This is a genomic window from Pseudarthrobacter sp. LMD1-1-1.1 (assembly GCF_040676255.1).
Lineage (GTDB): Bacteria > Actinomycetota > Actinomycetes > Actinomycetales > Micrococcaceae > Arthrobacter.
In genome coordinates, this window is the sequence record NZ_JBEGHP010000023.1 from 339,886 (window position 1) to 397,556 (window position 57,671).

The 57,671-nt window shown below is 67.8% G+C and carries 42 protein-coding genes and 1 pseudogene (2 of these 43 only partly in view); 22 read left to right on the forward strand and 21 right to left on the reverse strand.

What is annotated here, in order from left to right; genetic code table 11:
* Positions 1–1,394, reverse strand: the 5' portion of a protein-coding gene (gene nirB / locus MRBLMD1_RS15160; protein ID WP_364401063.1) for a nitrite reductase large subunit NirB. It extends 1,246 nt beyond the left edge of the window; the window shows 1,394 of its 2,640 coding nt (coding positions 1–1,394); the start codon lies at positions 1,392–1,394; its stop codon lies off the left edge, out of view.
* 259 nt (positions 1,395–1,653) lie between these two features.
* Between nirB and nirD the strand changes: the two genes are divergently transcribed.
* Positions 1,654–2,034: a nitrite reductase small subunit NirD gene (gene nirD / locus MRBLMD1_RS15165; RefSeq protein WP_159632477.1), complete on the forward strand. Its 381-nt coding sequence runs from the start codon at positions 1,654–1,656 to the stop codon at positions 2,032–2,034.
* Between the two features lie 49 nt (positions 2,035–2,083).
* Here nirD and MRBLMD1_RS15170 read toward each other — a convergent pair whose 3' ends face one another.
* Positions 2,084–3,832 (reverse strand): phospho-sugar mutase, encoded by a 1,749-nt coding sequence (locus MRBLMD1_RS15170; RefSeq protein ID WP_364401067.1) that lies wholly within the window; start codon positions 3,830–3,832, stop codon positions 2,084–2,086.
* A 57-nt stretch (positions 3,833–3,889) separates the two neighbouring features.
* On the reverse strand, positions 3,890–4,708 hold the full coding sequence (locus MRBLMD1_RS15175) for a purine-nucleoside phosphorylase (protein ID WP_224025490.1): 819 nt from the start codon (positions 4,706–4,708) through the stop codon (positions 3,890–3,892).
* A gap of 104 nt (positions 4,709–4,812) precedes the next feature.
* On the opposite strand from MRBLMD1_RS15175, the gene MRBLMD1_RS15180 reads away from it, so the two are divergent.
* From MRBLMD1_RS15180 to MRBLMD1_RS15205, 6 genes are all read left to right on the forward strand, one after another.
* Complete coding sequence (locus tag MRBLMD1_RS15180; RefSeq protein ID WP_224025491.1) at positions 4,813–6,228, forward strand: NAD(P)H-quinone dehydrogenase; 1,416 nt, start codon at positions 4,813–4,815, stop codon at positions 6,226–6,228.
* Positions 6,229–6,277: 49 nt separating this feature from the next.
* Positions 6,278–7,036, forward strand: a complete 759-nt coding sequence (locus tag MRBLMD1_RS15185) for a prolipoprotein diacylglyceryl transferase (protein WP_364401072.1) — start codon at positions 6,278–6,280, stop codon at positions 7,034–7,036.
* Entirely contained in the window at positions 7,033–7,383 is a 351-nt protein-coding gene (locus MRBLMD1_RS15190) for a hypothetical protein (RefSeq protein ID WP_364401075.1), read from the forward strand. The genes MRBLMD1_RS15185 and MRBLMD1_RS15190 overlap by 4 nt, the downstream gene beginning before the upstream one ends.
* 109 nt (positions 7,384–7,492) lie before the next feature.
* Complete coding sequence (locus tag MRBLMD1_RS15195; protein WP_364401078.1) at positions 7,493–7,738, forward strand: hypothetical protein; 246 nt, start codon at positions 7,493–7,495, stop codon at positions 7,736–7,738.
* Between the two features lie 17 nt (positions 7,739–7,755).
* On the forward strand, positions 7,756–9,342 hold the full coding sequence (locus MRBLMD1_RS15200; protein WP_364401081.1) for a radical SAM protein: 1,587 nt from the start codon (positions 7,756–7,758) through the stop codon (positions 9,340–9,342).
* 9 nt (positions 9,343–9,351) lie between these two features.
* Entirely contained in the window at positions 9,352–9,726 is a 375-nt protein-coding gene (locus MRBLMD1_RS15205) for a hypothetical protein (protein WP_364401084.1), read from the forward strand.
* 41 nt (positions 9,727–9,767) lie between these two features.
* On the opposite strand, the gene MRBLMD1_RS15210 is transcribed toward MRBLMD1_RS15205, so the two are convergent.
* The 5 genes from MRBLMD1_RS15210 to MRBLMD1_RS15230 all read right to left on the reverse strand — a co-directional run bounded on the left by MRBLMD1_RS15210 (position 9,768) and on the right by MRBLMD1_RS15230 (position 17,285).
* Entirely contained in the window at positions 9,768–11,225 is a 1,458-nt protein-coding gene (locus MRBLMD1_RS15210) for a benzaldehyde dehydrogenase (protein ID WP_364401087.1), read from the reverse strand.
* Between the two features lie 141 nt (positions 11,226–11,366).
* On the reverse strand, positions 11,367–12,002 hold the full coding sequence (locus tag MRBLMD1_RS15215) for a hypothetical protein (protein ID WP_364401090.1): 636 nt from the start codon (positions 12,000–12,002) through the stop codon (positions 11,367–11,369).
* Positions 12,003–12,086: 84 nt separating this feature from the next.
* A complete protein-coding gene (locus MRBLMD1_RS15220) occupies positions 12,087–13,646 on the reverse strand; it encodes an FAD-dependent oxidoreductase (protein ID WP_364401093.1) in 1,560 nt (519 codons plus the stop codon).
* Positions 13,643–15,862: a molybdopterin oxidoreductase family protein gene (locus MRBLMD1_RS15225; RefSeq protein ID WP_364401096.1), complete on the reverse strand. Its 2,220-nt coding sequence runs from the start codon at positions 15,860–15,862 to the stop codon at positions 13,643–13,645. Before MRBLMD1_RS15225 ends, MRBLMD1_RS15220 begins: the two co-directional genes overlap by 4 nt.
* Position 15,863: 1 nt before the next feature.
* Positions 15,864–17,285: an MFS transporter gene (locus MRBLMD1_RS15230; protein ID WP_307488526.1), complete on the reverse strand. Its 1,422-nt coding sequence runs from the start codon at positions 17,283–17,285 to the stop codon at positions 15,864–15,866.
* A 277-nt stretch (positions 17,286–17,562) separates the two neighbouring features.
* Here MRBLMD1_RS15230 and MRBLMD1_RS15235 point away from each other — a divergent pair, with 277 nt between their 5' ends.
* Positions 17,563–18,972 carry an MFS transporter gene (locus MRBLMD1_RS15235; RefSeq protein WP_159632465.1) on the forward strand — a complete coding sequence of 470 codons (1,410 nt, stop codon included), beginning with the start codon at positions 17,563–17,565 and terminating at the stop codon, positions 18,970–18,972.
* 57 nt (positions 18,973–19,029) lie between these two features.
* Here the strand turns inward: MRBLMD1_RS15235 and MRBLMD1_RS15240 are convergent, their stop codons facing one another.
* The 6 genes from MRBLMD1_RS15240 to MRBLMD1_RS15265 all read right to left on the reverse strand — a co-directional run bounded on the left by MRBLMD1_RS15240 (position 19,030) and on the right by MRBLMD1_RS15265 (position 26,149).
* Positions 19,030–19,761 (reverse strand): glutamine amidotransferase, encoded by a 732-nt coding sequence (locus MRBLMD1_RS15240; protein WP_364401099.1) that lies wholly within the window; start codon positions 19,759–19,761, stop codon positions 19,030–19,032.
* A gap of 108 nt (positions 19,762–19,869) precedes the next feature.
* Entirely contained in the window at positions 19,870–20,307 is a 438-nt protein-coding gene (locus MRBLMD1_RS15245) for a YybH family protein (protein WP_159632463.1), read from the reverse strand.
* A gap of 18 nt (positions 20,308–20,325) precedes the next feature.
* On the reverse strand, positions 20,326–22,137 hold the full coding sequence (locus tag MRBLMD1_RS15250; RefSeq protein ID WP_374114920.1) for an acetyl/propionyl/methylcrotonyl-CoA carboxylase subunit alpha: 1,812 nt from the start codon (positions 22,135–22,137) through the stop codon (positions 20,326–20,328).
* Positions 22,138–22,267: 130 nt separating this feature from the next.
* Positions 22,268–22,909, reverse strand: coding sequence for a Maf family protein (locus tag MRBLMD1_RS15255; RefSeq protein ID WP_364401102.1), 642 nt, complete (start codon positions 22,907–22,909; stop codon positions 22,268–22,270).
* A gap of 9 nt (positions 22,910–22,918) precedes the next feature.
* Positions 22,919–25,441, reverse strand: coding sequence for an MMPL family transporter (locus tag MRBLMD1_RS15260; protein ID WP_364401105.1), 2,523 nt, complete (start codon positions 25,439–25,441; stop codon positions 22,919–22,921).
* Between the two features lie 18 nt (positions 25,442–25,459).
* Positions 25,460–26,149, reverse strand: coding sequence for a TetR/AcrR family transcriptional regulator (locus tag MRBLMD1_RS15265; protein ID WP_159632459.1), 690 nt, complete (start codon positions 26,147–26,149; stop codon positions 25,460–25,462).
* A gap of 198 nt (positions 26,150–26,347) precedes the next feature.
* Between MRBLMD1_RS15265 and MRBLMD1_RS15270 the strand changes: the two genes are divergently transcribed.
* On the forward strand, positions 26,348–26,911 hold the full coding sequence (locus MRBLMD1_RS15270) for a hypothetical protein (protein ID WP_159632458.1): 564 nt from the start codon (positions 26,348–26,350) through the stop codon (positions 26,909–26,911).
* 114 nt (positions 26,912–27,025) lie between these two features.
* Here MRBLMD1_RS15270 and MRBLMD1_RS15275 read toward each other — a convergent pair whose 3' ends face one another.
* From MRBLMD1_RS15275 to MRBLMD1_RS15295, 5 genes are all read right to left on the reverse strand, one after another.
* Positions 27,026–28,477, reverse strand: a complete 1,452-nt coding sequence (locus MRBLMD1_RS15275) for a dicarboxylate/amino acid:cation symporter (RefSeq protein ID WP_159632457.1) — start codon at positions 28,475–28,477, stop codon at positions 27,026–27,028.
* 119 nt (positions 28,478–28,596) lie between these two features.
* A complete protein-coding gene (locus MRBLMD1_RS15280; RefSeq protein ID WP_414703697.1) occupies positions 28,597–29,466 on the reverse strand; it encodes a phosphatase PAP2 family protein in 870 nt (289 codons plus the stop codon).
* Positions 29,467–29,582: 116 nt separating this feature from the next.
* Positions 29,583–31,268, reverse strand: coding sequence for a DUF885 domain-containing protein (locus tag MRBLMD1_RS15285; protein ID WP_159632456.1), 1,686 nt, complete (start codon positions 31,266–31,268; stop codon positions 29,583–29,585).
* A gap of 41 nt (positions 31,269–31,309) precedes the next feature.
* Positions 31,310–31,558, reverse strand: coding sequence for an acyl-CoA carboxylase epsilon subunit (locus MRBLMD1_RS15290; RefSeq protein ID WP_159635648.1), 249 nt, complete (start codon positions 31,556–31,558; stop codon positions 31,310–31,312).
* The gene (locus MRBLMD1_RS15295; protein WP_159632455.1) at positions 31,558–33,141 is read right to left on the reverse strand and encodes an acyl-CoA carboxylase subunit beta; all 1,584 of its coding nucleotides are present in this window, start codon (positions 33,139–33,141) and stop codon (positions 31,558–31,560) included. Before MRBLMD1_RS15295 ends, MRBLMD1_RS15290 begins: the two co-directional genes overlap by 1 nt.
* Before the next feature lie 215 nt (positions 33,142–33,356).
* Here MRBLMD1_RS15295 and MRBLMD1_RS15300 point away from each other — a divergent pair, with 215 nt between their 5' ends.
* The 4 genes from MRBLMD1_RS15300 (at position 33,357) to MRBLMD1_RS15315 (ending at position 37,021) form a co-directional block, all read left to right on the forward strand.
* Positions 33,357–34,244: an SDR family oxidoreductase gene (locus tag MRBLMD1_RS15300; protein ID WP_364401112.1), complete on the forward strand. Its 888-nt coding sequence runs from the start codon at positions 33,357–33,359 to the stop codon at positions 34,242–34,244.
* 84 nt (positions 34,245–34,328) lie between these two features.
* Positions 34,329–35,237, forward strand: coding sequence for a biotin--[acetyl-CoA-carboxylase] ligase (locus MRBLMD1_RS15305; RefSeq protein WP_364401115.1), 909 nt, complete (start codon positions 34,329–34,331; stop codon positions 35,235–35,237).
* On the forward strand, positions 35,230–35,829 hold the full coding sequence (locus tag MRBLMD1_RS15310; protein WP_364401118.1) for a PH domain-containing protein: 600 nt from the start codon (positions 35,230–35,232) through the stop codon (positions 35,827–35,829). The genes MRBLMD1_RS15305 and MRBLMD1_RS15310 overlap by 8 nt, the downstream gene beginning before the upstream one ends.
* A gap of 112 nt (positions 35,830–35,941) precedes the next feature.
* The gene (locus MRBLMD1_RS15315; RefSeq protein ID WP_236561043.1) at positions 35,942–37,021 is read left to right on the forward strand and encodes an adenylate/guanylate cyclase domain-containing protein; all 1,080 of its coding nucleotides are present in this window, start codon (positions 35,942–35,944) and stop codon (positions 37,019–37,021) included.
* A 366-nt stretch (positions 37,022–37,387) separates the two neighbouring features.
* Here the strand turns inward: MRBLMD1_RS15315 and MRBLMD1_RS15320 are convergent, their stop codons facing one another.
* Both MRBLMD1_RS15320 and MRBLMD1_RS15325 read right to left on the reverse strand, forming a co-directional pair.
* Positions 37,388–37,633 (reverse strand): hypothetical protein, encoded by a 246-nt coding sequence (locus MRBLMD1_RS15320; RefSeq protein ID WP_236560829.1) that lies wholly within the window; start codon positions 37,631–37,633, stop codon positions 37,388–37,390.
* 87 nt (positions 37,634–37,720) lie between these two features.
* Positions 37,721–38,140 carry a hypothetical protein gene (locus MRBLMD1_RS15325; protein ID WP_364401122.1) on the reverse strand — a complete coding sequence of 140 codons (420 nt, stop codon included), beginning with the start codon at positions 38,138–38,140 and terminating at the stop codon, positions 37,721–37,723.
* A 25-nt stretch (positions 38,141–38,165) separates the two neighbouring features.
* On the opposite strand from MRBLMD1_RS15325, the gene MRBLMD1_RS15330 reads away from it, so the two are divergent.
* From MRBLMD1_RS15330 to MRBLMD1_RS15380, 9 genes and pseudogenes are all read left to right on the forward strand, one after another.
* Positions 38,166–43,334: an Ig-like domain-containing protein gene (locus tag MRBLMD1_RS15330; RefSeq protein ID WP_364401125.1), complete on the forward strand. Its 5,169-nt coding sequence runs from the start codon at positions 38,166–38,168 to the stop codon at positions 43,332–43,334.
* Between the two features lie 145 nt (positions 43,335–43,479).
* On the forward strand, positions 43,480–49,590 hold the full coding sequence (locus MRBLMD1_RS15345; RefSeq protein WP_414703698.1) for an Ig-like domain-containing protein: 6,111 nt from the start codon (positions 43,480–43,482) through the stop codon (positions 49,588–49,590).
* Positions 49,591–49,669: 79 nt separating this feature from the next.
* Positions 49,670–50,641, forward strand: a complete 972-nt coding sequence (locus tag MRBLMD1_RS15350) for an AAA family ATPase (RefSeq protein ID WP_255174943.1) — start codon at positions 49,670–49,672, stop codon at positions 50,639–50,641.
* A gap of 71 nt (positions 50,642–50,712) precedes the next feature.
* Positions 50,713–52,056 carry a DUF58 domain-containing protein gene (locus MRBLMD1_RS15355; RefSeq protein WP_364401134.1) on the forward strand — a complete coding sequence of 448 codons (1,344 nt, stop codon included), beginning with the start codon at positions 50,713–50,715 and terminating at the stop codon, positions 52,054–52,056.
* Positions 52,053–54,680 carry a transglutaminase-like domain-containing protein gene (locus MRBLMD1_RS15360; RefSeq protein WP_364401137.1) on the forward strand — a complete coding sequence of 876 codons (2,628 nt, stop codon included), beginning with the start codon at positions 52,053–52,055 and terminating at the stop codon, positions 54,678–54,680. Before MRBLMD1_RS15355 ends, MRBLMD1_RS15360 begins: the two co-directional genes overlap by 4 nt.
* A pseudogene (locus MRBLMD1_RS15365) lies at positions 54,680–54,757 on the forward strand (zinc-ribbon domain-containing protein); the annotation flags it as partial. The gene MRBLMD1_RS15360 and the pseudogene MRBLMD1_RS15365, both read left to right, overlap by 1 nt.
* A 264-nt stretch (positions 54,758–55,021) precedes the next feature.
* On the forward strand, positions 55,022–56,359 hold the full coding sequence (locus tag MRBLMD1_RS15370) for an RDD family protein (protein ID WP_364401463.1): 1,338 nt from the start codon (positions 55,022–55,024) through the stop codon (positions 56,357–56,359).
* Positions 56,356–57,282: a PP2C family protein-serine/threonine phosphatase gene (locus MRBLMD1_RS15375; protein WP_364401140.1), complete on the forward strand. Its 927-nt coding sequence runs from the start codon at positions 56,356–56,358 to the stop codon at positions 57,280–57,282. Before MRBLMD1_RS15370 ends, MRBLMD1_RS15375 begins: the two co-directional genes overlap by 4 nt.
* Positions 57,279–57,671: the beginning of an FHA domain-containing protein gene (locus MRBLMD1_RS15380; protein WP_364401142.1), read on the forward strand. Its footprint extends 1,722 nt past the window's final position; only the first 393 of its 2,115 coding nucleotides appear in the window; it begins with the start codon at positions 57,279–57,281; the stop codon falls past the right edge of the window. The genes MRBLMD1_RS15375 and MRBLMD1_RS15380 overlap by 4 nt, the downstream gene beginning before the upstream one ends.

Genomic DNA, 57,671 nt, shown 5'->3' on the forward strand with positions numbered 1-57,671 from the left:
CCCAGCTCCTGGACGGGGGCGTTGCCCTCGCAGGCGCCGCAGCCGTTGATGGTGTCCCTGATGGTTCCCGCGGTGACGTTGTTGCAGGAGCAGAGGGTGGCGTCGTCCGGCAGTTCGGTTTCCGGAGCGTCCCCGCCGCCGGCCGCGCTGAGGAACGCGCCGGGCTCGGCGGGAAGTTCGCGGCCCAGGAGCGGGCGCAGGCTCATGTACGGGGAGGCGTCGCCCACGAAGATGCCGCCCAGGAGGGTCTTCGCGTCGTCGGTGGTCACGATCTTCTGGTACACGCCGCGGGCGGGGTCGGCGTAGACGATTTCGAGGGCATGTTCGGTGCGGGCGAAGGCATCGCCGAAGCTGGCAACGTCCACGCCTGAGAGCTTGAGCTTGGTGGCGGTGTCGAAACCCGGGAAGGTGGCGTCGCCGCCGTGGAGCCGGTCGGCCACAATCTCGGCCATGGTGTTGGCGGGGGCCACCAGGCCCAGGCACATGCCGCCGAAGTTGGCCACTTCGCCGATGGCCCAGATGCCCGGTACTTCGGTGGCGCAGTAATCGTTGATGACCACCCCGCCGCGGGGGCCCAGGCTGAAGAGCTGCTCTTCGCCTTCGGCGGCGCGGAAGAGTTCGTCGCGGGGTTTGACGCCGACGGCGACAATCACCAGGTCTGCCGGGATGACGCGTTCGTCAGCCATGAGCACTCCGGTGACCTGGCCGTCGTCGTCCGCCAAAATCTCGGAAGGGAACACACCGCCGTGGACCTCGAAGCCTTTCGCCTCGATGAGCCGGCCCAGGGCCTGGCCCGCACCCTCGTCCAGCTGGGTGTTCATCAGCCAGGGAGCCCCGTTGATGACGACGGGGGTGGCGCCGAGCTGCTCGGTGCCGGCGGCCGACTCAAGGCCCAGGAGTCCGCCGCCGATGGTCACCGCGTTGATCTTGCGGCCGAGCTTTGCGGTGAGTTCGGCGATGGCCTTGTTGATGGCCCACACGTCCTCAAGCGTCCGGTACACGTGGGCGTGCTCAGCACCGGGGATGGGCAGGCGTACAGCGTCCGAGCCCGTGGCCACCACCAGCTGGTCGTACTCGTAGCTGTGGCCGGCGGCGGTTTCCACGCTCTTTGTTTCCGGATTGATCTTCACCACGCGCTCGCCGGTCTTCAGGACCAGCGAGCCGTGGTCCCACATGGAAGCGGTGCCCAGGGTGAGGTCCACCCCGGCATCGGTGAGGGCCTTGGAAAGTGCCACCCGGTCGTAGGGGAGGTGGGCTTCCTCGGTGAGGACCGTGACATGCCAGCCGTCGAGGCCGCGGGCATGCATGGCGTCCGCAAAACGGTGGGCCGCTGGGCCGCCGCCGGCGACGACGATGCGGCGCGGAGTCTCTGTGCTTGAAGTCTGTTCGGTCACTGTGGGCCTTTCGCATGGGCCGCAGACGGTGCTCTGCAGCTTGTGCATCCAGCCTAGGAAGGGGCAGTTTCGCCTCAGTTTCCCAATTGTTTCGTCAACTTAACTTCTGCATCACGAACGCATTTCCGCCCGCGTTAGGTCTCTTTTACGCGCCGGACACATTCACCGCACCCCTTTGAAACACCCGGACCCTAGCGTGGGACACGGCCGCAAAAGCTGCCAATGCAAGGGACAACAGGCACAGGGAAAGGAGCCGGACATGACGGCAACACTTGAACTTGGGGCGCTCGCCGCCGAATCAGACACCGCCGGGTTCGGGACCGGCTGGCACCGTGTCTGCATGGTGGATGACCTCGAACCGGCATGGGGCGAGGCCGCCCTGGTGGCAGGCCGTCAGGTGGCACTGTTCCGCACCGGCCCCAGCGAAGTCTTCGCCGTGGCGCATGAGGACCCCGCCACCGGAGCCCACGTCATGGCCCGCGGCATCCTCGGCTCCAAGGGCACCCGCCCCACGATCGCCTCGCCGCTGCACAAGGAGGTCTACGATCTGGAGACCGGTGAATGCTTCACCACTCCGGGCCTGCGGCTGGCAGCGTTCAGCACCCGTGTCAGGGACGGCTTCGTCGAGGTGGAGCTCTAGGATTTTCCGCAGGGTAGGGGCGCGCCGAAGAGGCGCGCCCCTTCCGTGGTTAAAGTCCCAGCGCCTCGCTTACGTCGTGGAGGACTTCATCCAGCGAGGCGCGTGCCGCCTGGCGTGCCGCCGGCAGTTCCGCGGCGGAGCCCACCTGGTGGATGACTTCCAGGTAGCACTTGAGTTTGGGCTCGGTGCCGCTGGGCCGGATGATCACGCGGGTCAGGTTCCGGGTGATGTAGAGCAGGCCCTCCGTGGGCGGCAACTGCGCGCTGCCTTCGGCCAGGTCCGTGAATACCTCCACCGCTGACTGCCCGAACGACTCCGGCGGCGAAACCCTGAGGCGGTTCATCATGGCGTCCAGCAGTCCCAGGTCCGCAACCCTGATGCTCAGCTGGTCGCTGGCATGCAGGCCGTGCTGGAGGTACAGCTCGTCCAGGGTGTCGAAGACCGTCTTGCCTGCGGCTTTGGCGGTGGCCGCGAGTTCGACGATCAGGACCGCAGCAGAAATGCCGTCCTTGTCCTTCACCTGATCCGGCGCGACGCAGTATCCCAGCGCCTCCTCGTACCCGTAGACCAGCCCCGGGACCCGGGAAATCCACTTGAATCCGGTCAGCGTTTCCTCATGGTCGAGTCCGGCGGCGGCGGCGATGCGGGCCAGCAGCCGGGAGGACACAATCGAATTGGCGAACACACGGCGGCCGTCAGCCTCCGCAAGGGAGTCGCCGTCCGCGAGCCGGGCCACCATGTGGGCGCCCAGCAGGGACCCCACTTCGTCCCCGCGGAGCATGCGCCACGCGCCGGTGTCGGGGTCCTTGGCCGCCACGGCAGCCCTGTCGGCGTCGGGGTCATTGGCGATGACCAGGTCGGCGTCCAGCCGCGCCGCTGCCTCCAGGGCAAGGTCCAGTGCGCCGGGTTCCTCCGGGTTGGGGAAACTGACGGTGGGGAAATCGGGGTCCGGATCGGCCTGCTCGGCCACCACGGTGACATCCGTGAAACCTGCCGCCTTGAGCACTTCCAGCGCCGTCCCGCCGCCGACGCCGTGCAGCGGCGTCAGGACAATCCGAAGATCGCGGGCCGGAAAGCGCTCCGGCATGGCGAGTGCCGCCGTCGCCCGCTGGTACTCGGCGGCGATGGAGCCGTCCAGGACGGTCCATCCGTCCCCTGCCAGCGCTATTGACTCCAGCGGCCCCACGGCGCTGATGCGCGCGGCGATTTCGGCATCGTACGGCGCCACGATCTGGGCGCCGTCGCCCTCTGCCGTTACCGCGTGCCGCCCCAGGTACACCTTGTACCCGTTGTCCTGCGGCGGGTTGTGGCTGGCGGTGACCATGACGCCGCCGTCGCACTCCAGGGCGCGGACAGCGTAGGCCAGCAGGGGAGTGGGGAGGGCTGCCGGCAGCAGGAAGGTCTCGATGCCGGCCGCGGTGAAGATCGCCGCCGTTTCCGCGGCGAAAATATCCGAGTTATACCGGGCGTCATAGCCGACGACGGCACGCGGCCGGGTGCCGGCCTCCGCCTTGGCCACGGCCTCCACCAGGAACGCCGCGAGTCCCGCTGCAGCCCGCCGCACCACCACCCGGTTCATCCGGTTTGGGCCGGGGCCCAGCGCGGCCCGCAGTCCCGCAGTGCCGAACTGCAGTGTGCCGCGGAAGCTGTCTTCCAGTTCCTGCCGGGCCGCGGGATCGCCATCCTCCACGAGGCGGACCAGCTCCAGGAGCGACGCCTCCGTTGCGGGATCCGGGTCTTGGGCAGCCCATTCGCGGGCTTCGGTGAGCAGGCGAAGTTCGGCATCGGAAGACGTCATGGGCATAACGCTATCGTCATTGCCCGCCCACGTGGCGCACCCCGGGCGCCTGACCCGCTAGAGCCGGGCGATGATGTCAGCCAGCAGCCTGGAAATGCGCGGGCCCGCTGCCTGGCCGGACTCGATGACTTCCTGGTGGCTGAGCGGCTGGGGGCTGATGCCTGCCGCAAGGTTGGTGACCAGCGAAATGCCGAACACCTCCATGCCGGCATGACGCCCCGCGATGGCCTCAAGCGCCGTCGACATCCCGATGAGGTCCGCGCCGATCCGCTTGGCATACTGCACCTCCGCCGGGGTCTCGTAGTGCGGGCCGGGGAACTGTGCGTACACGCCCTCGTCCAGGGTGGGGTCCACTTCCCGGGCCAGCCCGCGGATCCGCGGCGAATACAGGTCCGTCAGGTCCACGAACGTAGCGCCTTCCAGCGGGGAGGCGGCGGTGAGGTTGATGTGGTCCCGGATCAGTACCGGGGTGCCGGGGGCCCAGTCCTCGTTGAGGCCGCCGCAGCCGTTGGTGAGGACGAGGGTGCTGCATCCGGCAGCCGCAGCGGTCCGGATGCCGTGCACCACGGCGCGGACGCCCCTGCCCTCGTAGTAGTGGGTGCGCGCGCCCAGGACCAGGGCGCGCTTGCCGGACGTGGTCAGCACGGAACGGATGGTGCCAACGTGGCCTTCCACGGCGGGGGCGTGGAAGCCGGGAACTTCCTCGGCGGACAGCGTGGCGGTGGTCTCGCCGATCAGGTCTGCGGCCTCGCCCCACCCGGAACCGAGAACCAGGGCGGTGTCATGGCGGTCCACTCCGGTTTCTTCCGCAATGTAGTCCGCGGCGGCGCGGGCGGCGGCGAACGGGTCAGTGTTCAGGAAGTCTGTTGTACTCACCAGTACAAGTTATCCTGCCGCCCATGTTGCCCCGGTCACGGCAGGCCCGGAAAGCACCCTGATTTCTTGGTGGTCCGGCCGTAAATGGGAGAGAATGGATGACTGTGACTACGCATCCAGATTTCAGTTCCCCCCGGATCGCAATCCTGGGAGGTGGTCCCGGCGGATACGAAGCTGCCATGGTGGCCGCCTCTTTGGGGGCGACCGTTACCGTCATCGAACGTGCCGGGCTCGGTGGATCCGCGGTGCTGACCGACGTAGTCCCCTCCAAGACCCTCATTGCCACGGCCGACCTCATGACCCGTGTCGCGGAAGCCGGCGAGCTGGGGGTGAAGTTCGACGTCGACGGCGGCGACTTCGTCCCGGTCATGCGCGCCGACCTCAAGCACATCAACGACCGGCTCCTTAACCTGGCCCGCAACCAGTCCCGGGACATCCGCGACGGCCTGGAGAAACAGGGCGTGCGCATCATCGAAGGCTCCGGCCGGCTCCTGGACAGCCACCGGATCGAAGTCCTGACCGTGGACGGCACCGAAACCGTCGAAGCCGACACCATCCTGCTGGCGGTAGGCGCGCACCCCCGCGAGCTGGAAACGGCCCGCCCGGACGGCGAACGGATCCTGAACTGGACGCAGATCTACAACCTCGACGAGCTGCCCGAGGAGCTCATTGTGGTGGGGTCCGGCGTCACCGGCGCCGAATTCGCGTCCGCCTACAACGGCCTGGGCTCCAAGGTCACCCTGGTCTCCAGCCGTGACCGCGTGCTGCCCGGCTCAGACGTTGACGCCGCAGTGGTCCTGGAGGAAGTCTTTGAACGCCGCGGTGTGCGGGTCCTGTCCCGCTCCCGTGCCCAGACCGTGGAACGCACGGACGACGGCGTGGTGGTCACGCTTTCCGACGGCACCAAGGTGACGGGCAGCCACTGCCTCCTGTGCCTTGGCTCCATCCCCAACACTGCGGGGATTGGCCTTGAGGAGGCCGGCGTGGCCGTGAGCGAAAGCGGCCACATCAAGGTCGACGGCGTCTCCCGGACCACGGCCCCGAACATTTACGCCGCCGGTGACTGCACCGGCGTCCTGCCGCTGGCCTCCGTGGCCGCCATGCAGGGCCGGATCGCGGTGGCGCACTTCATGGGCGACGGCGTCACCCCGCTCAAGCTCCACCAGGTGGCCTCCAACATCTTCACCTCACCGGAAATCGCGAACGTGGGCGTCTCCGAAGCTGAGATCGAGTCCGGCAAGTACCAGGCCGACGTCATCAAGCTCTCCCTGCGCAGCAACGCCCGCGCCAAGATGCGCAACGCCAAGGACGGGTTCGTGAAGATCTTCGCCCGGAAGGGCTCCGGCACGGTGATCGGCGGCGTGGTGGTCGGACCCAACGCCTCGGAGCTGATCTTCCCCATTTCCATCGCGGTCAAGCAGAAGCTGCACGTGGACGACGTCGCCAGCACGTTCACGGTGTACCCGTCGCTCACCGGATCCATCTCCGAGGCAGCCCGCCGCCTGCACGTCCACATGTAAGGGCCGAAGGGCCCGCATTCGGCGGGCGTTCGGTTGTTACACTCTGCCCATGATTGGGCTTCCCCTTGCGGGAAACGCGCTGGTGCATGCCGGCATGGTGGGGCTGGGCATCGGTGCAGCCCTCCTGTTCTACGCCTATGAGAAGCGCCGCCGTGGCCTCACCGACCCCCGCTTGTGGCCCATCGCCGGTTTCGCCGTAGCCTTTGGCGGTATCGGTTCCCGCGTGCTCACCTGGGACGTATCCCGGCAGGTGTCCCTGGCGGACTGGTGGGGCAACGGTGACCGGAGCATCCTTGCGGGGCTGGTGGGGGCGTGGTTCGGCGTCCACCTTGGCAAACGGCTGACAGGTTACAGGGAGTCCACGGGAGACCTGCTGGCGCCTGCAGTGGCCCTGGCCTTGGTTATCGGGCGGGTGGGCTGCCTGCTCACCGAGCTCCCGGGCACTCCCACCGGCGGATCCTGGGGCATTATCCTCACCCCTGCCCAGGCTGCGCTGGCCGGTGCCCCGGCGGGAGTGGCCCTCCATCCGTCCTTCGCCTACGAGATCGCCTTCCACCTGGCCGCCTTCGCCCTGATGTGGCGTTACCGGGACGCCCTGCCCCATCCCGGTGACCTCTTCATCTGTTTCGTCAGCGCCTACGCCGTCTTCAGGTTCTTCGTCGAGTTCGTCCGGGGAAACGAGGTCCTCTGGCTTGGTTTGAGCCGCCCCCAACTGTTCCTGCTGGCGGTCCTGCCTCTACTGGCCTGGCGCGTCCGGCGCGTGTTCAGGAAGCCCGTCCGCCCTGCGCTGGAAGGCACCGTGGCATGAGCGACGAAACCCCGGATGGGCCACTTCAGCCACCGCGGCGGGACGACGCCCAGGACAACGAACCACGGGGCGGATCCCTGGGGCTCGGCGCCGTGGTTGGCGCCGTGGCGCTGTACGCGGTCTACGTCCTGGGAACCATGGCCCAGGGGCCCTATGCCTGGTCCGCCAGCGTCCTCGCCGTGCCGGCCCCGTTCATCCCCATCGTCCTGTACCTGGCCGTGGCGATCGTGCTTGCAGTACGGCGCCGGACGGCGCTCTGGGGTGCAGGGCTGCTGATCGGCCTGGGCGCTTTCGTCCTGCTCGGCGGCGGCCTCTGCATCGGCTTCCTTGTCCAGGTCCGGGCCTGACATGGACGATGACCGGCAAGTTCCGCCCCCTCCGAGGGAGCCCCACCGCCCGGGACAGCAGCGGGAACCACGGCGAGGCTACTTGGGCCCGGGGCTCTCATTTGGGGCTTTGGCGTTGTACATCCTCTACCTCTGGGCAACAATCGGCGTCGGTGCGCCGAATTCCTGGGCGACCAGCATCCTGGCCGGCCCCGCAGCCTTCGTCCCCATCGCCGTCTACCTGGGACTGGGCATTGCCCTTGCCGTCCGCCCCGGCACCGCGAGGACCGGGGCGGGGATGCTGATTGGGCTGGGCATCTTCCTGCTGCTCGGCGGGGGACTGTGCGTGGGTGCCCTCGCACAGACCAGAATCTGAGAAGGGAGCACTGATCAATGAGGTCGCGAGAGTTACCAGGGACCGGCCAGCCGCTGCGGGGTGACCGGATCCACCGCTACGTCACGGCGTTCTGCCCCCGTTGCCACGACACCAACCCTCCACTCAGCGAGGTCCGGCGGCTGTCCGGGGCGTTGCTGGTCCGCGACGGGCGGGTGTGGCTTGAACGAGGTTGCCCGGAGCATGGTCTGGTCCGCACGCTCTATGACGAGTCCCCGGAGATCCTTCGCTACCTGGAGAAATGGCAGGCGCCCACCAAGCAGCATGTTCCTGACCGGCCAGGCAATTTCCGTCCCATCCCCGAGGCGTATGCCTACGGACTTCCGGCCATGCAGACCCAGCACACCTGCATCCTGCTCCAGGACATCATCGAGCACTGCAACCTGAAGTGCCCCACCTGTTTCACCGCCTCCGGGCCGCAACTGCAGGGCGTGGCTCCGCTGGAGGAGGTGCTGGCCAATATCGATACCCGCCTGGCACGCGAGAACAACCGCCTCGATGTGCTGATGTTGTCCGGCGGTGAACCAACGCTGTACCCGTACCTGGCGGAACTGCTGGACGAACTCGTGGCCCGGCCGATCGTGCGGATCATGGTGAACAGCAACGGCATGCTGATAGCCACTGACGACGAACTGCTTGCCCTGTTGGCGCGGCACCGTGACCGCGTGGAGGTGTACCTCCAATACGACGGCTCTTCCAGGGAGGCATCGATCCACCACCGGGGCGGCGACCTGACCCGCTACAAGGATGCGGCCATCTCCCGGCTGTCCGCGGCCGGAATATTCACCACCCTGACCATGACTGCATCCCTGGGCGTCAATGAGAGTGAGATCGGTGACGTGGTGATGCGTGCGCTGGAGACCCCGTTCGTGGGCGGCGTGGCGCTGCAGCCCGTGTTCGGTTCCGGGCGCGGGCACGGCATCGATCCCCTGGACCGGCTCACGCATACAGGCGTCCTGGACAGGCTCGAGTCACAAACCGGCGGCGTGGTCTCCTGGCACGACCTCACGGCACTGCCGTGCTCCCATCCGCACTGCGCATCGGTGGGCTACATGCTTAAGGACGACGCCGGCACCTGGCGTTCCCTGGCAGCGCTTATCGGCCACGACCAATTGCTGGGGTGGCTCGAACTCAATCCTGACAGCATCGCCAACCGGATTGCTGACAGCGCCATCCCGCTGGAACTGCGGAACCTGATGAAAACCTCGCTGCTGGACCTGCTGAGTGAGCAGTCGTCCCTGTCGCACCCACGGACCATGGATCTGTGGAAGAACATCTGCACGCAGTGCGACCTTGGCATCGGAACGCTGACCACCCTGGCGGCAGGCAAGCTTCCGGGCCAGCAGCAGCGCCTGCGCCGGCTCCTGGCCGAGCGGGTCACCCGGATCATGGTCAAGCCCTTCATGGACATGTCCACCATGATCGAGGAACGGCTCACCCAGTGCTGCGTCCACGTCGGAACCAAGGGCGACGACGCGGAGCACCAGTGCGCGCCCTTCTGCGCTGTCCAGGCATGGCCTTCCCTGGCCAGGCAGCGGATGAGCACGGCAACTGGTGCACAGCTGCTTCCGGTGCGCCAGGTCTAGGACAGAGCCATGGACCCCGCTTCCAATGCCCGCCGCATCGCGGGAGGGCCTACGCCCTCCCAGCTGGTGCGCCGGCACGCCGCAGCACACTCCACCCCGCAGGATCCGGGCACCCCCGCACCCGCCGGCCAGGCACCCTATGATCCGCTCCGGCTGTGTATTTTTGCCACCGTTGCGCTGCTGGGGTGGCTGGCGGGACCGGCCGTCCTGGTTGTCTTCGCCGGCCTCGGCTTTGCGGGTTACTGGAAGGCAAGACGGCGCGGACTGGCACGGTCCAAATGCTTCCTGCGTGACACGCGGCTCGTGCTCGCTTACCTGGGTGCCCTCCTCGCAGCGGGCGCTTACGGAATCTACGTGGCGGCGGGGCAATTGTTAGGGGTGTGACAGGTACGCGGGGTGCTGTCCTCCCTGGAACGGGCAGGGGCCTAGAACGGGTACGGGGCGATGTCCGGGCGCATGGTGAGCCACTGGATCTCGGTGAACGACTCCATGTTGGCGTGGTGGCCGCCGATCCGCGAGCCGTTGCCGGAGTTCTTTGTTCCGCCGAACGGGGAGTTCGCTTCATCGGAGACGGTCTGTTCGTTGATGTGGACCTTCCCGGAGTCGAGCCGGTCGGCGATGGTCATGGCCAGTCCGACGTCGCCCAGGATCCCGATGGACAGGCCGTACTCATTGTCGTTGGCCAGCGCCACAGCCTCATCCACGGTGGAGAACTTCATCACCGGGGCCACGGGGCCGAAGATTTCGTCCTTCCAGGCAGGACTGTCAGTGTCCAGGTCAACCAGCACGGCGGGCTGGTAGAACCGGCCGTCGTGGGTGCCGCCGGCGGCGAGCCGGGCGCCGGCGTGGACCGCGTCCTGGACGATCCCGTCCACCCGCTGCAGCTGGCGCTCGTCGATCACTGGACCCAGCGCCACGGTGCCGCTCTTGGGATCGCCCACGGGCAGGTGGGCCGCCTTCTCCGACAAGGCGGCAACGTAGGCGTCGTAGATGTCCTCATGCACGATGTGGCGTCCGGCAGCCATGCAGATCTGGCCCTGGTGCATGAACGAGCCGAACGCCGCCGCGGAGGCCGCCTTGGCCAGGTCGGCGCCGGGGAGCACGATGAGCGCATTATTGCCGCCCAGTTCCAGGTGGGCACGCTTGAGCAGCCGGCCCGCCGTTTCGCCGATCTTCCGGCCGGCGGCCGTCGATCCCGTGAAGGCGATCACGCGGACCTCGGGGGCTTCGACGACGGCGGCTCCGATGTCCGCGCCGCCGGGCAGCAGGGAGAGCAGGCCCTGCGGAAGCCCGGCCTCCTCGAAGATGCGCACCACGGTCACGCCGCCGCAGACCGCGGTCCGCGGGTCCGGCTTGAGCAGCACGGCGTTACCCAATGCCAGGGCAGGGGCCACGGCGCGGATGGAAAGGATCAGCGGGAAGTTGAACGGCGCGATGACGGAGACGACGCCCACCGGACGGCGCCGGGCAAAGGACCAGCGGTTTTCGTTGGACGTGAGGACGTCCCCGGCAGGGAGTGAGGGCAGCGCCGAGGCGTCGTAGCATTCGTTGGCGGCGATATGCGTTTCCAGCCCTGCCTTGGGCGGAATCCCACCTGATTCGCGCACGATCCAGTCCTGGACCTCGGCTGCGTGCTCCTCCCAGAGCTGCCCGGCGCGGCGCAGTACCGCGGCCCTGTCCTCGGGGTTGCGGGCGGCCCATTCCTTCTGTGCCTTCGCGGCGGCGGTTGCTGCTTCCCGGACGTCCGCCACGGAAGCCACGCCATAGCTGCCCAGCTGCTCACCGGTGGCCGGTTCCATGCTGGTGCCGGTACCGCCGCCGCCCGCCCGCCAGCCGTTGAGGTAGATCTTGCCTTCCCAGAGGGCGGAGTCGAGCAGGGACATAGGGTGGTCCTTTCATTGGTCCGGACGTCAGGCGTCCGGCCCGGAAGATGGGAGCGCGGGTCAGTCCCGTCCATCACATGCTGTGCGGACGCCGCCGTCAAGGGCATGGACAGGAAAAGGCAGCGGTATCCGTGCGGAAGCCTATGCCGAGGCCGGGAGTGTATTCCGGGCGGCCGGGTCCCGCCGTGCCAGCCGCGCGGCCACCAGGTAGGTAATGCCGGTTATCAGCGGAACCGCGCTGGCGGCGGCCAGGGAGGCCGCAGGCCCCGACCGGCCAAGAACCGTGATCAGCAGCGGCAGCGTGCCAATGCCAAACAGCAGCCAGCCGGCCGGGCCTGCCCGTTTAAGTCCCAGGACAGCGGCCGGGAATGCCAGGGCGACGACGCCGATGGCCACCACCGGCCCGTTCGAATCCTGGAGGCTGCGGGACGTCGCTGGATCGAGGGCGAACCACACGCAGGCCGCGACGAGAAGCACGGCCAGCGCCGCCAGGAGGGGAGAGGCCCCGGCTGGCCGGAACCAGGCGAGGGCCGCAAGGACCACCATGGGAGCAAACCAGGACGAGGTCATCATCAGCCCCGTCATGCCGCCGGGCTGATCCATGGCGTAGCCGCCAATGAAGGCCACGGCCGCCGCGGTGAAGACCGTCATGACCACCGCGCCCATCTTCACCAGTGCATGGGCCCGGCGCTGCGGATCCTTCTCCCGGACAAGGAGTACTCCGGCCACGGCGGCGAGCACCACCGCGACGAACGCCAGAATGAGGGGGAAGGACATGGGTGCCTCCTGCGGCCGGTGGAATCCTGTGACCATTCAAGCTCTGGGGAATCCCGGTGCCAAGGGGCCAAAGCCCCGCAGTCGCTAGGCCGCTGCCGCCTGGAAGTGCTGTTCGATGAGCCCCTTGATGTCCTCATGGCAGCCGCCGCAGCCGGTGCCCGCGCGGGTGGCCTTGGAAACGTCCGCCACGGTCGAGCAGCCGCCGGTTACGGCGGCAGTGATGGCCGCCCCGCTGACCCCCGCACACCGGCACACGGTGCCCGCGGGGTCGGCAGCCCCGCCCCCGGCCAGCTGGTCCGGTCCATCCAGGCGCAGGAGCAGTGACCGGTCGGCGGGCAGCTCGGCGCCCCGTTCAAAAAGCCCCACGAGTTCGGCCGCGGTCCGGGGCATGCCCACCGCCACCAGGCCTTCCAGCACACCGCCCCGGGTGGTCATCTTGACGTACCGGCCGTGCTCGGGATCGGCCCACTGCGACACCTGCAGGCGCGGCCTTCCGTTGACCGCCCCGGCCGTGAGGGCTTCCTCGTCCCACGGCTCGGCGGCGTTGTCCCCGGCCACGGCCATGTTCATGCCCCGGGCTTTCAGGACCACGACGCCGGGCTGTTCCGGTGGCAGCGCGGGCAGCACTTCGGCGTCCGCTTTCGCCCCTTCGGCCAACAGGGTGAGGTAGCCGGCCAGCCATTCGGCCTGCCGCCAGCCCGGACCCACCAGGCCGGAGGGCCCCTTGGCGTTGCGGCAGGCTGCGCAGCCGGGATCCGGGCAGCGGACCTCGGCGCAGTCGCCAATGGCGAAGATATGCGGTTCGTGGTGCGCCCGCAGCCGGTGGTCCACCAGGATCCCGGTGCCGGTGGAGAGGCCGCAGCCTTCGGCCAGCTCCGTCCGGGGACGCACGCCGCAGGAGATGACCAGGAGGTCACCGTCGATCGCTGATCCGTCGTCCAGCAGCAAAGCCGAAAACCCGCCGTCGGGCGCGTTGTGCTCAACGCCGGTGGACCGGGCGTTGCCGGCCACCCGGACGCCGCAGCGGCGCAGCCCGGCAGCCAGAACCGCCCCGCCGCCGCGGTCGATGCTGCGGCCCAGCGGGTGCGGGCCGTTGTGGACCACGGTGACCGTCGCGCCTTCCTCCGCGGCCGCCAGCGCCGTCTCCAGGCCCAGGACGCCGCCGCCCAGGACCACCACGCGCTTGCCGCCTTCCACCGCCTGCCGCAGCACTTCCGCGTCGCGCAGGTCCCGCAGTGCCGTGACTCCGGCAGGCAGCACGGGGGAAGACGGGTCCGGATTGATGCCGGTGAGGTTGGGAATCACCGGCCGGGATCCGGTGGCAAACACCAGCCGGTCGTAGTGCACGGACGCGCCGTCGGACAGGGCCACCTGCTGCCGCGCCCGGTCCACGCGCTTAACCCGTACGCCCAGCCGGACATCCACACCCTCGGCAACCAGCTCCGCGCTGTCGGCGAGGGCAAGGGCGTCAGCGGTGGTCCGGCCGACGCCGAGATCGGCCACCAGGACGCGGTTGTAGGCGGCCTCGGCTTCCTGGCCCACCACCGTGAGCCTGGCGTGTCCGCTGCGCACGGCGGGCAGGAGCTCCTCCACCAGCCGGGCGGCCACGGGGCCGAATCCCACAATGACAATCTGCTCGCTCATGAGGCCTCCGTCGTTTGAAGCATGCGGGCGGATTCGGGCGCGGCCACGGGCCGGACCCAAACGGTGTTGAACTTGAACTCGGGCATCCCGGAGACCGGATCCGTCGCCGCTTCCGTCAACCGGTTGGCGCTCTCAGCCCCGGGAAAGTGGAAGGGCAGGAACACCGTTTCCGGGCGGATCGCCGTGCTGTGCTCGGCCCGGCACACCACCTCGCCGCGCCCGTTGGACACCGACACCAGTGTTCCGGCGGCGATGCCCATGGCGTCGGCCGCCGCCGGGTGGATCTGCATCCTGGCCTCCGGCTGGGCGGCGGCGAGCTCGGCGACCCGGCGGGTCTGGGCGCCGGACTGGTAGTGCTCCAGGAGGCGGCCGGTGATGAGGGTCATGGGTGTGCCGGCGGGGCGTGTTGCGTGCCCGGCCGCTTCAGGCGCGGGAGTCCGACGGCGGCGCGGCGCCACCGGGACCATGACCGCCTTGCCGTCGGGGTGGGCGAAGCCGTCCCGGAACAGCCGGGGCGTTCCGGTGCTGCCGGCCGGGTACGGCCAGTAGGCGGCCTCGCCGCGGTCCAGCATGGCGTAGTCGATGCCGGAGTAGTCGGCCATGCCGCCCGCGGAAGCCAGGCGGAGTTCCTCGAAGACGGTTTCCGGATCGTCGCTGTAGGTGGAGGGGGCGTCCAGGCGCTCGGCCAGGCGGGCCATGATCCAGAGTTCGCTGCGGGCGCCGGCGGGAGGGGCGATGGCACGGCGGCGGCGCAGGACGCGGCCTTCCAGGTTGGTCAGGGTGCCCTCCTCCTCCGCCCACTGGAGCACGGGAAGGATCAGGTCCGCCTCCGCAGCGGTCTCCGACAGGAAGAAGTCGCAGACCACCAGGAAGTCCAGGCTCCGCAGCCCCTCGATCACGGCGTTGGCGTCAGGTGCCGCCACCGCGATGTTGGAGGCGTGGACAAAAAGGCACCGGACGCCGTCGGGCTGTCCCAGTGATTTCAGCAGCTGGACGGCGGGCAGGCCGGGGCCGGGGATGAGTTCCTCGGGGATGCCCCAGACCGCGGCGACGTGCGCGCGGGCGGCGGGGTCGGTGATCTTGCGGTAGCCGGGCAGCTGGTCGGCCTTCTGGCCGTGCTCGCGGCCGCCCTGGCCGTTGCCTTGGCCGGTGAGGGTGCCGTAGCCGCTGCGGGCGGAGCCGGGCAGGCCCAGCATGAGGCTGAGGTTGATGGCCGCGGTGGCGGTGTCCGTGCCGTCCACGTGCTGTTCCACGCCGCGGCCGGTGAGGATGTAGCTGCCGCCCCTGCGGGCACCTGCGGCAAGCATCCTGGCGGTTTCGCGGATCAGGTCCGCGGGGACGCCGGTGATGGACTGGACGCGTTCAGGCCAGAAGGCGTTCACGCTGCGGACGACGGCGTTGTAGCCCGAGGTGCGCTCCTGGAGGTAGGCGGTGTCCACCAGGTCCTCGTGGATGACCACGTGCGAAAGGCCCAGCAGCAGGGTGAGGTCGGTGCCGGGAAGGGGCTGGAGGTGGAGGCCGGCGCCGTCGGCCGTGAAGGCCGCGGTGGCGGAGCGGCGGGGATCCACCACAACCAGCCCGCCGGCGTCGCGGGCTCCCTGCAGGTGCTGGACGAACGGCGGCATGGTCTCGGCAACGTTGGATCCGAGCATCAGGATGGTGCTGGCGGTGTCCAGGGCCTCGAGCGGGAACGGCAGCCCGCGGTCCACGCCGAAGGCGCGCATTCCCGCTGCGGCCGCGGAGGACATGCAGAACCTGCCGTTGTAGTCGATCCGGGAGGTGCCCAGCGCCAGCCGGGCAAACTTGCCCAGCTGGTAGGCCTTTTCATTGGTGAGGCCGCCGCCGCCGAAGACGCCGACGGCGTCCGCACCGTACCGGGCGCGGGCGTCCTTCACTGCCGCAGCGGCGAGGTCCAGGGCCTGGTCCCAGCCAACGGGACGGTGGATGCCGTCAGCACCTTTGAGCAGGGGCTCGGTGATCCTGCCCGCGTGGTTCAGGAGCGTGGCCGAGGTCCAGCCCTTGCGGCACAGGCCGCCGCGGTTGGTGGGGAAGTCCCGGCCGGCCACGTCCAGGACGGGGGATGCCTTGGAGCCGGCAGGTGCAGGAGCGGGGCCTGGCCCCGGCTGCGAAGCCGGGGCCAGGTCCGCCGGGGACGTGAGCGTCATGGCGCACTGCAGGGCGCAGTAAGGGCAGTGCGTGTCGGCGCTTTTGGTCATGTTAGACGTGTCCCATCGCGTTCCGGCCGGCGTTGCGGATGTAGCAGGTCCAGCAGACCACCAGCATCAGGACGTAGGCGCCGACGAATCCGTAGAAGGCCGGGGTGTAGGAGCCGCTGGCGGTGCTGGAGGCATTGAGCACCTGGGGGATCACGAAGCCGCCGTAAGCGCCGATCGCGGAGATCAGGCCGAGGGCCGAGGACGCGAGCCGCTGGGTGGCCACCGGGTTTGCACCGTTGCGGGCAGCCCGGCTGGAGGTGGCGAAGATGACCGGAATCATCCGGTACGTGGCCCCGTTGCCGAAGCCGCTGGCAGTGAACAGCATCAGGAAGAGGACCAGGAAGAGCAGGAAGTTCTTCAGCGGCAGGGTCCAGATCATGGTCAGCGTGATCACGGCCATCGCGGCGAAGGCGGACACGGTCATCCGGGCCCCGCCCATGCGGTCCGCCATGCGGCCGCCGTAGGGACGGGCCAGCGAACCCACCAGGGGGCCGAGGAAGGCCAGGGACAGGGCCACGGTTCCCACTCCAATGGAGGAGAACGCGGGGAAGTAGTCCTTGATCAGCTTGGGGAATACACCGGCGAAGCCGATGAAGGAGCCGAAGGTGCCGATGTACAGCAGCGCCATGATCCACAGGTGCGGTTCCTTCAGTGCAGCGACCGAGCCGGCCACGTCACCCTTGGCGCTGGTGAGGTTGTTCATGTACTTGAAGGCGCCGAATGCGGCCAGCAGGATGAAGGGGACCCACATCCAGCCCGCCAGGGGAAGGTTGACGGTGCCCGCGGCAAGCAGGGTGATGACGATGGGAACGGCAAGCTGTGCGACGGCGGCCCCCAGGTTTCCGCCCGCGGCGTTCAGTCCCAGCGCCCAGCCTTTTTCCCTGGCCGGGTAGAAGAACGTGATGTTGGCCATCGAGCTGGCGAAGTTGCCGCCGCCGAAGCCGGCGAGGGCAGCCACCAGGAGCATGACACCGAACGGTGTGTCCGGGTTGGAGACGCAGAGGGCCAGCCCGGTGGAGGGGATCAGGAGCAGCAGGGCGGAGACGATGGTCCAGTTGCGGCCGCCGAAGCGGGGGACCATGAAGGTGTAGGGGATGCGGAGGGTGGCACCCACCAGGCTTGGCATGGAGATGAGCCAGAAGATTTCCGAGGTGGAGAAGGTGAAGCCTGCGGCGGGAAGCTGGACCACGACGATGGACCACAGCTGCCAGACGACGAAGCCGAGGAACTCGGCGAAGATGGACCAGTTCAGGTTGCGGCGGGCGATGGCCCGGCCTGCGGCCTCCCACTGTTCCTTGTTCTCGGCATCCCAGTTGGCGATCCAGCGGCCGGGGCGGAATTCAAGGGCGGGGGCGTCAGTAGTGCGGGTAGGGCCGGGCTGTGCGCTGGCGGATACGGCATCAACGGTGCGGTCAACAGTCACGGGTTACCTCCTTCGGGGGATGTTGTTCCTCCAAGGTAGGGACGGCGCGTTTCGCGGACAGTCGATGTTTGTTAACGCGCTGTGACTTTTGCCTATCCGGGCCCGCCATGCGGCGTGAGGCGGTGCCGGGGCCCGGAATATGAGATGCACAACACAGGTCCGCATTGTGGACGTCTCGTCCATTGACTGGACGCGGCGAAGTAAGATCGAACTCTAACTATTCGCGCCGGGAGGCAGCACTGCCTGCGCCCGGCCGATCTCACGAAAGCGTTTACCCATGTCATCCACCGATACCACCAAGGTGCCTGGTTCGCACCAGCCGGTGAACTCCCGCGGCCGCGTTATCGTGGCCAGCCTGATCGGCACCACTGTGGAGTTCTACGACTTCTATGTCTACGCCACGGCCGCCGTGCTCGTGTTCCCGAAGCTCTTCTTCCCGGGCGCGAACGAAACCACCCAGCTGCTGAGCTCCTTCGCCGTCTTCGGCGTGGCCTTCGTTGCCCGCCCCCTCGGCTCGATCGTCTTCGGGCACTTCGGCGACAAGTTCGGCCGCAAGGGAACCCTTGTGGCGTCGCTGCTGACCATGGGCATCGCAACCTTCCTCATCGGCTGCCTGCCCACGGCGCTGGTTCCGGGCTGGGAGTTCTGGGCTCCGGCCATGCTGGTGGTCCTGCGGTTCGCCCAGGGCCTGGCCCTCGGCGGCGAGTGGAGCGGCGCGGCCCTGCTGGCCACGGAGAACGCCCCCGCCAACAAGCGCGCCATCTACGGCACCTTCCCGCAGCTCGGTGCCCCCATCGGCTTCATCATTGCCAACGTCATCTTCCTGGTGGCCAGCTACACCCTGACCCCGGAAGCTTTCCAGGCCTGGGGCTGGCGCGTCCCGTTCCTGCTCAGCGCCGTCATGGTGATCCTGGGCCTCTACGTCCGGCTCAAGCTGATCGAAACCCCGGCCTTCACCAAGGTGGTGGAATCCAACGAGGTAGCCAAGCTTCCGCTGGGCAGGGTCTTCAAGTCCAGCTGGCGCCAGCTGATCCTGGGCACCTTCATCATGCTGGCCACGTATGTGCTGTTCTACCTGATGACCACGTTCACGCTGACCTACGGCACCAAGCCCACTTTGGAGGGCGCCAAGGCCGCAGCCGAAAAGGCCGGCAAGCCCATGTCCGAAGCCGCTGCCGCCGCGTTCGTTCCGGGCCTTGGCTACAGCCGCAACGATTTCCTCTGGATGCTGATTGCCGGCGTCGTATTCTTTGGCATTTTCACCCTGGTCTCCGGACCGCTGGCCGAGAAGTACGGCCGCCGCAAGATGCTCATGGCCGTCACCGCCGGCATTTTCGTCTTCGGCCTGCTGTTCGTCCCGCTGTTCAGCGGCGGCTTCGTGGGCACCATGGGCCTGCTGATCCTCGGGTTCTCCCTCATGGGCCTCACCTTCGGCCCCATGGGTGCGCTGCTGCCGGAACTGTTCCCCACGAACGTCCGGTACACCGGCTCAGCCATCAGCTACAACTTCTCCAGCATCCTGGGTGCCGCGGTGGCCCCGTTCATCGCCGTCGCCCTGTGGGAAGCCGCCAAGGGCAGCCCGCTGCTGGTAGGCATCTACCTGACATCCATGGCTGTGCTGACCCTGATCGCGCTGTTCCTCACCCGTGAGACCCGCGACCTGGACTACGAGAACAACGTCGCCTGACGCTTCGTTTGCCCCAATGCCCGGCGCTGCCTTTCGGCACGCCGGGCATTGCCGTTTTCACCGCGCGTAGCGGGCCACGAAGTTCTTCAGCACGGCCATGGGCTCGGTGACGGTGAACCGCCGTGCAGCAGCCATGAGCTCCTCGGCGGATTCCGGTGGAAAGTACCCGGCGTCCCGGTAGATATCGATCCGCGTCACCAGCCCGTCTGCGTCCAGTTCGGGGTGGAACTGGGTGGCGTACAGGTTGGTCCTGATCCGGAACATGTGGACCGGGCAGGTGGCGGCCCGTGCCAGGAGGACGGCGTGCGGGGGCAGCGAGCTGACGGCCTCCTTGTGTCCGGTCAGCGCCGTGAACCGTTGGGGCATTCCCTGCAGGATGGGGTCCTGCAGGCCTTCGCGGGTCAGCTCCACTTCCACCGCGCCGAGGGGCTCGCCATAGGTCCGGTCGATCACGGCGCCCTGGTGGCTCCCGAGGGTGCCCACCCCGTAACAGGCGCCAAGGAACGGGAAGTCGCGGGCCACCAGCTGGTCCAGCAGTGCGGCCAGCTCCTGCTCTACCCGGTGCTGGACCGTGCTCTTGTGCTCCGGCGGGTCGCTGGACGTGAACGGGCTGCCGCCCACGATGACGCCGGAGTACCCGGAGAGGTCCAGCGGGGGCAGGGGAGCGGCTTCGAGCCGGATCCGGTGCAGTTCCCGCTCCTCCAGCCCGCCGTACCTCAGGTATGCGGCGTACTCGTCCTCAGCGGCGGCGTCCTCCGCGCGGGAGGCCAGGAGCAGGAAAGGCAGCATGTGCTAAGTCTGCATCCTGCCGGCGCCGCCTGCCAGCATTCGCACAGCGGTCACCGTGCCGGCAACGGGCCCCGCCGGGCACCCGCAGGCACCCGCGGGGCAGCCGGCTCAGGCCGGAGGCTGCGTGAGCGAGCGGCGGGACTGCGGCCGGGCGGCGGGGTCCGCGTGCCGGTGCACCAGCTTCCAGTAGCCCTCCTCGCGGCGGAAGATGCTGGTCACGCGGAGCGCGAACTCCTCCGTGGCGGCGGCGCTGTCCAGCCGTGCCCGGAAGTGTTCGGTCTCCACCAGGTATGCGGTGTCGCGGGCCGTGTAGGAGGTGACGGTGTCGAAGCCCAGCATCTCGCCGTCGCGGAACTGCCGCGCGGCCTGGTCCAGCCGCGCCTCCACCTGCGCCCAGCCGCGGGCTATGCCGCCGAACGGGTTGGCCAGGGTGACGTCATCCAGCCGGGAATACAGGTCCTTGATCGGCGCCGGGTTTCCCCGGGTGATTTCAGGGACCGCCTGGTGGTAGCGGTCCACTTCTTCCTGGAAACTTGGTGCGAGCATGGCTGCGTGTGCCGCTTTCTAGTCTTCGATGGTGGCGATAATGGCGCCCGCGGACACCGTTTCGCCCGCCGTTGCCGTCAGGCCCGTGATGGTGCCGGACCGGTGCGCGGTGAGGGGCTGTTCCATCTTCATGGCCTCGAGGACCACCACCAGGTCGCCTTCGGTGACCACGTCCCCGTGCGCCACGGCCACCTTCACGATGGTGCCCTGCATGGGGGAGGTCAGCGCATTGCCGGTGGCCGCAGCCGGACCGGCGGAGCGGGAGCGCTTCTTGGACTTGCCCGGCTTGCCTGTGGCGGCCGAGGCCGTTCCCGGGGTGCCCAGGGATGCGGGGAGGACCACCTCGAGGCGCTTGCCGCCCACTTCCACCACCACGCGCTGGCGCTCCTCGGCGGAGCCCTCGCCGTCAACGGCAGTGTCCGGGGTCCAGGCCGGCAGGTTGTTGGTGAACTCGGTTTCGATCCAGCGCGTGTGGACCGTGAAGGGCCCCTCGGCGGGTGCGAAGGCTGGATCCGTGACCACTGCGAGGTCGAACGGGATGACGGTGGGGATGCCCTCCACCACCATTTCCTCCAGCGCGCGGCGGGCGCGCTGCAGGGCCTGCGGGCGGCTGGCACCGGTGATGATGAGCTTGGACAGCATGGAGTCGAAGTTCCCGCTGATGACGTCGCCCTGTTCCACGCCGGAATCGACGCGGACGCCGGGACCGGTGGGGTTCTTCAGGACGCGGAGCGTGCCGGGGGCGGGCAGGAAGTTGCGGCCCGGGTCCTCGCCGGTGATGCGGAACTCGATGGAGTGTCCGCGCACCTCGGGATCGCCGTAGCCCAGTTCCTCGCCGCGGGCCAGCCGGAACTGCTCGCGGACCAGGTCGATCCCGGTGACTTCCTCGGAGACGCAGTGCTCCACCTGCAGGCGGGTGTTGACCTCGAGGAAGGAAATGGTCCCGTCCTGGCCCACCAGGAATTCGCACGTGCCGGCGCCCAGGTAGCCGGCCTCCTTCAGGATCGCCTTGGAGGATTCGTAGAGACGGCGGTTCTGGTCTTCGGTGAGGAAGGGTGCCGGAGCTTCCTCGACGAGTTTCTGGTTGCGCCGCTGGAGGGAGCAGTCGCGGGTGGACACCACTACCACGTTGCCGTGGGCGTCGGCCAGGCACTGGGTTTCCACGTGCCGGGGAGCGTCCAGGAAGCGCTCGATGAAGCATTCGCCGCGGCCGAAGGCGGCGGTTGCCTCGCGGACGGCGGATTCGTAGAGTTCGGGGATTTCCTCGCGGGTGCGGGCTACCTTGATGCCGCGGCCGCCGCCGCCGAAGGCCGCCTTGATGGCCACCGGCAGGCCGTGCCGGTCCACGAACTCCAGGACTTCCCCGGCGGATTCGACGGGGTCGGCGGTGCCGGGGACCAGGGGAGCGCCCACCTTTTCGGCGATGTGCCGGGCGCGGACCTTGTCGCCCAGGGCGGAGATGGCCTCGGGGGAGGGGCCGATCCAGGTGATGCCCGCGGCAATCACCTTGGCGGCGAACTCGGCGTTCTCGGCCAGGAAGCCGTAGCCGGGGTGGATGGCGTCGGCGCCGGACTGGCGGGCGGCGTCAATGATCTTGTCCATGACCAGGTACGACTCGGCAGCGGTTGTCCCGCCCAGGGCGTAGGCCTCGTCAGCGAGCCGGACGTGCAGCGCATCGCGGTCCGGGTCAGCGTAGACGGCCACGGAGGCGATGCCTTCATCCCGGGCCGCCCGGATGATCCGCACGGCGATTTCGCCGCGGTTGGCGATCAGCACCTTTGTGAGGCTGGGCTGCGTGGTTCCTGCGGACTGCTCCAAATTTGCTGACAAGGCGTCTCCTTCTTTCCTTCAGGGAGCCTAGCGCGGTTTTGGAGGTTCCGCCGATATTACTTGCGGAATCCGCGTGTAAACCGGCCCGCCTTTGTAGGGAAGCTACAAGTGGTGCAGAAAAGGGAGTACTTTACCGCGGCGGCCAGAGGTCCGTGATGCGAACGTTGGCAGCAGCGAGCAGGCCGCGCAGGGTGGAGACGGAGAGGCCGACGACGGCGTGCGGGTCGCCGTCGACCTTCCGGATGAAGGCCCCGCCCAGGCCATCGATCGTGAAGGAGCCGGCGCAGTGCAGCGGCTCGCCAGTGGCGATGTAGGCGTCGATCTCCTCCGGTGCCATGTCCAGGAAGGACACCTCGGCGGAGGCGACCGCCCCGAGCGTGGCGCCCGAACCGCGGGCGGCGCCGTCGTCGTCCGTGTCCCTGCAGTCCACCAGCCAGTGCCCCGTGTGCAGCACCCCCGCGCTCCCGCTCATGCGGAGCATCCGTTCCCGCGCGACGTCGGCGGTGTACGGCTTGCCGTGCGCCTCGCCGTCGAACTCGAAAACGGAGTCGCAGCCCAGCACCAGCGCGCCCTCCGCTTCCGGCAGCGCGGCGACGGCTTCGGCCTTGGCACGTGCCAGCAGCAGCGCGGTGTCGTGCGGGTCCGTGACGCCGTACTGCGCCTGGACGGCCGCTTCGTCGACGTCGGAGACCAGCACGGTGTGCCGGATGCCGGCCTCCGCCAGGAGCTTGGTGCGGGCGGGGGACTGGGAGGCGAGGATCAGATGCAGCACGGTTTCAGCCTAGTGGACCAGCTCGCCCGGAGCCGGTGCGGCCTGGCCGCGGTTGAGCTTGGCGCCCTCCACGTCCACGTCCGGCAGGATCCGGTCCAGCCAGCGCGGCAGCCACCAGGACTTGGCGCCCAGCAGGTACATCACAGCCGGGACGATGGTCATCCGGACCACGAACGCGTCGAACAGGACGCCGAAGGCCATCGCGAAGCCCAGCGGCCGGACCATGGTGAGGTGGCTGAAGATGAAGCCGGAGAACACGCTGACCATGATGATCGCGGCGGCGGTGACCACGGCGGCCGCGTGCCGGAAGCCCACCCGGACCGCTTCCTTGGCGGATGATCCGTGCATGTAGGCCTCGCGCATGCCGGAGGCGATGAACACCTGGTAGTCCATGGCCAGGCCGAACAGCACGCCGATCAGGATGATGGGCAGGAAGCTCAGCACGGCGCCCGGATTGGCAACATCGAAGACGTTCCCCAGCCAGCCCCACTGGTACACGGCCACCACGGCGCCGAAGGCGGCCGACAGGGACAGCAGGAATCCGCCCGTGGCCAGCAGCGGGACCACGATGGAGCGGAACACCAGCAGGAGCAGGATCAGGGAAAGTCCGACGACGATCGCCAGGTAGGGCGGCAGGGCGTCACCGAGCTTGGTGGAGACGTCCACGTTGCCGGCGGTTTGGCCGGTCAGGCCCATGGCAACGTCGTAGTCGGCCTTGATCCCGGCGTTCAGGCCCCGGAGTTCGGAGACCACCTTGACCGTGCTGGCGCTGGCCGGGCCTTCCTTGGGGATGACCTGGAAGACGGCGGTCCGGCGGTCCTCGCTGAGCGCCACCGGCACGGCGGCCACCACGTTGTCCACGGCCCGGAGCTTGTCCGCGATGTCGAACTGCAGCTTCTGCGCCTGGGCCGCGTCAAGGTTCGCGGGAAACTCGCCCACGGCCACGATCGGCCCGGTGACGCCCTCGCCGAAGCTGCGTGCCGTCAGGTCGTAGGCCTGGTAGGCCTCGGACTCCACAGGCTCGGAGCCACCATCGGGCAGGGCCAGCTGGAGCTCGGTGGCGGGCAGGGCCAGGGTGCCCAGCAGGACGATGCCGGCGGTCAGGGCAACCCAGGGGTGCTTGGTGACCAGGCCGCCCCACCCGTGGGTGCTTCGTTCGCGGTCGACGGCGATATCTGCGGCTTCGTGGCCCGGCTCGGCGTTGTGCGCCTCGGACTTGGCCCAGGCCCGCTTGGAGATGATGCGGCGGCCAATCAGGGACAGCATGGCGGGGGTCAGGGTGATGGCGACCAGTACCGCCACTGCGACGGTTCCCGCGGCGGCCAGGCCCATGACGGTGAGGAACGGCAGTCCCGGGACCACCAGGGCGGCAAGGGCGATGATCACGGTCAGGCCGGCGAAGACTACCGCGTTGCCGGAGGTTCCGTTGGCCCGGGCCACGGACTCCTCAGGGTCCATTCCGGCCAGGAGCTGCGTCCGGTGCCGGTTGACGATGAACAGCGAATAGTCGATGCCGACGGCGAGGCCCAGCATGAGGGCCAGCATGGGGGAGATGGAGCTCATGTCGAACAGGCCGGAGAGGGCGAAGGTGATGCCGACGCCCACGCCGACGCCGATGATGGCCATCAGCAGCGGCAGTCCGGCCGCGATCAGCGTCCCCAGCATGAGGATCAGGACCAGCGCCGCGACGGCGATGCCGACAATTTCCGCCGTGCCGAACAGGGCCGAGATGTCCTCGGTGATTTCCTTGCTGGCAAAGGCCTGGACGCCGGCGGAGGACGTCTCGTGGGCGATCTCCTGGACCTGCTTGCGCACCGCCGGGGCGAGCCCGTTGATGGAGGTGTTGAACTGCACCTGTGCCACCGCGGCCTTGTTGTCCTCCGAGACGAAGCGGATGGCGGAGGCCGCCTGGGCCTGGCGCTTGCCAAGTTCCAGCTTCGCCTTGTTGGCCTCCAGTTCCTGGGCGCCGGCGTCGAGCTTGGCCTGGCCGGCAGCCAGCGCTGCCTTTTGCTGGCCCAGCTGGGCCTCGACCACGGCTGCGGGCGCGCCGGCGGCGGTGAGTTGCTGCTCGGCTGCCGCCAGCTGTGCCTTGCCGGCCTCCAGCTGCGCCCGGGAGGCGTCCAGCTGTGCCTGGCCGGCCGCCAGTTGCTTTTCGCCGTCGGTGATGGCCTTGCCGGCCTGGTCCACCTGGGCCTGGGTGGCGAACGGATCCACCGTGCCGCGGACCTCGGGGATGGTCTGGAGTTTCTTCAGCGCATCCGTGACGGCCGCGCGGCTCTCAGCCTTGAACCCGCCGTCGGGGGCTTCGAAGACGATCGTGGCGCTTCCGCCCGAGGCTGCCGGCAAATCCTGCTTGAGCTTGTCCGCGATCCGCTGGGTCTCGGTACCCGGGATCTGGAAGTTGTTGGACAGCGTGCCATGGAAGGCCGCGGCGGAACCGCCAACGGCCACCAGCACGGCAAGCCAGAGGGAGATGACAAGCCAGCGCCGGCGGTAGGAGAACTTGCCGAGGCGGTAGAGGAGGAGTGCCATGCGGGAGGACCGATCTGATCAGGAGGAACGGGTGGCGGATGGGAAAGCAGTGGTGGTGAAGCCGGCGCCCAGCAGGGCCATGGCATCGATCAGCAGTTGGCGGAGTTCCGCCAGGGAGGCGGGTGACAGGTCCGGGCCGCGCCGGCTGAACCAGACCTCCATGGCGGCCTTTCCGCAGGAGATGATGGAGCCGGCCAGGGCGTGGACATACAGCTCGTCCCGCTCCCCGGGGGTGCCGGCGAGGCGTTCGCGGGCCACGGTGAAGACCTGGGCCCGGCAGTGGTCCCACGCCTCCAGTTCCGTGTGGGACATCAGCGGGCTCTGCTGGGTCAGAGTGAACAGTTCAGCCAGGGGCGCGATGGCCTTGGGATCGGCCAGGGCCACCAGTGCGGCCTGGGCCGACTCAAGCATGGGCTCGTCCGCCGGGCGGAGGCGCAGTTGCTGGATGGCGTTGTCCAGGAAGCCATGGACGATGGACGCCAGGGCGGCGTCGGTGCTGCTGAAGTAGTTAAAGAAAGTGCGCCGCGAAATGCCTGCGGCATCGGCGATGTCCTCCACCGTGAAGTTGCCGGGGCCCTTGGAACGCAGGAGTCCCAGGGCGGCATCGGTGATGGCCTGGCGGGTGGCGGCCTTGTTCAGCTCGCGCCGGGAAGGGGCGGCGGATCCGGCGTCCTGCGACGCGTCGGGCGGTGAAAAGGGGCTGGGCACGGCCTTACACTACGTGCAAGTTTGCACTGCATGCAAGTTATCTGCGCGGGGGCTCAGGTGCGGGGGTGTCTCCGGATTCACAGGAGAACGAAAGGTTCCCAACAGCCTTTGCTGAACCTGGTCGCGGATGCTTGGAATGTCCCGCCACCAGGCGTATCACCAGCAGCCGTCAGGCGACGGCGAATCAGGAGACAAGAAATGACACGCACGAAGAAGATGACCCTGGGCCTGTCAGCCGCGGCGCTGGCGCTCGGTGCAGGAATCGGCGTGGCCGGCATGGCCTCTGCCACCACCACAACTCCCGCTCCCACGCCGAGTGCAAGTTCCAGCGCCTCCGCTGACGGCGGCACCGGCACCGGCCACGACGGCATGGGCAGGCATGGCGGCCGCGGCGGCCACGGCATGGAGCAGGCCTCCGCGCTGGCAGCGAAACTCGGTGTGGACGAAGCCAAGGTGACTGACGCGCTGAAGGCCTTCCGCGACGCCAACAAGCCCGCCGCTCCGCCCGCCGACGGCCAGAAGCCGGACCCCGCCGCGCGCGAGGCCGCGCTCGCCAAGTCCCTGGCTGAGTCGTTGGGCATCGATGAGGCGAAGGTGACGGCCGCCCTCCAGGAGATCCGCAGCGAGGAGCAGTCCGAGCACGCCGCCGCGCTCAAGACGCGCCTGGACAAGGCCGTGGCCGATGGAAAGCTGACGCAGGCGGAAGCCGACGCCGTGACCAAGGCGGTCCAGAGCGGGGTGATTGGCGGGGGCGGTCGCTGACTGATGCCGGCCGCTGACTGCTGCCGGCCGGTGAATGGCCGGAGGCACAGCCCATGAAACAAAAAAGACGTCCCCGGGAGGTTTCCCGGGGACGTCTTTCATTGCTGCTGCGCGTTATGCCTTTGCATCCTGCAGTTCGCGGGGTGCGGTGTCGGCGCTGGTGCCGTCCGTGGCGGGGCCACCGGCGGCGGCATCGCTGCCTGTTTCTTCCTCAACAAAGGGCGTGCCGTTGCGGGGGGCGTTGTACAGCGACTCGTCCAGGATGCCCTGGCGCTTGGCCACGATGGTGGGGACCAGTGCCTGGCCCGCGACGTTGACCGCGGTGCGGCCCATGTCCAGGATGGGGTCGATGGCAAGGAGGAGTCCGACGCCGGCCAGCGGCAGTCCCAGCGTGGAGAGCGTCAGCGTGAGCATCACCACGGCGCCGGTGGTGCCGGCGGTTGCAGCGGAGCCGAGGACGGAGACCAGGGCGATCAGCAGGTACTGGCTGAAGTCCAGGTGGATGCCGAAGAACTGGGCCACGAAGATCGCCGAGACGGCGGGGTAGATGGCTGCGCAGCCGTCCATCTTGGTGGTGGCGCCCAGGGGCACGGCGAAGGAGGCGTAGGCGCGGGGGACGCCCAGGCTGCGCTCGGTCACGCGCTGGGTCAGCGGCAGCGTTCCCACCGAGGAACGGGACACGAAGGCCAGCTGCACGGCGGGCCATACGCCGGAGAAGTACTGCTTGATGGACAGGCCGTGGCTGCGGATCAGGATGGGGTAGACCACGAACAGCACCAGGACCAGGCCCGCGTAGATGGCAACGGTGAACTTGCCCAGCGAGCCGATGGTGTCCCAGCCGTAGACGGCGACGGCGTTGCCGATGAGGCCGATGGTGCCCAGCGGCGCGATGCGGATGATCCACCACAGCACCTTCTGGATCACGGCAAGGGCTGATGCGTTAAGGGTGAGGAACGGCTCTGCGGCTTTGCCCACCTTCAGCGCGGCGACGCCCACCGCGATGGCGATGACCAGGATCTGCAGGACGTTGAAGCTGACCGACGTGGTGACGGCGCCGGAATCGGCGACGGTGGAGCTGGCGCCCAGGCCGAGGAAGTTCTTGGGGAAGAGGCCTACGAGGAAGGCCCACCAGTCACCGGACTTGCCGGTGTACTTGGCGTCTCCGGCGATGCCGGTGTTGGCGCCGGGCTGCAGCAGCACGCCCAGTCCCATGCCGATCAGCACGGCGATCAGGGACGTGATGGCGAACCACAGGAGCGTGTTCCACGCCAGCCGGGCGGCATTGGATACCTGCCGCAGGTTGGAGATGGAACTGACGACGGCGGTGAAGATCAGCGGAACAACGGCGGTCTGCAGCAGTGACACATAACTTGAGCCGATGGTCTGCAGCGTGGCGCCGAGGGCGTTGGGGTTGGTCTTGGTACTGCCGGTGTACTTTGCCAGCAGGCCGAGGCCAAGACCCACAATGAGGGCGGCGATGATCTGGAAGCCGAAGGAACCCGCCCACTTGGGGAGCTGGAATCCGGTCTTCCCTGCGGGGGAGGGGGTGCTTGTCTGAGTGCTCACCAGAACAAGCTAGACCTCCGCTAAATATCACGTCGAACCAACATTGAGAAATATTACGCGGCTGGGATGCGGGCCCCAGCCGGAAATCCCCGGAGAATCAGGGATAGCGACAGCATTTGTTACTTATTCCCGGCGGAGGTGTGCTTAACGTCTCGTGGTTCGTGGTGTTTCCTGACCGTCAGGTAGAGCCGGTGGGCGGTGATCACGATGGCCAGCCACGCGGCACCCAGTGCCCAGGCCGCCAGCACATCGGTGAGCCAGTGATGGCCCAGGAAGACCCTGCTTAGGCCGATCGCGACGGCGAAGAGGGCTGCCGCCGCGGCGGTGAGGATGCGGGCGCGGTTCGAGTGGAGCCGCAGGATGATGAGGTACGCCACGATGCCTGCTATCACCACCGCGTTCAGTGAGTGTCCACTGGGAAACGATGCCGAGTGTTCGTAGGGCGGTACGGCGTCGCTGAGGTCCGGCCGCGTGCGTCCCACGAGGCGCTTGCCGGCGATGGTCATCAGCAGTGAACCCAGGCCCGCGGTGACGATCAGGATGACGGGGGTCCAGGAGCGGCGCCGCAACGCGAGCACCGCCATGATGGCGACGGCGAGGACCGGCATCCCGATGGTCCCGCCAACATCGGTGAAGGCCGTGACCGCCACATCCAGGGCAGGGGTACGGAGGTCCTTGCTGGCCGCCAATACCGGATGGTCAAGTCCGGCCACCCCGTCGGCGGCCACGACCGCTTCATAGACCTCGCTGAACGCGGCGGTCAGGGCGGCGGAAATGACCGCCCCCACCAGCAGCGTCAGGATCAGTGCGCCATGCGGGCCCAGTACCTGGCTGATGCGGTGGACCACTTCCACCAGGCGCCGGCCTGTCCGGGTGTCCCATCTGGTGAGGTCCTTGCCGCCGACGGTCGTGTCCTGGCGCAGTTCCCCACGCACCCCCGTCCCGGCCGGTGTCCCTTGGAGGTTGGTCAACGTCGTCTCCCTGTCCATACGGCGGTGCGCGCCACGGCAATTTAGTAAGTAAGCTTATGGATTGCCGTGGGCGCTGTCCACCGAATGCCGGGGGCGCGGTCCGCCGGCCAGGGATCCGGCCGGGGGATGGACTGTCAGCCCAGCAGCGCCCGGCGCAGGGTATCGAGCCCAACAGAGCCGATGTTGAGGGCCCTGGTGTGGAACTCCTTCAGGTCGAACCCGGGCCGTGACTCCAGCTCCGCACGGATCTGTTCCCAGAGCCGCTGGCCAACTTTGTAGGAGGGGGCCTGGCCCGGCCAGCCAAGGTAGCGGGTGAACTCGAAGTTGAGCTGGCCTTCGCTGATGGGGAGGTTTTCCTTGAGGAATCCGTAGCCCTTGTCCGGGGTCCAGGTGCCGGTTCCCCAGCGTTCGGGCATCTCGAGTTCGAGGTGCACGCCGATGTCGAAGACCACGCGGGCTGCCCGCATGCGCTGCATGTCCAGCATTCCCATGTGGTCGCCGGGATCGTTCAGGTAGCCCAGTTCCTGCATGAGCTTCTCGGCGTAGAGGGCCCAGCCCTCGCCGTGGCCGGAGGTCCAGCAGACGTTCCGGCGCCACTTGTTAAGCAGTTCGCGCCGGTAGGTGGCGGTGGCCACCTGGAGGTGGTGGCCGGGGACGCCCTCGTGGTACACGGTGGTGGTTTCGGCCCAGGTGGTGAAGGTGTCCTCGCCTGCGGGAACGGACCACCACATGCGGCCGGGCCGGCTGAAGTCGTCGGACGGGCCGGTGTAATAGATGCCGCCCTCGTCGGTGGGGGCAATCCGGCACTCAAGTGTCTTCATCACCTCGGGGATGTCGAAGTGCACGCCGGAGAGTTCGGCCACGGCTTTGTCGGAGAGGCCCTGCATCCATTGCCGCAGCGCCTCCGTGCCTTTCAGTTGCCGTGCGGGGTCGTTGTTGAGGATTTCCTTGGCTTCGGCAATGGTGGCGCCTGGCTTGATGGCGGCTGCGACCTGTTCCTGCTCCGCGATGAGGCGGTCGAGTTCCTGGACGCCCCACGCGTACGTTTCCTCCAGGTCCACCTCTGCGCCGAGGAAGGACCGGGAGGCCAGTGCGTAGCGGGCCCTGCCCACGGCATCCTTTTCGGGAGCAGCGGGGAGCAGTTCGGTGCGCAGGAATTCCGCCAGGCCGGCGTAGGCCCGGCGGGCGGCGGCAGCACCGGCGTCGAGCTTCTCCTGCAGGGCCGTGGGAAGCGGCCCCGCATCCGTGGCGGCACCCGCGGCCAGTTTTGCGAAGAAGCCGTCCCCGGCGGCGTACTTGCTGACCTGTTCGATGACGATGCGCACTTGGCGGGCAGCGGCGACCTTGCCTGCATCTTTGGCCATGCGCAGGGACTCGGTGTAGCCGCTGATGGCCGCCGGCACGTTGTGTGCGCGCCCGGCGATGTGCTCCCAGTCCTGTTCGGTTCCGGTGGGCATGAGGTCGAAGATGGCGCGGATGTCCTGGGCCGGGGAGGCAATATTGTTCAGGTCCGCATACTCCCACCCGGAGGCATGGATCAGCAGTTGCAGGCCCAACCGCTCCTGCATGGCGTCCAGGGTGACGGCGTCCACGTCGTCCTCCGGCTCCAGGCCTTCCAGCGCAACGAGGGCGTCCCGTGCCGCCTCGGCGAACCCGGCGATGCCGGCAGGGGAGAAGTCCTGGTATTCCGTCTCATGTCCCGGCAGGCCAAGGGTGGTGGCAAAGGTCGGATTGAGCCTGATCAGGGTGTCGGTGTAGTTGTCCGCGACATCGTCGATCCGGGTATGCGGGCGCGTGGCGGGTGCAGTGTCGGTAGTCACATCCCGAGCCTACCGGCCGCATGGACAGGATGTGGAAGCTGTCAGCCCTGGCTGCGTTTCCAGGCTCCCGGTCCGGGCGTGGGGGCAAGCCGCAGCTGCTGCCTCCGCACCCAGTGCCGCACGCTGGCGGTCCTGGCCGGCGCCGGGCTTTCCCCGCTGAGGGAAAGGACGACGGCGGCCAGCGCGGCCAGTTCCTCGGCGTTCGGCTGCCCTTTGACCACAGAGAGCAGGGGTGCGGCGACTGCCGCGTCCGGGGCTTCGGCGGGCTCAGGCGCCCCTGGGGTGCTGATCACAGCGGGATGTTCCCGTGCTTCTTGGCGGGGAGGCTGGCCCTCTTGTCCCGCAGGGCGCGCAGTCCCTTGATGATCTGGAGACGGGTGTCCGAGGGGGCGATGACAGCGTCCACGTAGCCCAGCTCGGCGGCCTGGTAGGGGTTGAGGAGTTCTTCCTCGTACTGCTGGATCACCTGGGCGCGGCGGGCCTCGACGTCGCCGCCGTCCTCGGCAACGGCTGCGAGGTCGCGGCGGTAGAGGATGTTCACCGCACCCTGCGCACCCATCACGCCGATCTGCGCCGTGGGCCACGCCAGATTCAGGTCGGCACCGAGCTTCTTGGAGCCCATGACGATGTAGGCGCCCCCGTAGGCCTTGCGGGTGATGACGGTGAGCTTGGGGACGGTGGCCTCGGCGTAGGCGTAGAGAAGCTTCGCGCCGCGGCGGATGATGCCCTGGAACTCCTGGTCCTTGCCGGGCAGGAAGCCGGGGACATCCACCAGGGTGATGATGGGGATGTTGAAGGCGTCGCAGTGGCGCACGAAGCGGGCCGCCTTTTCCGATGCGGCGATGTCCAGGGTGCCGGCGAACTGGAGGGGCTGGTTGGCCACGATGCCTACCGTGTGGCCCTCCACCCGGCCATAGCCGATCATCACGTTGGGCGCGTACAGGGCCTGCATCTCCAGGAAGTGCCCGTCGTCCACGATCTGCTCCACCACTGCGCGCATGTCGTAGGGCTGGTTGGCTGAATCCGGAACCAGCGTGTCCAGGGCGAGGTCGTCGTCGTCGATCTCCAACTCCTGCTGGTGCCCCAGGACCGGTGCCTCTGCCAGGTTGTTCGAGGGGAGGAAGTCCAGCAGTTCGCGGACGAACTCGATGGCATCTGTCTCGTCCGAGGCCAGGTAGGTGGAGGTTCCGGTGGTGGCGTTGTGCTGCCGGGCGCCGCCGAGGGTTTCCATGTCCACGTCCTCGCCGGTGACGGTCTTGATGACGTCCGGGCCGGTGATGAACATGTGTGAGGTCTTGTCCACCATCACCACGTAGTCGGTGAGCGCGGGGGAGTAGGCCGCGCCGCCGGCGGACGGGCCCATGATGAGCGAAATCTGCGGCACCACGCCGGATGCGTGGACGTTGTTGCGGAAGATGTCCGCAAACATGGCCAGCGACGCCACGCCTTCCTGGATGCGGGCGCCGCCCCCGTCCAGGATGCCGACGACGGGGCACCCGTTGCGGAGCGCGAACTCCTGGACCTTGACGATCTTTTCGCCGTTGACCTGGCTCAGCGATCCGCCGTAGACCGTGAAGTCCTGGCTGTAGACCGCCACCAGGCGTCCGTCCACGGTGCCGTAGCCGGAGACCAGGCCATCGCCCAGCGGCTTCTTCTTTTCCATGCCAAAGGCGGTGGAGCGGTGCACGGCCAGGGCGTCAAACTCAACAAACGAGTCCTCGTCCAGCAGCAGCGCGATGCGCTCGCGGGCAGTGTTCTTGCCGCGGGCGTGCTGCTTTTCGATGGCTTCGGGACCGGAAGGCTGTTCGGCGCGCGCCTGGCGGTCGCGGAAATCGGCAATCTTTCCCGCTGTCGTTGTCAGATCGTGGCTCATCAAGTGTCTCCGGCTCTGTAGCAGGTCAGTTCTGTCGGCTGGCGGCCCGTGTTGTCCGGCGCTTTAAGTAGCATCCACACAAAAGACCAACCCTGCTGGCAAGTCTAGTGACGGTTTGGGCGCCGACGGCTGTAGGGAACCTACAATTTTCTGCGGGTCGAGCAACCCCTTCGCAATGTTACTCGCCGGTAACATAGTTGGGTTACAGTGTTCCCATGACTTCAAGCGACGATGCTTTGCATGCCTCCGAAAGCCCGTACCGGGCCGCCGGCTCCCTGGCGGGCCGGACCATCCTGCTGTCCGGTGGCAGCCGCGGGATCGGCCTGGCCATCGCCCTGCGGGCGGCCCGGGACGGGGCCAATATCGTCCTCCTTGCCAAGACGGGGGAGCCGCACCCCAAGCTTGCCGGAACGGTCTACACCGCAGCCCGGGAGCTGGAGGCGGCTGGAGGCCAGGCGTTGCCCCTGGTGGGCGACGTGCGCAGGGACGAGGACGTGGCAGGCGCAGTGGCCGCAGCCGTGGACCGGTTCGGCGGCATCGACGTTGTCGTCAACAATGCTTCCGCCATTGACCTCTCCACCACGGACGCCGTGGACATGAAGAAGTACGACCTCATGCAGGACATCAACGTCCGCGGCACTTTCCTGCTGTCCAAGTTGGCGCTCCCGGCGCTGCGTGCCTCCGGACAGGGGCACATCCTGACGCTCTCGCCGCCGCTGAACCTCCACCCCTCCTGGGCTGGAAAGCACCTCGCCTACACCATGGCCAAATACGGGATGAGCCTGACCACCCTGGGCCTGGCCGAGGAACTGAAGGCTGACGGGATCAGGGTCAACTCACTGTGGCCATGCACGCTGATCGACACGGCGGCCATCCGCAACATGCCCCACGGCGACACCATGGTGCTGGCCGCCCGCGGCCCGCAGATCATGGCCGACGCCGCCCACGCCGTCCTGACCGGAAGCAACCTCGCCGCGGGCGCGCCGCCGTCGGGCAACTTCTACACGGATGAGCAGGTCCTCGCCGCCGCGGGCGTGACCGACTTCCGCCCCTACAGCCTGGGGGCACCGGAAGACCGGCTGGTTCCCGACATCTTCCTTTAGCGGGCCCCCGGCGGTGCCCTGACGGTCTGCTCGGGGACGGCAGGTGGCTGGGTGGGACCGGGCCAGGCTCGGTAGGATCTAGCTATGGATGACGCACATGCACCGGGTTCCCCCCTGAACCGAGGGGACCTGGCCGACCAGCGTTTCCTCGCCGCCACGGGGATCCCCCGGATCGACGTCGTGGACTCCACCGGCTCCACCAACGCCGACCTCCTGCGCGGTGTCACGGTGGACCCTGGGGCCTGGCCGGACCTCTCCGTCCTGACGGCGGAGTACCAGACAGCCGCACGGGGACGCCTGGACAGGCGGTGGGAGGCGCCCCCGCTGAGCTCGGTGTCTGTCTCTGTGGTGTTGCGTCCGGTCAACGCGGAGGGCAGGCCCCTCCCCACCCAGAGCTACTCCTGGCTGTCCCTCATCGCAGCCCTGGCGCTGCGTGAAACGCTGCTGGAAACGGCGGCCCTCCCGGCCGAGCTCAAATGGCCCAACGATGTCCTGGTGCGCGGCAGGAAGATCGCCGGCATCCTGGCCCAGCTGGGCCCCATGGTGGACGGCAGCGTGCCCCCCGTGATCCTGGGCACCGGGCTGAACGTCACCTTGCGCGAAAGCGAACTTCCGGTTCCCACTGCCACGTCCGTGGCCATCGAAGGTGCCCGCACCACCGACCGCACCGCGCTGCTGAAGAGCTACCTGTCCCACTTCGCCGTCCTGTACCGCAGTTTCTGCAACGCCGACGGCGACCCGACGGCCGGCATGGCGGGGGGCCCTTCGCTGCACAAAAGGGTGGAGGCCGTCATGGTCACCCTCGGAAAGCAGGTACGCGCGCAGCTGCCCGGCGACCACGAAATCATTGGGCATGCCTCCCGGCTGGATGACTACGGCTCCCTGCTGGTGGTGGACCGGGACTCGCACGAGCACGTGGTCACCGCCGGTGACGTGGTGCACCTGCGGCCCTGGACATCCCCGGACGCGCCAAACCAGGGTGGGTATGCGTAAAACCCTCGTGCCAGGGGAGCAGGTCATCGTCACTACCCGTCCGCAGCCGAGGAAGCTCACCGGAGCCGCCGTGGCCTTTGTCCTGGCGCCGGCACTTGCCGCCTTCGCCAGCGCCTGGGTCATCCGCGGCGGGGCCGCCCGCCTGGCGCCCGCCCTGGGCCGGCAGTGGACGCCCTGGCTCGTGACCGCCTGCGTCCTCGCCGCCGCAGCCGTATGGCTGGGCTACTGCCTGCCCCGCCTGCTGCGCTGGCAAGGCACCCGCTACACCCTGACCAGCCAGCGGATGGTGGCCCGGTATGGCCTGCTGAACCGGCGGGACCAGCAGGTGAACCTGGCGTCGGTGCGCAACCTGACGGTCCATGAATCGCTGCTGCAGCGACTGGTGCGCTCAGGGAATATATCCTTGGAAACCGGGCACCAGGGCATGGTGACCTTTCGCGACGTGCCCGAGGTTGCCCGGTTCCGCGACTTTATCCTCGACGCCATCGGGGAACTGCCGGAGGACAGCGGGACCCAGCCGGGTGGCGCGACGTATTACCCCGCCGGTGCTTTTCCGGAGGACATGAGAGAAGGTGGACGGGATGACCGATGAGGCCCAGCAGGAACGCGTCGAGCGCATCCCGACCGGAACCGCCGCCGTCGAGCCTGCTTCCGGCGACTACCACGCCGGCGCGTCGTTGGCCGGCCCGGATTCCCCCGCGGAGATGCCCGCCGTCGACCGGCACCCGCCCACAGGTGCCATGTCCGCCGAACGCCTGGCCATGAAGGCGCTCGAAGCCCGGCTGCTGGGTGGTGAACGCAAGCTCCGCCGCCGTGAAGTTGCTGCCGGCGCGGGACTCTCACTGCTCTCTGCCCGCAAACTGTGGCGCGCCCTGGGGTTCCCGAACTTCGGCGATGAGGACGTGGCCTTCACCGAACGTGACCAGGCGGCCCTGTCCACGGTGGTGGACCTGGTCCGCGCCGGCAAGCTCACGGAGGAAGCCGCCATTTCGGTGACCCGCTCCATCGGCCAAATGACCGACCGCATGGTGGTCTGGCAGATCGAAGCGCTGGTGGAGGACATGGTCCACGAGCAGGGCGTCACGGATGCCGTGGCCCGCAAGCGCCTGGTCAACGAACTGCCCGCGCTGGTGGACGCGCTGGAGGAAGTGCTGGTCTACTCCTGGCGCCGCCAGCTCAACGCCGGGGTCCAGCGGCTCGCGGTCCGGGCCGAAGCCGGCCTGCAGGCCAGCGAAGAAGGCCGCGAAGGCGACGAGGATGACGCTCCGCTGCCCCTGGCCCGCGCCGTGGGGTTCGCTGACCTGGTCTCCTACACCAGCCTGTCCCGCCGGATGAACGAAAAGACGCTCGCCCGCCTGGTCCAGCGCTTCGAGAACAAGTGCGCCGAGATCATCTCCGTCGGCGGCGGCCGGCTGGTCAAGACGGTGGGCGATGAAGTCCTGTACATCGCCGAAACCCCGGCAGCCGGTGCCGAGATCTCCCTGGCGCTCGCCGAGGCCTTCACCGAGGACGAGATCCTCCCCGAAGCCCGGGTGGCCATGGTGTGGGGCAGGATCCTGTCCCGCCTGGGCGACATCTACGGTCCCACTGTCAATCTCGCAGCGCGCCTGACCACCCTTGCGGATCCGGGAACGGTGCTGGTGGACTCCATGACCGCCTCCGCCCTGGAGCACGACGAGCGGTTCGTCCTGATTCCCCAGGAGCCGGAAAACGTGCGCGGCTTCGGCGAGATCAATCCCGTCCGCCTCACGCGGGGCCGGGGCAAGGGCCTGGTCCTCGACTAGGAACCAGGTTTTGGCCGCCGCCAGGCCTGCTGAAAGAATTTGTCCATTTGTTGGCGTATAGCGGTATCGTTGTGGTGCCCGGGGTCCCGTGACGCCGGCTGCAGGCAAAGGGCCTAGATCTACCGGGGGATTTTCACTCATGAAACGTCGCGGACAAACGCGCGCCCAAAGCCCTGTCTCCGGCACGCCCCGGTGGAGCCGCCTGGCGCGCTCCCGCTGGTTCTCCGGTACTGCGTTTGGTGCTGTGGTTGCTGTGGTGGTGACGGGTGCTGTGTTGTATCCGGGGTTTAAGACCACTGAGGTGGAGTTGAATGACGGTGGTGTGTGGGTTGTTTCGAAGTCCAGGAATGCTGTGGGGCGGTTGAATTATCCGTCGCGGGTGTTGGATGGTGCGGTGACGCCGGCGTCGACGACGTTTGATGTGTTGCAGCATGCCGGTGAGGTGTTTGTTGATGATGAGACTGGTTCGACGTTGAACCAGGTGTCGCCGGCGAATATGCGGTTGGGTGGGGATAAGCAGTTGCCGGGGGCGGCTGATGTGAGTTTTGGGGCGCGGACGATTTCGGTGACGGATGCTGTGTCGGGGAAGGTGTGGGCGGTGTCTCCGTCCACGGTGAATGGTTTTGATAAGGAAGCGTCCGAGCCGGTGATGGTTGGTTCGGCGGGTCTTGTGTCTGTGGTGGGTTCTGATGACCGGATTTATTCGGCGGATCCGAAGACCGGGGCTGTGACGGTAACGGGGGTTGACGCCGATGGTGGTGTGATCTCGTCGGAGTCCAGTACCTGGGATGGTCTTAAGGGTGCCGGGGATCTGCAGATGACCGTGGTGGGGGACCGGCCGGTGGTGTTGGATGCTGCTGCGGGGAGCTTGTTTTTGCCTGGTGGTAAGCGGTTGGCGTTGGAGGATGCGCGGGATGCGAAGTTGCAGCAGCCTGGGCCGGGCAGTGATGTTGTGGCGGTGGCGACGCGGAAGGCGTTGTTGAAGCAGCCGTTGGATGGTGGGACGGCGAAGACGGTGGTGTTCGACGGCGAGGGGGTCCCTGCTGCGCCGGTGCAGTTGGGCGGGTGTGTGCATGCGGCGTGGTCGGGTGCGAACAAGTATGTCCGGGATTGCGTCAATGATGGTGATGATAAGAATGTTGCGGTGCCCAAGGCGAGTGCGTCGCCGTCGTATGTTTTCCGGGTGAACCGGGATCTGGTGGTCCTCAATGATGTGAACTCGGGGAACGTGTGGTTGGTCAACCAGAACATGCAGCTGGTGAACAACTGGGACGACGTCATCCCACCGCAGCAGACCTCGGACGACGCCGACAAAGACTCCGCCGACGAAGTTCAGCAGACCGTGCTGCCGGACCGCACCAAGCCCAACAGCGCCCCCGTGGCCAAACCTGACCAGTTCGGCATCCGCGCAGGGAAGACCACGATCCTGCCCGTCCTGGACAACGACTCCGACCCCGACGGCGACGTCCTCACCGTCCGTACCCCCGAAGGCGTGAAAACCGGCGCCGTCTCGCCCATCTACGGATCCACGGGCCTCCAGGTGGCCGTGCCCGCCGACAAGCCCGGCAGCGAAACCTTCAAGTACACCGTGGATGACGGCCGCGGGCTGTCAGCGTCGGCGGACATCACCCTCAACATCATTCCGCCCGGCACCAACACCCCGCCGCGGCAAAAGCCCAACCGGAACACCACGCTGGTGGTCCAGTCAGGCAAAGCGGTCACCCAGAACATCCTTCCGGACTGGATTGATCCCGACGGCGATGACCTGTTCGCCGTCTCCGTGTCCAGCACCGACCCGCTGGACCAGGCCCGGATCCGCCCCGACGGCCAGCTGACCTTCCAGGACTCCGGCACCGCCCCGGGCCGGAAAGTCCTCACCGTCACAGTCTCGGACGGACAGTCCACCGCCGAAGGCAAGGTCACTGTGGACGTCAGGAGCCCCGGGGCCCTGCCGCCCATCGCCAACGCCGACCATGTGGTGGCCGTGGCCGGCACCGATACCGTCATCACCCCGCTCAAGAACGATTCGGACCCGCAGGGCGGGGCACTGCGGCTGGCGCAGGCCACGCCGGATGCCGAGTCCACAGCTACCCTGAACCCGGACCAGCAGACGTTCACGTTCAATTCCCGGACCCTTGGCGCCCACTACGTCAGCTACCTGGTGACCAACGGCCCGGCCAGCGCCCAACAGCTGGTGCGCGTCGATGTGGTGCCGGGCACCGACCAGGGTGCGCCGGTCGCCGTCCGCGACACGGCGCTGCTTCCCACCGGCGGGGATGTCCTGGTGGACGTCCTTGGCAACGACTCGGATCCCTCCGGTGGAGTGCTGGTGGTGCAGTCCGTAACCGCCGACGCCGGCCTGCCGGTCAGCGTGGCAGTGCTGGACCACTCGGTGGTGAGGATCACCGACATCCGCGCCGAAGGCCAGCTGACGGTCCGGTATACCGTCTCCAACGGACGCTCGTCCGCCACCGGCGAGATCGCCGTGCTAATGGTTCCCGCTCCGGCCAAGCTCCAGGCGCCGCAGGCCAAGCCGGACGAGGCCACGGTCAGGGCGAACGACGTCGTCACCATCCCCGTCCTGGCCAACGACGCCGACCCCAACGGCTCCAAGCTCACCCTGCTGCCGGAACTCGCCCAGCAGCCTGACGCCGCCGACGGCCGCATGTTCGTGGCGGGCGACCAGCTGCGGTTCGTGGCCGGCCCCGAAGCGAAGACCGTGTACGCCATTTACAAGGTCCAAAACGAATCCGGGCAGGTGGACTCGCAACAGGTCACCATCCGCATCCGGGCCCGGGACGATGACCGCAACACGCGGCCCGAGCCCCGCAACCTGACCGCCCGCGTGGTGGCCGGGATGACCGTCAAGGTGCCCGTGCCCCTGGACGGCATCGACGCCGACGGCGACTCCGTCCAGCTCATCGGCATCGACAAGGCACCGGCCATGGGAACCGCCGTGGTACGCGACGGCTACCTCGAGTTCACGGCCGCCGGCGACGCCGCCGGCACTGACAGCTTCACCTACCGGGTCCGGGACAGGATCGGTGCCGAGAACACCGGAACCGTCATTGTGGGCATTGCCCCGCCGGAGGCCAACAACCAGAAGCCCATCGCCGTGGACGACGCCGTGGACGTCCGGCCCGGCCGCAAGGTGGCCGTGGAGGCGCTGGCCAACGATTCGGACCCCGACGGCGATCCGCTCAGCCTGGTTTCCGACGGGTTCGAGGCCAAGCCGGACCTGCAGGTCGAGGCTACGGACGGCGCCAAGGTACTGTTCACTGCGCCCGGCACCGCCGGCAACGAAAGCATCAGCTACCGCATCCAGGACGACAAGAAGGCTTCCGCCAGCGCCGTGATCCGGGTGCGGATCAGCCCGGACGCCGAACTCAAGCGCCCCGTGGCCAAGGACGACCGGGTGACGGTGGCCGAAACCCTCGGCAAGACCGCTGTTGACGTCCCCGTCCTGAAAAACGACTCCGATGCCGACGGCGTGGCCTCCGAGCTGAAGATCAGCCTCCCCGACGGCAACCCGAACGCCCGGACCGGCGACTCGGGCAACGTGGTGGTGACCCTCACCCCTGAAGACCAGCTGATTCCCTACACGGTCACGGACGTCGACGGCCTCACCTCCACCGCCCTGATGTGGATCCCCGGCCAAGGCGCGCAGTATCCCACCCTCGCCAAGACCGACCCGGTTGAAGTCATGTCCGGCAAGGACGTCACCCTGGACCTGTCCGAATACGTCCGCGTCCGCAACGGCCGCACCGCCAGGATCACCGTGGCCGACTCCGTGCGCGTCCAGGGCGGATCACCGGAGGGCGTCATCCAGTCCGACGGCAAGGCCCTGCGCTACACCGCGAAACCGGACTACGTGGGCCCGGGCTCCATCACCTTCGAAGTGACGGACGGCTCCGGACCCGACGACGGCGACGGCCTGAAATCCACGCTGGTGATCATGACCAAGGTGATCCCGGACCCCAACGCCAACCATCCGCCCACCTTCAGCGGTACCTCCGTGGATGTTCCCAAGGCCGAACAGGCAACGGTGGACCTCGCCGGGCTGGCCAAGGACGTGGACGAACGGGACAAGGACAACCTCCGCTTCGAACTGGACGGGACCCTTCCCGCCGGATTCAACGCAAAGGTCGACGGCGCCACCCTCGCCATCACCGCTGACGGTTCCCTGGGCATCGGCGTCACCGGAAACATCCAGGTGAAGGTCACCGACGGCAGGTCTCCCGCCGTGAGTGCCACCATCACCGCACGCCACGTTGCCTCCAACCGGCCCCTGCCGGTGGCTAACGATGATGCGGTGGACAAGGCCAACGCCGGGAAGACCGAACAGGTCAACGTCCTGGCCAACGACTTCAACCCCTTCCCGGACACGCCCCTGCGGATCGTTGGCGCCACGGTGGAGACGGGCTCCGCAGCCGGTCAGCCGTCCGTGTCGGGAGACAGCATCACCGTTACCCCGGCTGACGGGTACAAGGGAGTCATGGTGGTCCGCTACACCGTGGCCGACAAGACAGGCGACCTGTCCCGCCAGGTGGACGGCCGCCTGCGGCTCACCGTCCGGGGCAAACCCGACGCACCGTCCGCCCCCAGCGCTACCGACGTCCGCAGCCGCACCGCCGTGCTCAAGTGGGCCCCGCCGTCGGACAATGGAGCGCCCATCACCGGGTACACCGTCCGCTCAAACAACGGCTTCGAACAGAAGTGCCCCACCACCACCTGCACATTGAGCGGGCTCACCAACAACGTAAAGTACGTTTTCACGGTGCTCGCCACCAACGAGGTGGGGGACTCGCAGGCTTCGCCGCAGTCCAACGAAATCCGCCCTGACGAAAAGCCGTCACCGCCTGAAGCCCCCACGGTGAAGGCCGGGGACAAGACGATGGCGGTCACCTGGCCCGCGGCGAAGACCGAGGGCTCACCGGTGAAGCACTACAACCTGGAAATTTCGCCGCCGCCGGCCAGCGGGGTGGCCGTGAAGAACGAGGTCGCCGGGCTGAACTACACCTGGACCGGCCTCACCAACGGCGTGAAGTACAAGGTGCGTGCGCAGGCCGTCAACGAGCTTGGCGCCTCCGACTGGGGGACGTATTCTGCGGAGGACAATCCCGCCGGTGTCCCGGCGGCACCTGCAGCACCTTCGTCCGCCGTCGCATCATCCGTGGGGACCCAGAACCAGCTTCGGGTCACGTGGGCCGAACCCAACACCAACGGCGATCCGATCAGCACCTATTACGTCACCATGAGCGGTGGCAACGCCCCCGCCCAGACGCAGACCGTCCCCGGCAACGTCCGCACGGCGAACTTCACTGCCAACAACTCCGAGGCCGCCTACACGTTCACGGTGCAGGCTGAGAACAAGGCCGGCAAAGGCGCGGTCAGCCCGCCCTCCGCGCCCCGCCGCGCCACCGGCAAGCTCGCAACGGTCTCCGGCGTCACGGCCACGCCGGCGAACACCGGCGGAGCAGGACGCGCCGTGACCGTGGACTTCCGCAAACTGACCGCGGCGGAACGCAACGGTTCTGCCGAAAACGAGGTCAGCTACAGCTACAACGCCAGCAACGGAGCCCGCGGCCCCATCACGCCCGGCCAGACCATCGGCGGCTTTACCAACGGCAGCGCGGTCAGCATCACCGTCGTCGCCAACTCCACGGTGGCGCCCAGTTCGGACGCCAGCACCCCTGCCACCACCACACCGTACGGATCCCCGGGCACCCCCTCGGCGTCCGGCCAAAACGGCGGCGTGAACCAAAAGTCCGCCACCCTGAACTGGTCCTCCCCGTCCACCAGCACCAATGACGTGGCGCAAACCAGGATCAGCATCAACAACGGCGGCTGGGAAAACGTTGCCCCCTCCGGCAGCAGGACGGTCAACACGGCAAACTTCGGTGACACCGTCACCATTGCGGTCCAGACCTTCAACTCCGTCGGCACCGGCAGCGCGGTGGTCACGGCCAGCGCCACTGCCGGCAAGCAGGGACTGTGGGAAACCCGGATCAAGACCTCCGACCCCAACTTCGTCAGGAGTTGCACCTTCACCCTGGGCGGCTCGAACTACCGGCCAAGTCCCTACTTCGACTGTGACGGCGTCAACGCGGACAGCCCGCCCTGGTTCTACAAGGCGGACCAGGACCGCATCATGGTGGCGTGCTACATCGATCAGAGCGACAACTGGTCCGGTAACGGCATCGTCCGCTGGTGGCGGGTTGAATCCGGTTCCGCGCGCAACGTTGGCCGGTACGTCATCGCCGGCCACACCACGCTTGCGGATCCCGCCGGCCTGGGAGCCCCACATTGCTGACAGGCAGGGCCCGGGTGGGCGGGCAGTTGTCCCCATCGCAGGGGTTGCGGCGGTTCGGTAGGCTTGCCGCGGGGAAAGAAAGCCTGCTGCCTGTCCTGCGACCGGGCCGCCATCTGGCTACACAATCTGAGGGAAAAGTAACGCTGTGACAACTCTGCTGGGGAAGCTTGGGCTGAAAAAGCGACATAGGAAGCTCGTCACTGGTACTGCGTTTGGTGCTGTGGTTGCTGTGGTGGTGACGGGTGCTGTGTTGTATCCGGGGTTTAAGACCACTGAGGTGGAGTTGAATGACGGTGGTGTGTGGGTTGTTTCGAAGTCCCGGAATGCTGTGGGGCGGTTGAATTATCCGTCGCGGGTGTTGGATGGTGCGGTGACGCCGGCGTCGACGACGTTTGATGTGTTGCAGCATGCCGGTGAGGTGTTTGTTGATGATGAGACTGGTTCGACGTTGAACCAGGTGTCGCCGGCGAATATGCGGTTGGGTGGGGATAAGCAGTTGCCTGGGGCGGCTGATGTGAGTTTTGGGGCGCGGACGATTTCGGTGACGGATGCTGTGTCGGGGAAGGTGTGGGCGGTGTCTCCGTCCACGGTGAATGGTTTTGATAAGGAAGCGTCCGAGCCGGTGATGGTTGGTTCGGCGGGTCTTGTGTCTGTGGTGGGTTCTGATGACCGGATTTATTCGGCGGATCCGAAGACGGGTGTGGTGAGGGTGACGGGGGTTGACGCTGATGGTGGTGTGACGTCGTCGGAGTCCAGTACCTGGGATGGTCTTAAGGGTGCCGGGGATCTGCAGATGACCGTGGTGGGGGACCGGCCGGTGGTGTTGGATGCTGCTGCGGGGAGCTTGTTTTTGCCTGGTGGTAAGCGGTTGGCGTTGGAGGATGCGCGGGATGCGAAGTTGCAGCAGCCTGGGCCGGGCAGTGATGTTGTGGCGGTGGCGACGCGGAAGGCGTTGTTGAAGCAGCCGTTGGATGGTGGGACGGCGAAGACGGTGGTGTTCGACGGCGAGGGGGCTCCTGCTGCGCCGGTGCAGTTGGGCGGGTGTGTGCATGCGGCGTGGTCGGGTGCGAACAAGTATGTCCGGGATTGCGTCAATGATGCTGATGATAAGAATGTTGCGGTGCCGAAGGCGAGTGCGTCGCCGTCGTATGTTTTCCGGGTAAACCGGGACCTGGTGGTCCTGAATGATGTGAACTCGGGGAATGTGTGGTTGGTCAACCAGAACATGCAGCTGGTGAACAACTGGGACGACGTCATCCCACCCAAGAACCAGTCCGACGACCAGGACCAGGAGTCGGCGGACAACAACACCATCAACATCCTGCCGGACCGCACCAAACCCAACCGTCCGCCGGAAACCAAGCCCGACGCCGTCGGAGTCCGCCCGGGCCGCACCACCATCCTCAGCGTCCTGGACAACGACTCGGACCCCGACGGCGACGTCCTCACCGCAGCGGTGGGGGACGCCGGACCCAAATCGGGAACGCTGGAAAGCATCTACGGCGGCACCGCCTTCCAGATCACCGTCCCCGCAGACGCCAAGCCGGGCACCGAGACCTTCAACTACAGTGCCTCGGACGGCCGCGGCCTGTCCGCCACGGGCCAGGTCACGCTCAGCGTGGTGGGACCCGACGAAAACAAGCCGCCCAAGTTCAAGCGCGGCGAAGACACCACCATGCTGGTGGAACAGGGCAAGACCGTCAGCCAGAACATCCTCACCGACTGGATCGATCCCGACGGCGACGACCTGGTCCTGCTGGACGCCAAGGCCGACAACGACCAGGACCAGGTGAAGGTCCGGCGCGACGGGCTGCTTACCTTCCAGGATTCCGGCGCCACCGCCGGCAAGAAGAACGTCCAGGTCACCATCTGGGACGGCCGCGCCACCGTCACGGGCAAGGTGGTGGTTAATGTCCAGCCGCCCGGAGCCCTGGCACCCGTGGTCAACGCTGACCACGTCACCGCCGTGGTGGGCCAGGACCTGGTCATTTCCCCGTTGAAGAACGACGTCGACCCCAACGGAGGTGCCCTCCGCCTGGCCCAGGTGGAAGCCAACGGCCCGGCCGAACTTGGCCCCGTCACCGACGGCGGCACCTTCACGTTCCGCAGCAGCACCCCCGGCCCCGTCTACCTGACCTATATCGCCAGCAACGGCCCCCAAAGCAGCCAGGGCCTCATCCGGGTGGATGTGGAATCCGGCAACGACGGCGGCGACCCCGTGGCAGTCCATGACGTTGCCCTGATGCCCACCGGCGGCAGCGTGCTGCTGGACCCGCTGGCCAATGACTCCGACCCCTCCGGCGGTGTCCTGGTGCTGCAGTCCGTGAAGCTCCCGGACAATGCGACGGTGTCCGTCAGCGTGATCAACCACAGCGTCCTGCGCATCACGGACATCCTGGGGACCAAGGACCCCATCCTGTTCGAATACACCATGTCCAACGGAAAGAAGTCGGCCACCGGCTCAGTCTCCGTGGTGCCGGTCCCGGCACCGGCCGTGGTGGAAGCACCCCAGCCCAAGCCGGACGAGGTGAATGTACGCGTCAATGACGTGGTCACCATCCCCGTCCTGGACAACGACACCCACCCGCAGGGGCAGGAACTGACCGTGGACCCGGTCCTGCCGCAGGCGGTTGATCCTGCCGACGGCAAGAGCTTCGTCTCCGAGAACACGCTCCGGTTCATTGCGGGCAGCCAGCCCAAGACCGTGCGCGCCATCTACAACGCGGTGGATCCGCAAGGCCAGAAGAGCGCCGCCGCCGTGACCATCCACATCCTTCCGCTCGAAGGCGCGGAGAACTCCCGGCCGCAGCCGCGGAACCTCACCGCCCGGGTGGTGGCTGCCGGTACCGTCCGCATTCCGGTTCCCCTGCACGGCATCGATCCGGACGGCGACTCCGTGCAGCTGACCGGCATCGACAGCACCCCCGCCATGGGAACCGCCACCGTCGGCAGCAACTTCATCGACTTCACTGCTGCCGGGGATGGCGCCGGCACCGACACGTTCCGCTACAAGGTGGTGGACCGCCAGGGCGCCGTGAACACGGGAACCGTCACGGTGGGTATCGCACCCCGCGGTGACATGAACCAAAAGCCCACTCCCGTGGACGATGAGGTCAGGGTGCGCCCGGGCCGCCAGATCGCCGTGGATGCCCTCGCCAACGACACCGATCCCGACGGCGACCGCATCCGTATCCTGACCGACGGCATCGAGGCCGACCCGGCCCTGCAGGCCACCGTCAGCAAGAACAGCGGCCGCATCATCCTCCTGGCCCCCAACGAGGCCGGAACCGTCAACGTGCGCTACACCATCGCGGACGACCGGGACGCCACCGCCCAGGCCACCATCCGCCTGGTGGTCGACAACGACGTGCCGCTGAAGGCGCCGATCGCCCGTGACGACAGGGTGACGTCCGCCCAGGCCATGGGGAAGACCGCCGTAGACGTTCCGGTCCTCAAGAACGACGAGGATCCCGACGGCGTGGGCGAAAACCTGAAGATCAGCACGGACGCCACCACGGCGCGGCCCGGCGGCAACGGCAACATCCTGGTGGACCTCACCGAGCAGCCACAGCTCATCCCGTACACCGTGGAAGACGTGGACGGCCAGCAGTCCACAGCCATCATCTGGGTGCCGGGCCTTGGCCAGCAGGTTCCCACCCTGGCCAAGGACGAAGTCATCGAGGTGGTTGCCGGCCAGTCCGTCGACGTCGACCTGAAGGAATGGGTCAAGGTCCGGGAGGGACGCTCACCCCGGCTGACCCAGGCGGACCGGATCAAGCTCATCGGTGCCGACGGCGGCGATCCGGTGACGCGCGACGGCACCGGCCTGAAATACACGGCAGGTGCGGATTACGTAGGTCCCGGTTCACTGACCTTCGAGGTGACCGACGGAACCGGACCGGACGATCCTGCCGGACTCAAGTCCACCCTCAGCATCCGCACCAAGGTCCTCCCGGACCCGAACAAGAACAACCCGCCGGAACTGCTGGGCGCCAACGTGGATGTTCCCAAGGGTGACTCGGCCACCACGGACCTCGGCAAGCTCACCTCCGATCCGGACCAGGACGACGTCGAGAAGATGAAGTACGAAGTGGTGGGGGACTCCCCGGGCGGCTTCAACGCACGCATCGAAGGCAAAACGCTGAAAGTTTCGGCGGCCGATTCCACGGCAACCGGAACCCGCGCCGCCGTGCAGGTCAAGGCAACCGACCCCCGCGGGCTCCAGGCCACGGCCACGTACCAGCTTGCCGTGACCGCCTCCAACCGGCCCAAGCCAGTGGCGAACGACGACGTGCAGGACAACGCCGCCGCCGGCAAGCCGGTGACCATCAATGTGCTGGCCAACGACGCCAATCCGTTCCCTGAAACACCGCTGAAGATCATTGCCGCGAACACCGAAACGGGCAGCGGCAATGTGGGCGTCAACGGTGACTCTGTGACCGTCACGCCGGCGCCCGGTTTCACCGGAACCATGGTGGTGGCGTACACGGTGGAAGACAAGACGCAGGACAGCTCCAGGCATGCCACCGCGCGTGTCCGGCTGACCGTCAAGGACAAGCCTGCAGCCCCCACCACGCCGCAGGCGCAGAGCGTGGGCGACCAGACCGCACTGCTCACCTGGTCCGCACCGGCCGACCGGGGCTCCGCCATCACCAAGTACACCGTCTACGGTGAGGGCGGGTTCCGGCAGGAATGCCCGGCCAACACCTGCACCCTGAACGGCCTGACCAACAACACCACCTACCACTTCCAGGTGACGGCCACCAACGAGTTCGGCGATTCCGACCGCTCGCCGGCGTCCGCCGACGTGCGCCCGGACGTCAAACCGGATACGCCGCTGGCGCCGTCGCTGAAGTTCGGCGACAAGCAGCTGACGGTGAACTGGAGTGCCCCGGCGAGCAAGGGCTCGCCCGTGAAGTCCTACGACCTGGAAATCTCGCCGGCTCCGGCCGGGCAGAACGCCCAGATCCAGGGACTGACGTCAGTCAGCTACGTCTGGAAGGGCCTCCAGAACGGCGTCTCCTACAAGGTCCGGGTCCTGGCCCGCAACGATGCCAAGGACCCCTCCGAGTGGAGCCCGTATTCGGCGGCCGAGGTGCCGGCCGGCGTCCCCGCCACTCCGGCGGCGCCGAGCGTGGCCCAGGCGACGCCGGTGGGTTCGCAGAGCCAGCTGAGGGTGGTTTGGACCGCGCCCAACAACAACGGTGACGCGGTCTCGGCCTACACCCTGACCACGCTCCGGGGCGGTGCCGCGGTCTCCAGCCAGCAGGTGTCCGGCACCTCGCAGAACGTCACCGTGGATAACTCGGAAACGAACTACACGTTTACGGTCTCGGCAACCAACAAGGCCGGAACGGGCGGCACGAGCGCGCAGTCCGCCGCAATCCGGGCAGCAGGCAAACCTGGCACTGTCAACGCTGGAACCGTCAAAGAGAACGGGACCAGCGGCCAGCTCGACGTGACGTTCACGCCCCTGACGGATGCGCAGCGCAACGGCTCCACGGCGTCCGAGATTGCCTACTCATACAACGCCGACGGAAAGACCGGTGCCATCAAGGCCGGGGGAGGAACCATCGGTGGCATGACCAATGGCCGGGACATCACCGTGACCATCATTGCCACGTCCACCAAGAACAATATGTCCGGTGACGCCAAGGCCATCGGCACCGGGAACCCCTACGGTCCTGCCAATGCCCCCAGCATCAACGGCGGCACCTCGGCGAAGGGCGATGGCCAGGTGCACTGGACCTGGAATGACCCGGCGACGAACGGCAGGCCCCTCAGCTACTACGAGGTGAGCATGGATGGTGGCGGCTGGCAGAACGTCGGCAAGGCGAACAAGTTCGATACCGGAGCCGGCGGGTGGAGCACGAGCCACAAACTGCGGGTCCGCGCCTACACCGTCACCAACGGGGCAATCGGCGGACCGGTGACCTCTACCTCCGGTCCGGATAACACCCCACCCCCGCCCACGGACTGGTACGTCACGGCAAGCCCGGTGCGCAGCTGCACGGAGCCCCGCCAGGGGACGGACAGCTACATTGCCGGCAATCCGTCCCAGTGCACCGGTGCCGGCAAGTGGCTCGATGCCGGTGCCCCCTCCACGGCGGACCGCTACCAGGTCTGGTACAAGACCTCCAACAACCCGAGCGGCATCTGGTACCACCTGAATTCGGGGATGGCGTCGGGCAACTGGCTCCGCTGCGACACCTCCAATGTGGGCTGCAACCCGCCGAACGGCATGCCAAACCGCTAGCAATCTCCGGAAGCACAACTGTGGGCCCGGCTACCCGGGGCTCACAGAAGATTCGATCCATCAGAAGGAAGCACATCTCATGACCATGACCATTGAGCAGGCCGAGTGGTTTGCTGACACGTTCGAAAAGCTGGTTGCCAACGTGGGCCAGGCGGTGCTGGGCAAGGAACACGTCATCCGGCTGACCTTCACCGCCATGCTGGCCGAGGGCCACGTCCTGTTCGAGGACGCCCCGGGTACGGGCAAAACCTCCCTTGCCCGCGCCCTGGCTGCCACCGTGCAGGGCTCCAACAACCGCATCCAGTTCACCCCTGACCTGCTGCCCTCCGACGTCACCGGTGTGACCATCTACGACCAGAAGACGCAGAAGTTCGAGTTCCACAAGGGCCCGATCTTCAACAACATCGTCCTGGCCGACGAAATCAACCGTGCCTCGCCCAAGACCCAGTCGGCGCTGCTGGAGGTCATGGAGGAATCCCGCGTGACCGTGGACGGCGTCACGTACTCGGCAGGGCGGCCCTTCATGGTGATGGCCACCCAGAACCCGATCGAGCAGGCAGGTACCTACCGCCTTCCCGAGGCGCAGCTTGACCGCTTCCTGATCAAGACCTCCATCGGCTACCCGGACCACGCGTCCACGGTCCGGCTCCTGGGCGGCAGCAACCTGAAGGACCGCTCCAAGGAACTCTCCGCCGTCATCACCACCCAGGCCGTGGCGGACATGGCAGATCTCGCCGCAACAGCCCACGTGGACACTGCCGTGCTGGAATACATCTCCAGGCTGTGCGAGGAAACCCGCAACGCCCCGGAAACGCGCCTTGGGGTGTCAGTGCGTGGTGCCCTGGCCATGGTGCGGGCCGCCAAGGTCTGGGCCGCCGCGCAGGGCCGGAATTTCGTCCTGCCGGACGACATCAAGGAACTGGCCTCCGTGGTGTGGACCCACCGGTTCGTGATGGACCCCGAAGCAGAGTTCTCCGGCGCCACCGCTGAGGCCGTGCTGACCCGGATCCTGGCCGACGTCGCCGCCCCGCAGCAGCGCACCAACGCCTGATCCGCCCGGCTGCGGCCGAACGCCGCAGCCACCGTCATTCCATTCCAGCGCAACAACGAAGGCACACCCCTATGTCCGACGGCACGTCCAGCGGTACCCCGTTGACCCGGCTCGCGGAGCGTTTCCTGCAACTCTTCCACCGGAACGGCCGCCCCACCCGGCTGCACCCTGCCGCGGTGTGGTCCGAGGCCAGCAGCACCGCACTCCAGGCCCTGACGCCCGCATGGCAGTCCGTCCGGGACACCTGGCTGAAGTACGCGTGGCCGGTGCTTTCCGTGGTCAGCATCCTGGGCTGGTCCGTCCTCGCCGCCGCGATCCTGCTCTGGACCACAGGAAAGGCATTCGGCTGGCAGGAAGCCACGGCGGCGGCCATAGCCGCCTTCGCCATGTTCGTCATCGCAGTGGCCTTCATCCTGGGCCGGTCCTCGTACGGGGTGGTCCTGGACCTGGCCCGCACGCGGGTGGCGGTGGGGGACAGTGCCGTCGGCAGCATCGCCGTCTCCAACACCTCCGCGCGTCCCCTCCTGCCGGCCGCGCTGGAACTGCCGGTGGGCAGCACCACCGCCGTGTTCCACCTGCCGCGGATGAAGCCCGGCCAGGTGCACGAAGACCTGTTCACCATCCCCACCGCGCGCCGCGCCGTCATCGTGGTGGGACCGGTCCGCTCCGTGCGGGCGGACCCGCTGCACCTGCTGCGCCGCCAGGTCCTCTGGACTGAGCCGGAGGACCTCTTCGTCCACCCGCGGACCGTGGCCCTGGCCGGCTCCGCCGCAGGCTTCATCCGCGACCTCGAGGGCATGCCCACCACGGACCTCTCCAGCGCCGACGTCTCCTTCCACGCCCTGCGCGACTACGTGCCGGGCGATGACCGCAGGCACATCCACTGGAAGACCACCGCCCGCACCAACAAGCTGATGGTGCGCCAGTTCGAGGAAACGCGCCGCGCCCACCTGGCCATTTCGCTGTCCATCAACACCGAGGAATACGCTTCCGAGACCGAGTTTGAGATGGCCATCTCCGTGGCCGCCTCCATCGGCCGGCAGGCCATCCGCGAACAGCGTGAACTGGATGTCCTGACCCAGAAGGGCCCCCTGCGCTGCGAAACCGGCCGCAACATGCTGGACGACATGACCCGGATCGTCGGCGCCCCCATGCGCCGCACCGCCGTCGACCTCGCCCGGACCCTGGCTGACACCGTGCCCAACGCCTCCGTCGTCTTCTTCGTGGTGGGCAGCAACGTCACGGCAACCCAGCTTCGCTCCGCCGCCGCCTCCGTGCCGCCCGGTGTGCGCAGCCTGGCCGTCAGGGTGGAAGCCGGCGCCGCCCCCACCCGGGCCAACATCGCAGACCTTACTGTCCTGACCCTCGGCGACCTGGCCGACCTTGCCATCGTGCTGAGAAAGGCGGCAGCATGAGCACCGCACCGGGCCGATCCCGACAAACCCCTGCCCCCCGACAAACCCCTGCCCCGCAGACCCGCAGCCGCCGCAAGGTGGCCAACCAGGAGTCGGCGTTCGCGGACGGCCAGCCGCTGTGGCACTTCCTGCTCGACGCCGGAGCCCTGCTGGTCCTGCTGGGCCTGGGACTGCTCGGCTTCGGCCTGAGCTTCGGCGGGGACCCGTACTACCTGCTGTCGGGTTTCGGCGGCATCATCCTGGGCCTGGCCATCGGCGCGGTCAACGCCCACCTGCGCCTGGGCCTGCTCATCACCACCGCGCTGGCCCTTGCCGCGTACTTGCTCTTTGGCACCTGGCTGGCGGTCCCTGATGCTGCCATCGCCGGCTTCGTCCCCACCCTGGATTCGCTGCGGACCCTGCTCCTCGGCGTCGTCTTCGCCTGGAAGGACATGCTCACGGTGGGCGTGCCCGTGGGAACTGCCGGCGGCGTGCTGATTGTCCCCTTCCTGAGCTCCCTGATCACGGCGCTCGTCGCGGCGCTGCTGACATGGCGCACCAAAAGCCCCTACCTGCCCCTCCTGCCCGTGCTGGTCCTGTTCGTCACGGGCATCGCCTTCAGCACCAACGCGGCGTTCCTGACCCTGGAACGCGGCATCGGCCTGACCGTGCTGGGCATCGCGTGGGCAACGTTCCGCCGGGACGCGCTCCGGCGGAACAACACCCGGCGGGTGTCCGTGAACAACCCGCAGACGGATACCGCCGCCGCACGGCGTGCCCGGATCCGCCGGCTGGGCATGGCTGCGGGAGTCATTGCCGCCAGCGTGGGAGTCACCGCAGTGGCCGCACCGCTGGTCAGCGCAGGAGAGGACCGGAAAGTCCTCCGCAACGTGGTGGTGCCCCCGTTCGACCCCAAGGACTACATCACGCCCCTGGCAAGCTTCCGGACGTACGTGAAGGACAAGAAGGACGACACCCTGTTCGTGGTCAAGGGCCTCCCGAGGGACGGCCGGGTCCGGCTCGGCGCCCTGGATGCCTTCAACGGGACTAACTACAACATGGACCCCAATGGCTCCGGAAACTTCAGCAAGGTGGGCGATGCGAAATCCATCAACACCCTCGCCGACTCATCCGGTGTGGTGCCCACCAACGACTACTCGATCAGCATCAACATCGAGGACTACCAGGGCTACTTTGTCCCCGGCGGACGAAAGACCACCGGCATCAGCTTTGACCAGTCCGGCTCCGCCGCCGCTGCGGGCCTCTACTTCAACCCCGGCTCCGACACCGCGGTGACCACCAGCGGGCTGTCCCGCGGCGACTCCTACAGCGTCCAGGTCTCCGATCCCGTCAAGCTCGAGCACGGGCAGTTGACGCAGTACGACTTCGCAAAGATTTCCCTCCCGGATGCACTGGAGGTGCCGCCGGTGGTGGGCTCCCAGGCCAACGACCTGTCCGCCGATGCGCCAACCGCCATCGACCGGGTGCGCCAGATCGAAGCCCACTTCCAAAAAACCGGGGCGTTCAGCAACGGTTTGGTCAGTGAAGGCCAGCTGCCCAGCGTCTCCGGTCACGGCTCGGCCCGCATCCGCAGCCTGCTGACGGCCAAGCAGATGCTGGGTGACGATGAGCAGTACGCGGTGGCCATGTCCCTGATGCTCCGCCACCTGGGCATCCCGTCCCGCGTGGTGATGGGTTTCTACCCTGAGCCGACCAGCCCGGAGAACGGTGCAGGCGAGGTGAAGATCACCGGCAAGGATGTCCACGCCTGGGTTGAGGTCGCCTTTGAACGGGTTGGCTGGGTCAGCTTCGATCCCACCCCGCCCAAGGACAACATCCCCATCCCGCCTGACCCCGAGAACAAGTCCAAGCCCAAGCCACAGGTGCTGCAGCCGCCGCCCCCGCCGCAGGAGCCGGCAGACCTGCCGCCGGACTCCTCACCGGACGCGCTGGATGCCGACCAGAAGAAGAACAACCCGTGGCTGTTCTGGGGTGCCCTCCTGGGTGCCCTGGGCGTCGTCGCGATCCCGCTGGTGATCCTGGCCCTGCCGCTGCTGCTGATCGCCCTCTTGAAGACACGACGGCGGAAGTCGCGTTTCCGCGATGGGCACCCCGCCCAGCGCGTGGGCGGAGGATGGAACGAGGTGGTGAGCCTTGCGACAGACCTGGGCGCCGCCGTCGACACCCGCGCGACGCGGCGGGAGAGTGCTGCCGTCCTGGCCGAAGCGTTCCCAGCCACCCAGGGAACCACCACCATGCTGGCGCGCCGGGCGGACGCCTCGATCTTCGGAGCGGGGGAGCCCACCGAGGAGGAGGTCCGCGAGTACTGGACCATCGTTGACGGGTCCCTTAAGGAGATGACCTCCTCCATCGGATTCTGGCGGCGCCAGCAGGCACGGTTCTCGCCGCGGTCGCTCCTTGCCGACGCCAGGACCGCGATGAACTCCGGCCAGGGCCTTAAGCTGCGCGGCGGCCGTGTGGCCCTGCCGGCGGTGGGCGGGATCCTTGCCGCACGCCGCCGGATTGCGGGCGGGAACCCTGCCACGGGCCGGGCGGAAACGCCCAACGCACCTTCATCGCCCCGGCCGGACGCACCGGCCCGGGACACGAACGAGCCAGACCACCAAGGACCCCACCAGCAGTGATGCCCGACGCCGAACGCTGCCCGCGCTGCCAACAGCAGATCCGCGCGGGAGCCACCTTCTGCACCGCCTGCGGCGCGCCGCTGCCCAACCGGGCGGCGCGCCGCACTAGGACCCCGGACCCGCTGGAGCACCAGGACAGGAGTGACGCCAGGGAAGCGCGCCCCACGCATGCGCCCGGGATTCCCGGTACTATCCCGGTAGTAGAAAGGCCCCCGGCAGGTCAGCCGGCGGGCACAGCACATACGGGCAACGCGCGCAGGGGCACCCTGCATACGGGCACCGGGCCGGGCACAACCGGCGGTTCCACAAGGGTGGAAGCCGCTCCAGGGGGAGGAACGGGAATGGCAGTGAACCTTCAGCTTGTTCCGGCTGCGGCGGGCAAGCGGCTTGGCGCTGCCGTCATCGACTGGCTGCCCGGGGTGGCAGTGCTGGTGGTGACGTTCGCCATCGGATTTGCCGGGATCACCCGCACCAGGAGCGGCGGGTTCATCGTGTACGACACCTCTTCCCTGGTGCTGTTCGGCGGAATCGGCCTGGGCCTCACCCTGGCCTACCTGTTCGTCGTGCTCGGTCTGGAAGCCCGCAGCGGCAAAACGCCCGGCAACCTGGCCATGGGCATCCGCAGCGCGGACCAGGACGGCTACGCACCCGGCGCGGGCGCTGTGTTCCTGCGCGGCCTCATCACCGGGGCGGGCATCCTCCTGGCCCTGCTGGCGGCAGTGCTGGTAGTGGTCTTCAAATGGTTTGACGCCGCCCTGTTCATCCTCGGCCCGCTGCTCCTGGTGGGTGCTGCCTGGGCTGTGCTGGTGGTGGTTTCCAACCGTTGGGACAAGAACGGCGGCCTCCGGGGCTGGAATGACACCGCTGCCAAGACCCTGGTGTTCGACGTCAAGGCAGGCAGGGACCCCATCACCACCGGCGGCATCCAGGGTCCCTACAGCTTCGCGCCCCTGGACCTTCCGCCCGTGCAGCAGGTGCTGTCCCCGGTGGCCGGGGTCAAAGCACCGCAAACCGCCGCACCCCAAGCCGCTGCACCCCAAACCCCTGGCTCCCAGCCACCTGCTCCGGTACTGCAAACTCCGCCACCTGCTGTCCCGGCCCCGTACAACCCGGCCCCGGCGGCTCCGGCGCCGCAGGTCAACAGACCGCAGGCATCCGCGCCGCAAGCACCTGCGCCGTCGGCCACCATGCCTTCGCAGACCATGCCGTACACCTCGCCGGCGTCCTTCGCGCCGCCCGCGGCCGGTTCCCAAGGCGTTCCCCCGGGGCACCGGGTGCCTTCGCAGCATGTGGACGACGACGTCGAACGCACCCAGGTGCGTCCCGGCGCCGGAGGACCAGCCCAGGTGGCCGTCCTCCGCATCCGCCTGGACGACGGCCGCGACTTCCAGCTGGACCGCAGCGTCCTGGTGGGCCGGAACCCGGTGGGGCAATCGGGCGAACAGCACGCCCAGCTGCTGGCTGTAGACGACCCCGGGCGCTCCATCTCCAAGACGCACCTGCACCTGCTCACTGACGGTGCGGGCATCTGGGTGACGGACCGGCAGTCGACCAACGGAAGCGCCGTCACCACCCCGGACGGCCTGCGCACCCCCCTGGTGCCGGGCGTCCCCACGTTTGTTACCCCGGGATCCAGTGTGCACTTTGGAGACCGTACCTTTTACCTAGGACAGGCATGAACCAGCACCCCGCCAGTGTTTCCTCCACCATCCAGCCGGGGCCGGGCCTCAGCCTTACCTACGGCTACGGGACGGACAGGGGACTCCGCCGGGAGCTGAACGAGGATTCCTACATCGCCGCCGACCCCGTCTTCGCCGTGGCTGACGGCATGGGCGGACACGAGGCCGGCGAAATCGCCAGCGGCCTGTGCGTGCGCGCCCTGGCAGAAATGCCCCAGGTCACCACGGGGGAGCGGAACATTACCGCGTCCCTCCTCCAGGAGTACCTGGTCCGTGCCGACGCCTCCATCCGCGAAGCCACAGGCGCCCGCGCCGGCACCACCCTGACGGGCGCTGTGGTGGTGGAGCAAATGGGCGTGCCGTACTGGCTGGTCATGAACATTGGCGATTCCCGCACCTACCGGCTCAGCCAGGGCCGGTTCGAGCAGATCAGCGTGGACCATTCCGAGGTCCAGGAGCTCGTGGACGCCGGCGAGATCACCGCACAGGAAGCCACCGTCCATCCCCGCCGCCACGTGGTCACCCGGGCCCTGGGCACCGGGGACGAAACGGAGGCGGACTACTGGCTCCTCCCCGTGGAGGAAGGCGACCGGGTGCTGGTCTGTTCGGACGGCCTCACCGGGGAATTGCCGGACGAGGAGATCCTCCGGATCCTCAGCACCGTGGCTGCGCCGCAGGACGCAGTGGACGCCCTGATCCAGGCTGCCCTGCGCAGCGGCGGCCGGGACAACGTGACGGCCATCGTGGTGGACGCCAGGAACGTAGCGAACGACGACGGCACCGGCACCACGGCACCCCGCCACACCCCGGCGGACGGGGACGAAGTGACGCAGCCGCGGCCGGCTGCGTCCGAAGCCGTCACGCAGCCCCTGCCGGCGCCCGTCGAAGCCAGCACCGACCAGGACGGAGAGCCCGGACGATGACCGGCGCCAGCTACATTCCCGGCACCTGGCTGGGCATCGTCCGGTCCGGGACCGCAGTCCTCCTGGGCCCGGAGACACCCGCCGGACTCGCAGGGGCCATTTGGGAGCTCCTGGCTTCGCAGCCCGAGCCGCACGAGGTCCTGGCAGCCGTCACCAGCAGTTCCGGTGGCTCCCTGACCCGCATCCCGTCCTTCGGCATCCTGGATTTCAACGGGTCCTTGCGGGTCTTCCTGCGCGGTGACCTCGACCTCACCGTGGAGCAGCCCGGCGGCCCGGTGGAGCTCGACGGCCGAGACGTGACCACCTGGAACGAGCGCAGGTTCGTCGTGCCCGGGACATGCCGGCTGGGTATCGCCGGCGGTGCCACGGCGGGGAAGGCCGCGGGACGC

Excerpts from the sequence above, each read along its gene's own strand:
- nirD (WP_159632477.1), top strand. The coding sequence starts at position 1,654 with ATGACGGCAACACTTGAACTTGGGGCGCTCGCCGCCGAATCAGACACC.
- MRBLMD1_RS15170 (WP_364401067.1), bottom strand. The coding sequence starts at position 3,832 with ATGACGTCTTCCGATGCCGAACTTCGCCTGCTCACCGAAGCCCGCGAA.
- MRBLMD1_RS15185 (WP_364401072.1), top strand. The coding sequence starts at position 6,278 with ATGATTGGGCTTCCCCTTGCGGGAAACGCGCTGGTGCATGCCGGCATG.
- MRBLMD1_RS15190 (WP_364401075.1), top strand. The coding sequence starts at position 7,033 with ATGAGCGACGAAACCCCGGATGGGCCACTTCAGCCACCGCGGCGGGAC.
- MRBLMD1_RS15200 (WP_364401081.1), top strand. The coding sequence starts at position 7,756 with ATGAGGTCGCGAGAGTTACCAGGGACCGGCCAGCCGCTGCGGGGTGAC.
- MRBLMD1_RS15205 (WP_364401084.1), top strand. The coding sequence starts at position 9,352 with ATGGACCCCGCTTCCAATGCCCGCCGCATCGCGGGAGGGCCTACGCCC.
- MRBLMD1_RS15210 (WP_364401087.1), bottom strand. The coding sequence starts at position 11,225 with ATGTCCCTGCTCGACTCCGCCCTCTGGGAAGGCAAGATCTACCTCAAC.
- MRBLMD1_RS15215 (WP_364401090.1), bottom strand. The coding sequence starts at position 12,002 with ATGTCCTTCCCCCTCATTCTGGCGTTCGTCGCGGTGGTGCTCGCCGCC.
- MRBLMD1_RS15220 (WP_364401093.1), bottom strand. The coding sequence starts at position 13,646 with ATGAGCGAGCAGATTGTCATTGTGGGATTCGGCCCCGTGGCCGCCCGG.
- MRBLMD1_RS15225 (WP_364401096.1), bottom strand. The coding sequence starts at position 15,862 with ATGACCAAAAGCGCCGACACGCACTGCCCTTACTGCGCCCTGCAGTGC.
- MRBLMD1_RS15235 (WP_159632465.1), top strand. The coding sequence starts at position 17,563 with ATGTCATCCACCGATACCACCAAGGTGCCTGGTTCGCACCAGCCGGTG.
- MRBLMD1_RS15240 (WP_364401099.1), bottom strand. The coding sequence starts at position 19,761 with ATGCTGCCTTTCCTGCTCCTGGCCTCCCGCGCGGAGGACGCCGCCGCT.
- MRBLMD1_RS15245 (WP_159632463.1), bottom strand. The coding sequence starts at position 20,307 with ATGCTCGCACCAAGTTTCCAGGAAGAAGTGGACCGCTACCACCAGGCG.
- MRBLMD1_RS15260 (WP_364401105.1), bottom strand. The coding sequence starts at position 25,441 with ATGGCACTCCTCCTCTACCGCCTCGGCAAGTTCTCCTACCGCCGGCGC.
- MRBLMD1_RS15270 (WP_159632458.1), top strand. The coding sequence starts at position 26,348 with ATGACACGCACGAAGAAGATGACCCTGGGCCTGTCAGCCGCGGCGCTG.
- MRBLMD1_RS15280 (WP_414703697.1), bottom strand. The coding sequence starts at position 29,466 with ATGGACAGGGAGACGACGTTGACCAACCTCCAAGGGACACCGGCCGGG.
- MRBLMD1_RS15295 (WP_159632455.1), bottom strand. The coding sequence starts at position 33,141 with ATGAGCCACGATCTGACAACGACAGCGGGAAAGATTGCCGATTTCCGC.
- MRBLMD1_RS15300 (WP_364401112.1), top strand. The coding sequence starts at position 33,357 with ATGACTTCAAGCGACGATGCTTTGCATGCCTCCGAAAGCCCGTACCGG.
- MRBLMD1_RS15305 (WP_364401115.1), top strand. The coding sequence starts at position 34,329 with ATGGATGACGCACATGCACCGGGTTCCCCCCTGAACCGAGGGGACCTG.
- MRBLMD1_RS15310 (WP_364401118.1), top strand. The coding sequence starts at position 35,230 with ATGCGTAAAACCCTCGTGCCAGGGGAGCAGGTCATCGTCACTACCCGT.
- MRBLMD1_RS15315 (WP_236561043.1), top strand. The coding sequence starts at position 35,942 with ATGCCCGCCGTCGACCGGCACCCGCCCACAGGTGCCATGTCCGCCGAA.
- MRBLMD1_RS15350 (WP_255174943.1), top strand. The coding sequence starts at position 49,670 with ATGACCATGACCATTGAGCAGGCCGAGTGGTTTGCTGACACGTTCGAA.
- MRBLMD1_RS15355 (WP_364401134.1), top strand. The coding sequence starts at position 50,713 with ATGTCCGACGGCACGTCCAGCGGTACCCCGTTGACCCGGCTCGCGGAG.
- MRBLMD1_RS15360 (WP_364401137.1), top strand. The coding sequence starts at position 52,053 with ATGAGCACCGCACCGGGCCGATCCCGACAAACCCCTGCCCCCCGACAA.
- MRBLMD1_RS15370 (WP_364401463.1), top strand. The coding sequence starts at position 55,022 with ATGGCAGTGAACCTTCAGCTTGTTCCGGCTGCGGCGGGCAAGCGGCTT.
- MRBLMD1_RS15375 (WP_364401140.1), top strand. The coding sequence starts at position 56,356 with ATGAACCAGCACCCCGCCAGTGTTTCCTCCACCATCCAGCCGGGGCCG.